Origin of the sequence: Streptomyces sp. H39-C1, from assembly GCF_027158125.1 — a bacterium.
In the GTDB taxonomy this organism is placed as follows: Bacteria; Actinomycetota; Actinomycetes; order Streptomycetales; family Streptomycetaceae; genus Actinacidiphila; species Actinacidiphila fildesensis.
The window spans coordinates 53,779-97,904 of the sequence record NZ_JAPVLS010000013.1; the positions used below are offsets into that span (position 1 = coordinate 53,779).

The window sequence follows — 44,126 nt, forward strand, 5'->3', positions numbered from 1 at the left end:
CCCGCGCCACGGCGGTCAGGACTGCAGGAAGGCCAGCAGGTCGGCGTTGATGGTCTCGGCCTGGGTGGTGGGCATTCCGTGGGGGAATCCGGGGTACGTCTTCAGGGTGCCGTTCTGCACGAGCTTCGCGGACAGTGGCCCGGAGTCGGCGTAAGGGACGATCTGGTCGTCATCGCCGTGCATCACGAGGACCGGAACCGTGATCTTCTTCAGGTCCTCGGTGAAGTCGGTCTGGGAGAAGGCGACGATGCCGTCGTAATGTGCCTTCGCGCCACCCATCATTCCCTGGCGCCACCAATTCGCGATGATCGCCTCCGAGGGCTCCGCACCGGGCCGGTTGAAGCCGTAGAAGGGCCCCGACGGCAGCGCCCGGTAGAACTCCGAACGGTTGGCGGCCAGCTGAGCCTGCAGGTCGTCGAAGACGCTCTTGGGCAGTCCGCCGGGATTGGCGTCGGTCCGCACCATCAGCGGGGGCACCGCGCTGATCAGCACCGCCTTGGCGACCCGGCTCTCGCCGTGCCGGGCGATGTAGTGCGCGACCTCACCCCCGCCGGTGGAGTGCCCGACATGCACAGCGTCATGCAGATCGAGGTGCGCGGTCACGGCGGCGAGGTCGTCGGCGTAGTGGTCCATGTCGTGGCCGTCACCGCTCTGGGTGGAGCGTCCGTGCCCACGGCGGTCATGGGCGATGACCCGATAGCCTCGCCCCAGGAAGAACAGCATCTGAGCGTCCCAGTCGTCCGCTGACAACGGCCAACCGTGACTGAAGACGATGGGCTGCCCGGTACCCCAGTCCTTGAAGAAGATCTCGATGCCGTCAGGTGTCGTGACCGTGCCCATGCTTCGCCTCCGCGGATTCCACGATGTGGTGAGGTGCCGGAACATCATCTGACTGTGGTGCCATATCGATCCTGGGCCATGGGTCCGGATCCCGCGAACGCTGCTCGTCCCATAGTGGTCACGGAGATGACCAGGTCCTCCCCGTGCAAGCGGGGAGCAGGGGCTGCGGTGAGCTTGTGCTCGACGGCGTCCCACAGGGCTACCCGGCTTCCCTGCCGCACGGTCCAGCCTGGCCCGGCTTCGCTGAGTACCAGATCAGGCCCACCCCACCAGCAGGGCCTCGCCGACGACGAGGTGCTCCTGTGCGTCGCGGGCCTGCGGGAAGCCCCGTGGCCTGAGCTGCAGGCCGGCACCTGCGAGCGCTGCGAGCACCCGCGCCGCGAGTTCCGCGCGCTCGATCTCCGGGATGGTGCTGAGGTTGAAGAACACGTAGGTCCGTGTGTCGTCGTCCGGGGAGACCACGACCGGTCCCTTCGGACCATCGCAGGGGATCCCCGCGCCGGTGATCGCCCGGATCGTCCGGCTGAGGACCTCCGCCGCGCTCTTCACGTCGACTGCGCGTGCCGCGGTGTGGATCGCGACGCAGAGTTCGGTGGCGGCCGGTATCGCCGCGCTGACCGGGACGGTGAACGGCCCCGTCGTGACGGTGTCGGTTGCTGCTTCGTACCGAAAGCTCCAGAGGTCGCGGGCCACGTCACGCGGCGCGCCGACCTTGCGGGCTGCGGCCTGTGCTCCGCCGCCCTTACGGTGTGCCCAGTCCTCGAAGGGGGTCAGCCTGTCACGGACGTGCCTGATGTCGGACAAGGCGGCCTCATAACGCTGTTGGGCCTGTTCAAGGGCATCGACGACGTCCGGACTCATTCCGAGACCCTTCAGGGCGATCTGTTCGAGCTCCGCCACCCCGAGCAACTGGCGCAGCGCGACGATCAGCGTGCGTGCGTCGATCTGGCGAGAGCTGAACCAGCCGGTCGGCTGGTCATCGCTGTGCATGCGCTGGACAGTCAGGACGACAGTGGCCTTCAGCCAGCCCGCCTCCGACGCCACGATCGCGTACGGGTTGTCTGCTGGAGACCAGTCGTCCGGAAGGCTGTCGCTCATGGCAACAGTATGAGCCCCCTCAACCATCGGCCGCTGCGCTGATTCAACTGGAGCGTCGCTGATCAGGGACCAGCGGGTGTACGCGTCCTGACGCACGGCGCGTCGTGGTGCGTCGCTGACAACCACACACCCTTCAGCCCGCCGGCAGCCTCCCCACCGAGACCGCCGCCAACAACCCCTCCTCGGTGAACCGCACAGCCACGGTCATTCCGTCCTGCCCCTCCGCATGCAAGGACCCGTCCGCCACGGCCTCACGGACCGTGAAACCGTGCCGTGCGAGATACCCGGTCACAGTCTGCCGCGGGTCATACGGAAACTGCCGAACGGCCGCATCGAACATCCCGGTCACCACCCGCCGGTCGAACCCGGCTTCGGGCACATCCGCGTCGTCCACGACCACGAACGCCCGCGCGCCGTTGTCCAACAGGCAACTCGCGAATCCGCGCGTGCGCAACGCACCGAGGGCGACTGTCGCCAGCCGCTCCGCCGCCGCCAACGGGTCCGCAAACGCGGCCAGCTCGAGCCGCGGTTCGACGAACTCGTAGATGCCGTTGCGCTCCCCGAAATCCCGCAACCACACAGCCAGGCCCAGCCGTGACGCCCCCGGCGGATGCGTGCGCTCGTTGCCCCACGCCCACAGCCAACTGCCGTCATGGCCCAAGGAGCCCAGCGGCGACTGGTGCACGGTCACCTCGCCGATCCGCAGCATGCTCGTGTCGTAGCTCAGCGACCATGCCCCGCCGGGGGGCTGATACCGCGTATAGGTCGCCTGCTGCTCAAGCGCCGCAGCGGCGTAGTACGCGCCCGCGTCCTCAAACGCGCGACTGAACACATCGTCCGGCTTCAGCGGCATCGGCATCAAACGCACCCACTCTCAAATCCACGACATCGCGTCTCAACCTACCCACCGATCGCGCCCGCGGTCGGGCCCATCAACCCAGCACCGGCCCCTCACCGACCCTGCGGCGGGCCCGAACCCCCGGTACCCGCCAGGCGGGCCGCACCTGCGGCAGTTCACGTGGTTCAGCCCACCGGCCAGAGCGGCAGATCCGCGTGCCGGACTCGGACCCCACCCTTCGTGACGGGGGCGAAGGCGGCAGGTGCCATGCAGGACCCCACTGAATCCATGTGCTCGACAGCGCCAGTGGTCCAGTTCACCCCATCGTCCCAGGAGAAACCCACCCGGTCCCGCGATGCCTTCCCGGGCTTGTCCACGCCGCCGTCATAAACGCTCAACCCCAACCGCCTCCCCACCCAGTCCGGACCTCCGGCACTCACCTTGGTGATAACCGCCGTCAGGCTCGCGCTGCCGGGCGCGGTCACCAGGCAGTCGACCGCGCCTTCCGCGGTGTAGGTGATGTCCCGCTGCGCCGAGTAGTGGGAGATCTTCACCGTGCCGCGCGCATCGGTCGGCAGTCCGCCGGGCACACCGGGGATCGGTCTGCTGAAAGGGACGGCGTACGAGTTGAACGTCAGTGGGCGAAGGTCTCGAACCACATGATCGTGAAATGGATCAGCAGCGGCAGCGCGATCCGCACAGCGTCCCGGTCCTGCGATGCCCCGCCCTCGCGGTTGAGGCCGGTGACGACGGCGATGCCGTGCGAACCGTACGGGATCTCCGTATCCCGCCATCCGCTCGCCAACGCCCAGGCAACCTCATCAGAACTCAGGTGAACTAACGGGGCGTCAGCCACTCGTCGCCGTGCTGAACGTTGCCTGTACCGGTACTGGTTTGACGAGCGCCAGATAGACCGGGCAGCGCTCCTGCCAGATCTCGAAGAGCCCCTGCAACCTGTCCGCAGGCTCGGGTGAGACAACATGGATCTCGATCGTGACGTCACCCAGATCCGGGAGGGCACCAGCCATCCCCAGCAGTCCTCGCGCATCCACGCTACAACGGGCAACGGCGCTCACCTCGTCGAGCTGAAGACCGAGCTCGGGCGCGAGCGTGTCGTGTACGAAGACCACGGCGCACCCTGCGAGCGCGCCAAGAAGGTAGGCGGTGGGACTGGGTGAGAGGTTTCTTCCGCCGACCGCGGGTGGCAGATCGGCGTCCCAGTTGAAGGGCCCCGCTGAGAGGCGTGCATGCCCGTTGGCCAGCGACGCCGTCACAGCCGGAGTTGACTGCGCCGCGCTCGGCTCTGCCCGAAAGCGCTCCTTGCTGGCTTCGATCACATGCATTGACATGATCCACCTTCCCTCTGGCCCGTAGCTGGCAGCTTTCTGCTTCGCACGGTAGGAGCTGGGCCGTTCAGTGGGCATCCGAGCTGGCACGCACCGTCGTCCGTGCCCGCACCGGCGGGGGGCCGGTATGCACGTAGGACAGCTCCCGCGAATGCCCTGCCCGTGCTGCAGCGTTCACGCCAGGCCGCGGCGAACCAGATCCGCGACGGCAGCCGTCCGCCCCGCCCTGCCGCTGACGCCGAGTTTGAGATAGGCGTTGGACAGGTGCCGTTCGACGGTACGGACGCTCAGCGCCAGGGACCCGGCGATCCCGGAGTTGTCCAGCCCTGCCGCTGCCAGCCGGAGGACCTCGAACTCGCGCTCGGTCAGATCGGGCAGCGGAGCCGGAGACACCGTGGCCGGCACAGCCTCTCGATCGGGCTCGGCGAAGGCGGCTACCTCCTGTAAGAAGACGTGCCAGGCCGGCTCGTCAGCCAGCAGAATATGATTGCGGCTCTCCAGCGGTACCAACCTTGCGCCAGGAATCGACGACGCGATGATCCGGGCCTCGTCGAAGCCGGCCATCGCGTCGTCGCGCGAATGAAGAACCAGCGTGGGTACAGCGACCGCGGGAAGCAGATCGTTGACGTCGACCTTCTGACGCTCCGCGCACAGTGCGGCCGCGTTCTCCGTCGAGGTGGACATTCGCTGCAGCGCGTCGACCCAGCGCATCTGCTCCTCGGACGCCCCGGGGATCAGCATGTTGGTGAACACCCGGCGGAACAGGGAATCCGGCCTGGCCCAGCCCACTCGGATCATGCTCACGAGCGTCTCGAGAAGCTCCACGTCCTCCGGTGTCCGCGCGGCGGACGCCCACGTACCGGCCAGGATCAACCGGGTCACCCGATCGGGACGCCCGGCGGTGTACGTGATCGCGACGGGGCCACCCTGCGACATCCCGACCAGGGCGAAGCGGTCGAGGCCGGCCGCCTCGACCACGGCCTCCAGGTCGGCGACGCGTGCCTCGAGCGAATAGTCCTCGATCTCCCAGTCGGACAGACCGTAACCGCGTTCGTCGAACCGGATGACGGTGAAGAGCGCGCCGAGGTCCTTGAGGAAGTGGCGCCAGACGGGGCTCTGCCAGTCGAACTGTAAGTGGCTCAGCCAGCACGAGTCGATGACCAGCGGCGGGCCCTGCCCGTGAATCGCATAGGCGAGCCGGACCCCGTCCGGCGCGCGACAGAACCGGATCTCCTGCCCGCCTCCGCCGCCGGGAGGCGCCCCCAGATTGCCCGCTTGGCGTGGCATGGGCGAATCGTACCCCGACCCCGTGCCGCTCCGAACAGGTTGTCGACCGCCTCGCCGCTACGCCGGCGCACAAGGCCGAGCGGCCCGCCGGGCAGGCCGGCGGGCCGTCAGAAAAGGCCGAGGTCAGCGCCCTGCGGTCCTACTCCTGGGTCCATTTCTGGCTCTTGGAGCCGTTGCAGTCCCACACGACGATCTGTGTCCGGTTCCCGCCCTTGCCGCGGGTGTCGAGGCACTTGCCCTTCACCTGATTGGCCACGATCACAGCGCGAGGTTCGTTGGGCGAGACGATGACCTGCCACCGCTCGGAGCCGATGGAGTCGGGGTAGCAGAAATACTGCTGGATCGTCGTCCCGTTCACCACCTCGTCATCGTTGCCGGCATACAGATCCAGACATAGATTGCTGTTGAGGTTGCGCAGCGAGAACCAGCCCGGCGCCGAAGTCACCTGTTCCATGAGCCAGTTCTGGTTGGGATCGTGTGAGTCGCAGTCCCACTGGTACACCGAACCGGGCTCCTTCGACTGCCTCGCGTCCAGGCAGTTGTCAGTGACCTTGTTCTTGAGCGCGAACGCCGCCCCGATACTGCTCGGCCCAGGGGTCCTGGCGTCGCTCTTGACCGCACCGGCCGCCTGGGCGGCTCCCCCCGGAGCCATTCCGGCCGCGGTTGCGATCAGGCCGGCCAGAACAAGACCGGCCGCTCTCTGCTTTCGCATGTCCCCTCCTGTGTCCTGCGTACAGCCCTCACTGGGAGCTGCGATGCGTCTCACGGTAGGGACCGGGCCGTTCGCGGGGATCCGCGCGGGCACCCAGCCTGGCCACTGCCGGCGGCGGCCAGGTGTCGGGATACACGCAGTAGGCGCAGTAGCTGCCGTGGGCACCACGGAGTTCCGGCTCCCCGCCGCGGCGAACGAGCACGTAGCGGCGGAGCTGTCCGCCCCCACAAGTCATCAGGCACAAGATCAACAGACACGCCGCGGACCCGGCCGACCCACCATCCAACTGCCAGGCCAACACGCCGGTCTCATTCGGACGCGATCAGTTGGACGCGTTGGCGGCGCAGTGCGATCTCGACGGCGGGATTCGCGGGAATCGGCGGTCCCGTGAAGGACGCTGTGATGTCACACCTGAACGGAGCGCCCGCCACGGTCACCCAATAGATGACGTGGTAGGCGCTGTCCCAGTGGATGCGCACCAGCTCGGATCCGGTGCCGAATTCGGCGTCCAAATCGCGACGGGACACCGTGGGCGCGGCGGGCGTGATCCTCACGGCGAACAGCCCGTCGTACCAGTCGCCCGCCGTGACGCGCGACGTGCCCGCCGGTGCGGGCTCCAGCGCGGGCTCTCCGATCGTCTCGACCAGCTCGCCATGGAGCCCGATCGCGGTCAGCACCGTCGCGCTGTCCACGGCCGCCACCATGCACAGTCCCTGCGCCCAGGCGCGCAGTGTCTGGCAGTCGACCGCCACCAGGTCCTCCCCCTCATCCGGCTCCGCCGCAGTGCCCACAGCGGTGCCGGCCACGGATTCTTCCGCCGGTTCCATCGCCACGATGAGCTGGGCCCCGGCAGCGACATACACGCGGTAGGTGACGCCCGCGCCGACATGCCAGAAGGCGACCGGAATGTGGAACGACCGCTCCTGCACAGTGATCCACCAACCGGAGCGGCCCCGTGTCGCGACGCGTACCGGCCCCTCAAGGCATTCCACGACGCCGGAGCGCACGGCCCTGAGCAGGTTCCGTGCGGCGACGACGCCCAGCGCGAGACCGGCGGCGATGATCAGCACGATGAGGATCCACTGAATCGCCCGCAGCGGACGCGACGCGGCGAAATAGACGATGGCCACGAACGTCGCGACGAGCACGACGCTGAGCATCAGGTTCAGGACGATCCCGCGGCGCATCCGGCGGCCCTGTCCGCTGCCGAGTCGGCCGGCACGGTTCGCCTCGATGTCCTGCGGGCCGTTCTTGAACGCCCGCAACAGCTCCAGCCGGTGCTGCTCCCAGTCGGTCATCGGCGCGTCAGGACCATCTGTTGAGCTCGTCCACCTTGCGGGCGAAGTCCCGCAGGGTCATGACGTCGGGAAATTGGGTGTAGTACTTCCATTCGAACCTCTCGTGACGTACGTCGACCGCATCCATCCGGCCCTCCCGGGAGGTGTCGCACAGCGTCTCCAGCACCGCGAGGTCGAAGGGCTCCTTGCCGCGATCACACGCGTCGGATCGTGCCTTGGCCAAGCGCTTGTTGTGTGCCCATCGCGACTTGGCGCCAGTCCGCGCCAAGTATTCCATCGTCTCTCGTTCGGAGAGTGTCCCTGGGACGGCGGGCCGATCGCGTTCGAGGGGAGAAATCCAGTCGTGAATGGTGTCCAGCAGCTCCAGAACGGGTTCGCTGGTCGCCCGCTCGAAAGCCGCCTCCACCGCGCGCGTGGCCGGGCCGCCGCCGATCCATGTGAGCACCTGACGGTAGGCCACACTTTCGCCGTTCCAGAAGGCGTTGGTCAGCTGCGGATCCGGTGACCAGTCGACATCGGTGGCCAGGAAGTCGTACAGATGCCTGATGGAGTCATCGCCGTCCAGTGGGCTCCACGCCCGGAGGTAGGGATCCAGATCGATTCCGGCTGCCGCAATGCTGCACAGAACAGTGCCGACGGGCTGAGGGGCCGGGTACTGCTCGAGGGTCGTCTCCCACCACGCGTGGAGGAAGTCATCGATCGCCCGGGCTTCCTCGGCAGGCCAGTGGTGCCAGTCGGCCAGCGCGAGCTTGCCGAGGACGATCTCGGGGTCGGGGAAATCCGCGGCGCCGGCAACCACGCACTCCAGCATCCGGGGCAGCAGATAGCGCAGGTCTCCGGCCCCGCCCCAGGTGGTGATGGCCTTGGCTGCGTAGCCGGCCAGGTCGGCCGCCGCGATGGCGGAGACGGGTTCTTTCAGCAGGGAACAGCCCAGGTCCGCGTCGGAACAGTGCGGGCAGACCTCGATCCGCTCCGGGCGCGCCACCTGCCCGAAGACCTCGTACAGCCGTCGCTGGGCGGCGTCCGTCATGGTCATCCCCCACTCCGGGCCGCGGGACAGATCGAGCTCAGGACTTCAGTGAAACGTATGTGCGGCACGGGCCGCAGGCTCCTTTCCCGACATGACGCGAACAACCCGCCCCGGGACCTGCCCGTCACACGGGTAACAGGCCGCAAACCCACCGGCAGGCACGCACCTTCTGACCGCGGACCTGACCGCAAGCGCTCAGCTTCTGCCCGTGATCTTCCGCGCGCGGCGTGGCCCCAGCCGCCCGCCGCCGCTTGATCCCCAGCGCGGCTCACCCCGAAGAGGTCACGATCATCCGGGCCTCCAGCTCGGCTCGGCGAACCACGCAATGCTGCACCACTCCCCCTGGATCGGGTCCGTAGCGGCTGCGACCTGGCCCCAAGGGTGGCCGGTCACCGAAGTTCGACAAGGCCGACCACAGAGAACGTCACGCGGTCGATTGCGGCATCAACTGTCGCGCGGGCAGGGCTCCGTCCGCGCGCTCCGCAGGGCCGACGCTTTGACTGGAGCCAAAGCGACACCCGCTCCACCCACCGGCCGCCCCAAGCTGCTCCTGAGGGCAACACAGCGATACACAAGAGGAGTTCCATCACATGCGTATACGTTCGCTTCTCGGTGCGGCCGCCACGGCGGTCCTGCTGATCACAGGCCTCACCACCACGGCCGTCGCCCAGGTCCCGGAGACCTCCGGCAGCGGTCGGACCATGGTCATGCCCGCCGCCCCTCTCGACGCGGGCCCGCGGGCCGTGGCGGCAGCCTCGCCGTCGGTGTCGCCGTACGCTCCGTCCCAGCACTATCCGGCAGGCACCACCGGCGTCCCGTGCTCGAGCGGAAACTTCTGCACCGCGGTGTGGGACTACTCGACAGGAAGCTGGGAGGTGTTCCGTTTCGACCCGTGCGCCACCTACTCGGTGTCGAGCTGGGACGGCCACGGGTCCTACTGGAACCAGCAGACCGGTAGCCGTGCCACCGCAACGTTCTACGGCCAGAGCGGCAACCTGCTGGCGAGCGCTCCCATCAGCGCCACTCCCGCCGGCTACGACTGGTCTCCGGTCTATTCGATCCGCAACTGCTACTGATCCGCCCTGGTGACCGCTGGGGGCGGCCACCAAGGACAGGTACGTGGCCGCCCCGGTCCTGGTCCGGGCCATGACGGTCCAGGCGGGCGGTCAACTCCTCACGGACCGCAGTCGGCTTTCAGGTGCCGTACTTCAGTAGGGTCGGGGACTGGCGCGGTGGCTGACGCCCCGCTTCCAGTCCCCGCCAGTGGTCAGGGCAGCAGGTCGCCGACGGCGGCGATCCCTTCCGTGATGGCCCGCTCGTTGACGTTGCCGAAGCCCAGGACGAGTCGGGGTGGCGAAGTCGTCGGTGAGGCATGGTGGGCGCTCATGCCGTACAGGCCCACCCGGCGGGTCCGGGCCGCGGCGATGAGGATCTCCTCATCGCCGCCGGTACCGAGGTGGAGGACGGCGTGGAAGCCGGCTGCGAGTCCGGTCAGTTGTGCGCCGGGCGCGTGCTCGGCGAGCGCGGTCACCAGCGCCGCACGGCGGGCCGCGTACGTGCCCCGCATGCGGCGCAGGTGCCGGTCGTAGCGCCCGGACTCCACGAGTCGGGCCAGGGCGAATTGGTCCAGGGCGGGGGAACCCCGGTCGGCGAGCTGCTTGTTCGCCGCGATGCCTGCGGTCAGCGCGGGCGGGCACAGCACCCAGCCGATGCGCATGGCGGGCGCGAGGGACTTGCTGACGGTGCCGATGGAGATGACCCGGTCCGCGGCCAGGCCCTGGAGCGCGCCCACCGGCTCGCGGTCGTAGCGGAATTCGGCGTCGTAGTCGTCCTCGATGACGAAGGCGTTGTGCCGTTCGGCCCAGTCGATCAGGGCCAGGCGCCGCTCGGCGGCCATGACGACGCCGGTCGGCCACTGGTGAGCGGGTGTGACCAGTACCGCGCGGGCGCCGGTCGCTTCGAGCGCCCGGACATCGATGCCGTACTCGTCGACGGGTACGGGCACGGAGGTCAGGCCCGCGTGCGACGCGGCGGCGGAGGTCAGCGCGGGCGAGCCCGGGTCCTCGTAGGCCAGGGTGTGCAGGCCGGTGGCGGCCAGGGTGCGCAGGGCGAGGGCGAACCCTTGGGCGTAGCCGGAGCAGATCACCATGTGCTCAGGTTCCGCAGCCGCGGCGCGGACCCGACGCAGATATCCGGCCAGCACCTCGCGCGGCTGTGAGGGGCCGCGCGGGTCACCGTAGTCCAGGGCGTCGGTGGGCATCGCACGGCCCGCCTCGCGCACCGCCCACAGCCAGTCGCTCAGGGGGAAGGACGACAGGTCCGGAACGCCGGAGCGGAAGTCGGCGAGCAACCGGGGTGCAGCGGGCTGCGGCGGCCTGGGGACGGGCGTTGGGCAGGCGCCGGCCGCGACGGTGGTGGCCGCGCCGACGCGGGTCACGAGGTAGCCCTCGGCCTGGAGCTGGGCATAGCAGTCCTGGACCAGGCCGCGGGACAGGCCCAACCGGGCAGAGAGCTCCCGGGAGGACGGCAGGCGCTCACCGACGCTCAGGCGCCCGGTGCGAATGGCGTCCCTGATCTGACGCTCCAGTTGGGAGCGCAGGCCCTCAGCGCTTTCCCGGTCGACGATGAGCAACAGTTCCGGCGACAAACCGGACCACTCCAGCGGCATGGAAATGGAGCTTACCGGCGATCCGGTGGGATCCTAGCGTTGACGGCATGACCACCACCACACCCGTACGGACCCCCGCCGCCCGGCCACCGCTGGTGACCCGGCCGCTGCTGCTGCGCTTCGTGACCATGATCGGTGCGTCGGCGAGCTTCTTCCTGCTGCTGTCCGTCGTCCCGCTCTACGCCCAGGCGTCCGGCGGCGACGCGGGCCTCGCTACCGGGGCGCTGATGCTGGCCACCGTCTGCGGTGAACTAGCCACTCCGCGTCTCGTCGCGCGGTTCGGCTACCGGGTGGCATTGATGCTGGGGCTGGTGCTGCTGGGCGCGCCTGCGCTGGTATTGACCGCCTCCGACAGCTTCGGCTGGATCGTGGCGGTCTGCTTCGTGCGCGGGCTGGGCTTCGCGCTGACGGTGGTCGCAGGTGGCGCGCTGACCGCGGCCCTGATCCCGGCCGAGCGCCGCGGCGAAGGGCTGGCGCTGGCCGGGATCGTGTCGGGGGTGCCATCACTGGTGGCCCTGCCGCTGGGTGTCTGGCTGGCCGACAGCGTCGGTTTCACCCCGGTCTGCGTGGCCGGCGGACTGGTGGCGCTCGCCTCCGCCGTGGTGGTGCCGGGGGTGCCAGGACGACAGCCCTCTGCCGACCATGCGGTCGGAGTGGTCGCGGGCCTGCGCACAAGCGCCCTGGCACGGCCCGCCGTCGTGTTCGCGACGACCGCGCTGGGGGCCGGCATCATCGTCACCTTCCTGCCGCTGGCCGTACCGACGTCGATGTCCGGACTGGTCACTGCGGTGCTGTTCATCCAGCCGGCCGCAGCCACGGTGGCGCGGTGGTTCGCCGGACGGATCGGGGACCGTCGCGGGGCCGCCGGGCTGGTCCTGCCAGGTCTGCTCCTCTCGGCGGTCGGACTGCTCGTCACTGCGCTGACCGGCAGCGCGGTGGCGGTGCTGGCCGGAGTGACGCTGTTCGGTATCGGGTTCGGCATCGCGCAGAACGCCACGCTCACGTTGATGTACGCACGGGTGCCCGAGTCCGGCTACGGCACCGTGAGCGCGCTGTGGAACTTCGCCTACGACGCCGGGATGGGAGTCGGCGCCGTCGGCTACGGCGCGATCGCCGCACACACCGGGTACCCGGCGGCGTTCGCCCTGACCGCCGCGTTGATGCTGCTCGCTTTGTGGCCCGCGTGCCAGGACCGTCGATGAGCCTGGGCGATCACTGACACGGCGATGCCAGCGGGCCCTGGGCGAGGCGGACGGCTCCGCGTCCGACGGCGGCCCAGGATCCGGTTGCGTCAGGCCGGGCTCGGCCGGACTTAGTGAGTTGTCCAAGCCTGGTTGGTGAAGCCGTTGCAGGCCCACAGCTGCACCCTGGCCCCGTTCGCCGGGATCTGCGTGGCGTCCCCGTCCAGACACTGACCACCGTTGACGTTGGTCAGCGTGGAGCCGTGCCAGGCCCAGATCTGGTTGGTGAAGCCGTTGCAGGCCCAGAGTTGCACCCTGGCCCCGTTGGCCGGGATCTGGGTGACGTCCCCGTCCAGGCACTGGTTACGGTCGGCGTTCTGGATGGTGTAGAAGCCGGTCGGCCGCCCGACTGCGGGCGTCCAGAGCCAGGTCTGATTGCTCCGGCCGTTGCAGGCCCACAGTTGCACCCTGGCCCCGTTCGCCGGGATCTGCGTGGCGTCCCCGTCCAGGCACTGGCCGCCCTTGTTGTTGGTCATGGTCAGCCGGAAGACCAGGTGAGGCTGCACCGCGTCGGCAACGCCGCTCCGCGCCGTCGGGATCTGCGCCACCGACGTCACATCGACGACACGCGGTCCGGCCGAGGCGGTGTCGGTGCGGGCGGAGGCGGCACCGGACGTCACCAGTCCGGTGGCGGCCGTGGCTGCCAGCACCGCGAACAGGAATCGCTTACGCATGTCATTTCCCCCGTCCCCGGGCGAGCCCGGGACCACGTTCCGCCGCCGTGTGCCGCGGAACACCAGCAGCCAGGCCGCCTCCCGTTTCCCGGGTGGTGCCGGACCACAGGTAACAGCGTCAAACGCCAGGGGCGGTCTGTCGACGTCTGTTCCACTCAGCGGACCCGGGTGCACAATGCCTGACCCCAAACCCGTCGAAATCGCGGAAGCTACCTCCCAGGCCTCCTCCTCCGCGCCTCGATGACCATGGAGCGTCGGCGTTCACTGAGCCGCCTCACCGCTCGGGGCGGCGTTCAGGAGTTTTGCGGCCAGGGTGCGGATCTGGGTGTGCTCGGTGACGGTCAATGACACGGTCAGCGCGGCGAGTTGGTGGTCCATCTCGGCGGTGCACTGGTCGGTGAGTTGCCGGCCGGGCGCGGTGCGGCTGACCAGGACGGCGCGGCCGTCGTCGGGCGAGGGCAGGCGCTGGACCAGACCGCGTTTCTCGGCGCGGGTGACCAGGCCGGTCATGGAGGACTTGTCCAGGCCCAGGGTGGCGGGCGAGTTCGAGCATGCCAAATCGGCGGTCGCGCAGGATGCCGAGGAGGCGGACCTGAATGAGGGAGAGGTCGTGATCGGACGCGATGCGCGTGAGGGCACCCTGCACCAGGAACGACAGCTGGACCAGAGCGTCCACGGTGTCCTGCGGCCTGCCGGACCACTGGTCGTCCGCCGGGTCCGGGGTGTGGCTGGGGGTCATGGTGGCCGCCGCGATGAACCCCGCCATGTCGTCCTGGGTCGCACTGCGCCGCCGCGTCACTCTCCAGCCCGGTGCCACCGTCCTGGTCCTGGGCGCGACCGGCCACGCCGGGCAGCTCGCCGTCCAGATTGCCCAGCACCTCGGCGCCACCCACGTCGTGGCCGCCGGCCGCGATCCTGAGCGCCTTGCTCTCCTGCGCGGCCTGGGCGCGGACGAGACCGTCTCCCTGCTGGGCAACCCTCAGCAGGTCGCCGACCGCCTCGGCCGGGCCGACGGCGACGCGGACGTCGTCATCGACTATCTATGGGGTCCGGCCGCCGAACATGCCCTGCCCGCGTTGCTCACCGCCCGCACCGAGCGCAGCAAGCCACTGGCCTGGATCCAGATCGGCTCCATGGCCGGAGCGGACATCACCCTGCCCTCCTACCTACTGCGCGCGGCGAACCTGCAGATCATGGGGAGCGGCCAGGGCTCGCTCACCACCGCGGGAATCCTCGCCGAACTGCCCTCCCTCGCCGCCGAGGTCGCCTCCGGCACCTTAGCCGTCAACCCCATCGCCCTCCCCCTCGCCCAGGTCGAGCAGGCGTGGAGCATCCCCACCACCTTCGGCCAACGCATCGTGCTCGCCCCCGCCAACTGACCATCCCCTCCTGCGGTAGGTAGGCAGTCCCCGCCGAACACCGCTTCGGCCTTGCCGCTCCGGTAGATGTCCGCGTGGTCGAACGTGTTGATGCCACTGTCCAGGGCCGCTTCCACGGCGGCTTCCGCGACCGCGATGTCCTGCGCGGTGTAGGGCTCGTCGCCCCAGCTGCCGCCCAGCCCCATGCACCCATAGATGAGCCGGCCGGTATCCGTCTGTTCCGCCATCTTCGTCACAGGGCCACCCTATGACCGGACCATCGTGAGGCCGCGGCGGTCGCTGTCCAGGGTCGTCAAGCGCAACGTCCTGCCTGCCGAGGTCGGCAGTCGGGTGCCACGAAGGCGCGGGCGCTGCGCCATCCGGTCGGTTCGGGCAGAAACTTCGGAAGTGTCACCGGCCGAATGCCGATCGTCTCCCTACCGTGAGCACCCCAGGAGGGTTCCCCACAGCAGGAGTGTGAGATGCGTAGGCGCCGGACCTTGCGCGCGCGGTGGCCGGCCGCCATTGCCGCCCTTCCGCTGCTCGCCTCCGCTCTCGCGGGGTGCGGAAGCAGCAGTAGCGGCGGTCCGGTGACGATGAACTGGTACAACTTCCCCGACGATTCCGGCGCGTTGCAACAGGCGGCCGAGCGGTGCAGCCACGCCTCGAAGGGTCAGTACCAGATCCGGTACAACAAACTGCCGCGGACGGCGGACGGGCAGCGGCAGCAGTTGGTGCGGCGATTGGCCGCTCACGACGCCGGGGTCGACATCATGGGCCTCGACGTTACCTGGCCCGCGGAGTTCGCCGAGGCGGGCTGGGTCCGGGAGTGGACGGGAGCGTTGAAGGCACGGGCGACCGCGGACACCCTGAAGGCCGCGGTGCAGACCGCGACCTGGAAGGACCGGCTGTACGCCGTCCCCTACAACTCCAACACCCAGCTCCTGTGGTACCGCGACGACCTGGTGCCGGTGCCTCCGAAGAGCTGGGCCGAGATGCTCGCCCAGGCCGACGCTCTGGCGAAGGCGGGCAAGCCGCACTACGTCGAGATCCAAGGTGCCCAGTACGAGGGACTGACGGTCTGGTTCAACACCCTGGTCACCAGCGCGGGCGGGTCGATCCTCACCCCGGACGCCCAGGCGCCCTCGCTCGGCGCGCCGGCCGTCGTCGCCGCCGGAATCATGCGCGCCACCGCCCGGTCCGCCGCCGCGGACCCGTCACTGTCCAACCAGATGGAGGACGAGAACCGGCTCGCCATGGAGTCCGGAACGGCCGCCTTCGAACTCAACTACCCCTTCGTCTACCCGTCGATGAAGGCCAACCAGCCGAAGCTCTTCCAACACTTCAGGTGGGCCCCCTACCCCGGCGTGACCGCCGGCCGGCCGGCCACCGTGACCATCGGCGGCATCGACCTCGCCGTCGGCGCCTACAGCAAGCACCCCGATCTCGCGTTCCAGGCCACGCTGTGCCTGCGCAACCGCGACAACCAGCTCACCAACGCCCTCAAGGGCGGCCTGCCGCCCTCGCTGCGCAGTCTCTACCAGGCGGCCGAACTGACGAAGAGCTATCCCTTCGCCGCCGACGTGCTGAACGCGCTGGACACGGCGAGCGTGCGACCGCGGACCCCCGCCTACCAGAACGTGTCGATCGCCCTCGCGCACACCCTCTCGCCACCGGCCGGGATCCAGCCCGAGAGCACCGTCTCCGACCTCCGGGGCCAGATCGAGGACGCCCTCGGTTCCAAGGGGTTGATTCCGTGAGCACATCCGCGAAGGCCGCCGCCGGGCACGGCCGCGCCGAACTGTCCGAGGGCGCCCGCCAGGAGCGCCGGCTCGGCCTGCTGCTCTGCGCGCCGGCGGTGATCGTGATGGTCGCCGTCACCGCCTACCCGATCGCCTACGCGGTCTACCTCTCGCTCCAGCGCTACGACCTGCGGTTCCCCGCGCAGGCCAAGTGGGTCGGGTTCGGCAACTACGGAGCTGTGCTGTCCTCGCCGTTCTGGTGGCAGGCCCTGTGGGTGACCGCCCTCATCACGGTGGTGTCGGTGGCGATCGAGCTGGTCCTCGGCATGGCGCTGGCGCTGGTGATGCACCGGGCCGTCTTCGGCCGGGGCACCGTCCGTACCGCCGTCCTGATCCCGTACGGCATCGTCACCGTCGTCGCCGCGTACTCATGGCAGTACGCGTGGACCCCCGGGACCGGCTACCTCGCGGCGCTGCTGCCCGCGGGCAGCGCGCCGCTGACCGACCAGTGGCAGGCCATCGGACTGATCATCCTGGCCGAGGTGTGGAAGACCACGCCGTTCATGGCGCTGCTGCTGCTCGCCGGCCTGGCGCTCGTCCCGGGTGAGACGGTCAGGGCCGCGATGGTCGACGGTGCCACCTTCTGGCAACGGCTGCGGCTGGTGATCCTGCCGCTGATGAAGCCGGCCATCCTGGTCGCCCTGCTGTTCCGCACCCTGGACGCGTTCCGGATCTTCGACAACATCTACGTCCTGACGGGCGGCTCGAACGACACCGGATCGGTCTCGATCCTCGGCTACGACAACCTGTTCACCGCCCTCAACCTCGGCATCGGATCGGCGATCTCGGTGCTGATCTTCCTGTGCGTGGCGGTGCTCGCCTTCATCTTCATCAAGATCTTCGGCGCCGCGGCGCCGGGCGGCGAACCGGAGCGGCGATGATGTCCCACCGCGGGAAGACCCTGACCAGCTGGAGCGTCGTCAACCTCATCGTGGTGCTGTATGCGCTGTTCCCGGTCTGGTGGATCGTGGCGCTCTCGTTCAAGGACCCGAGCACCCTCAGCGACGGCAACTTCATCCCGCGCAAATGGACCTGGGCGAACTACCGTGGCATCTTCCAGACCTCGGAGTTCACTCGGGCGCTGATCAACTCGATCGGTATCGCCCTGATCGCCACCACGATCGCGGTCGTCCTCGGCACGATGGCCGCCTACGCGGTCGCCCGGCTCCGATTCCCCGGCAAGCGGCTGCTGATCGGGATGTCGCTGCTGATCGCGATGTTCCCACCGATCTCGCTGGTCTCGCCGCTGTTCAACATCGAGCGGGTGCTCGGGATCTTCGACACCTGGCCGGGACTGATCATCCCCTACATGACCTTCTCCCTGCCGCTGGCGATCTACACGCTGTCCGCGTTCTTCCGGGAGATCCCCTGGGACCTGGAGAAGGCCGCCAAGATGGACGGCGCCACCCCGGCCCAGGCGTTCCGCCTGGTGATCGCACCGCTCGCCGCGCCCGGCGTGTTCACCACCGCGATCCTGGTCTTCATCTTCTGCTGGAACGACTTCCTGTTCGCGATCTCGCTGACGTCCACCACCGCCGCCCGCACCGTCCCGGCGGCGATCGCCTTCTTCACCGGTAGTTCGCAGTTCCAGCAGCCCGCCGGATCCATCGCCGCGGCGGCCGTGGTGATCACCGTACCCATCGTGATCTTCGTGTTGCTGTTCCAACGCCGCATCGTCGCCGGCCTCACCGCCGGCGCAGTCAAGGGATAACCGGCCCACCCGGGCGGGACCAGGAAGGCAGACCGTGGCCGAGATCGTCCTCGACGGCATCACCAAGCGCTACCCCGACGGCGCCCTTGCCGTGAACGACTTCAACCTCACCATCGCCGAAGGGGAGTTCGTCATCCTGGTCGGCCCCTCCGGCTGCGGCAAGTCCACCACCCTCAACATGATCGCGGGCCTGGAGGACATCACCGAGGGCACCCTGCGGATCGACGGGCAGGTCGTCAACGACCGCGCCCCCAAGGACCGCGACATCGCCATGGTGTTCCAGAGCTACGCCCTCTACCCGCACATGAACGTCCGCGAGAACATGGGCTTCGCGCTCAGACTCGCCAAGACCGACAAGGCCGTCGTCAACGCCAAGGTGGAGGAGGCCGCCCGTATCCTCGACCTCACCCAGCATCTGGACCGCAAACCCGCCAACCTCTCCGGCGGCCAGCGCCAGCGGGTCGCGATGGGCCGCGCCATCGTCCGCGACCCCAAGGCCTTCCTGATGGACGAGCCGCTCTCCAACCTCGACGCCAAGCTCCGGGTCCAGATGCGCACGCAGATCGCCGCCCTGCAGCGCCGCCTCGGCACCACCACCGTCTACGTCACCCACGACCAGGTCGAGGCCATGACCCTGGGCGACCGTGTCGTGGTGATGCGCGGCGGCCTCGTCCAGCAGGTCGGCACGCCGCAGCACCTCTACGACGCACCGGTCAACCTCTTCGTCGCCGGCTTCATCGGCTCCCCCGGCATGAATTTCCTCGGTGCCACCCTGGGGAACGGTGTCCTGCGGACCTCGCTCGGTGACCTCCCGCTCGAGGACCGGGCGCGGCGCGTGCTGGAACAGGGGAACGTCTCCCGGGACCTCATCGTCGGCATCCGCCCCGAGGACTTCGAGGACGCCGCCCTGACCGAGCAGCGGGGGGCCGGGCTGGTGTGTACCGCCACCGTAGAGGTGCGTGAGTCGGTCGGCTCCGACGTCTACGTCCACTTCACCGAGGAGGGCGGGCCCGCCGGCTCCGCCGAACTCGCCGAGCTCGCCGCGGACTCCGGCCGCGCGGACACCGGCATGCAGGGACACCAGATCGTCGCCCGCCTCAGCCCCGCCACCCGCGCTGCCGAGGGCGAGCCCTTGGAGCTGTGGATCAACACCCCTCGGATCCACGTGTTCGACCCCGCCACCGGGACCAACCTGACCCACCCCGAACGAGCGGAGGCCTGACCGGCGGCGGCGAGGCGTCGGCGTGCGGCACTGGAGTTCCTGGGTGGGCCCCCGGTCCCGAGCCCGCGCCAAGCCATGGCTGAGCGAACACTATGAACACAAAGATCACCCGAACTTCCACCCGGACTCCTACGCCTCACGGGTCAATGCACGGCCGGGCGGACGCCACTGGCCGGCCATGACCGCCGCCCAGGAGAAGCGCTGGAGCCGCATCGAAGGCGTCGGCATTGCTCCCTGAGGTCTCCGAGGCCGGAGCCATGAGCACCGTCTACCAGGCCCGTTGGATCACCTGCACATCCGAGGCAGCACCTGTGCGCGGCTACTACTTCCCCTGGAAACGCATCGCATCCACCATGGGGCGCCCCCGTTCATGTGAGGATCGATCACGAGTCATTCCACCAGCCGACGTAACGTCGGGGAACGCAGGGAGAGCATCGTGAAGATGGGCATGGTAGCCAGCCACTATCCGCATCCTTCGCACCGCGAACAGTTCGTCTTACGCGTCCAGCGAGTCGCCGAGGAATTTGGGCGGACACCGGGATGCCTCTCAGCTGACTGCTGGGTGTCCGCCGACGGCGAGGCGGTGGTGTCGATTGTGCAATGGGAGTCCGAGGAGGCATTCGCTACATCGTTCGCAGCGGTCAAAGCGGCAGGGCTGGACATCGCCTACGACGAGCGCGAATCGCGCCCGCGCGAGATCGTCCGACTCATGGCGCCGTAACCCCGGTCCCCCTGGGTCGCTGTTCCAAATGAGCAGTCGGGGCGGCTCGGAGTGGCCGGCTGCCGGTCAGCGGTGAGCCTCCGAAGCGTTTGGACGACACCGGGGATCTCCTGTTCGGGAGCCCCAGTGGGGGTGCATCCGCGAGCCGCGCGGCGGGTTCACGCCGAGACTGGCCGGGCAGGCGAAATGACACGTTCCGGATACTGCGGATGGGAGTGGCGAGGCGGATGCACAGGGGATCGCGCCCACAGCGGGAAAGGCAGTACCCCGCGCGCCGCAGCTTCCTCGGATGCCCGAACTGCCTCAGCCGGCCATGCCATCGGTCACCAGCCCCATCGGCGGGCGCTTTTGATGCTCCCCGTACCATGACTGGTCGTTCACTCGCCGCTGGGCCATCCTGTGGCGCCTTCCCATGGTCCAAGGCGCACAAGGCGGCGCTGACGGCATCGCTCGTACAGGCCGGTCAGAGGTACCGCTCGCGCTGCTCGCTCTCGTTGGCCTGGCCGGACTCCGTGTCTGGGGACGAGAACACCGCGGCAGTTCTCGCACCGTCGCCTTCGGTGTGATGGCCGCATGAGTCCCTCCACCGGAGGGAACGCTACCGGGCACGCGCACTGAGGCGGCGATACGGTCGACCAAAGTCACCGGGGGGCAGCGATGCTGGAAGAGGCGCCAACCGCACTGGCTGCGGTGGGAGGCACTGCTGTTCCGCAGGCCGCGGGCACCGACGGGTCGACCGGGTTCCGATCCCGGGTGGCCCGGTTGTCCGGCCACGGGAACCAGCAGCGCGAGCGCACAGAGCTGGAGCGTCCGGACCAGAGGACCGCCGCTCTGGAGGTGGCGGGCCCCGACGAGGCGCAGGTGGTATGGAGGGGTCAGGAGACATCCTGGCGGAGCGGGACCGCATCGCCGCGGCCCTGTGCGGGCGGGCGGCCAGGACCGGTCACCCTCATGCCTGCCTTGCTCTGGCTCGATTGCTCGAGCAGGCCGGTGACCCGCAGGGTGCAGAACGGCTCTTCCAGCAGGCCATCGACGCCGGGGAGGCTGATGCCCTGACGGCTCTGGCGCGGCTACGCCAGGACGCCGGTGACCTGCAGGGCGCGGAACGGCTGTACCGGCAGGCCATCGAGGCGAGCCACGCCAACGCCTGGACGGACCTCGCGCTGTCCCGTGAGGGGGCCAACGATGCACAAGGCGCGGAACAGATCGTATGGCAGGCAGCGCACGCCGGCTGTCACCACGTCCTAATCGCCGCCACGGCCAGGGGGTTGGGCCGCCCCCAGGCAGAGGGCGGCCCTGCGGCACCGCCCCGGTCACGGGGCGATGATTACCTCGAAGGCTTCGCTGTCGATGATGCGGTCGGACTGTATCGCCCGCCCGTACTCCAGACCCGCGTCACCGTTGTCCTTGTTGTCGACATGGGCCCGGATGCAGGGCGCGTTGTAGGGCGGGGTGGGCTGGGCGGCCCGGTCGACGGTGACGTTCGCGATGTCCCACACGCCGCCGACCGCACGCGGGGTGATGTCTACGCACTGGTTCCCGTCGTTGCCGCCCTGCCAGGACCCGGCGAAGGGGTACTCGTCACAGGAGTCGTTGGGGACACCGGTGGCGCCCCCCACGAACTTGTTCGGCCCGCCAATGCCACAGGTCTTGTCACGCCGTTTGTCGTTCTTCGGGTCGAGAGGGTCGGTGAACCGGTTCAGCGGGTGGTCGTGGTCGCCGTACTTGCCGGTCAGGTTCTTCTGCGCCCACTCATAGGCGATGGCCGCCCCCCGGTACCGGGCCTTGCTGAACGTCACGTTGGCCAGGTGGCCCGGGACGATGCAGCCGGGCCAGCTGCCCGAGTCATCGTCACAGCGAACCTCGATGCCGTTCCACTCCGGGCGGATGTGCGTGGGCGGCCCCGACCCGTTGAGGATGGCCCCCTCCACGCGGTAGGTCGGCAGGATCGTCGTGTTGAAGCCCTTGCCCACGGACGAGCGGTAGCTCAGGGTGCCGTCCTTGCCCTCGTGGAGGCGGCGGAAGCGAACGGCCGCGCCGTCCCAGGCCGACGACCCGGACGTGCACTGGCCACTGCAGGTCGAGCTCAGGGCCATCGTGACGGGGGGCATTTTCTCCGTCATCTCGACGACCTCGGTGATGATGTCCTCCGACCACGCCGCCTGAGGCTGGGAGTCCATGGACGCCGCCGCCGCGACGAACACCGTGGCGTGGTCGGCTACGCTCCCGTCCTTGCCGAGGGCCTCATAGATGACCCAGTGGCGTACGCAGTAGGCCTTGCGGCTGGACTGGCGGGGATCGGTCCCGGTACACATCCCCAGCCCGGGATTCGGCTTGGGATCGGCGGCCTGGGCGCGGGCCGCTGGTGCGAGGGCGGCGGAGGTGGGGGCGGCGGCACCTGCGGGGGCGGTGTCGGTGGTCCTCACGCACGTCCAGGCCGTGCCCTGGCGCTGGAGCGGGGTACCGGGGGCGGTGGCCACGCACGTTCCGTGACCGGGCGGGGCCGCGCTGGCGGGCGGAGCGGCGGTAGCGGGGGCGGTGCCTGCGGCGCACAGGGATGCGGTGAAGACCAGTGCGGCTATCGCCGACAGGCCGCGTCTGAGGTGTTTCAAAAGGTGATCCCTTCCGTCGGTGGCCCCGTGGCGGGCACACCGAAGGTATGGAACCTGGCAACTCCCGTTCATGCCAACCGAGAACGCGACAGTTCTTGATCGCAATTGGCCAGTTGTGGTATGGACCTGCCGCCCTCGGCGGCGCTAGTTTCCCTCACACTCGCCTCACAGACCACACACAGGGGGAAGCAACGATGCGCCGCACAAGAAACCGCCTGGGCAGAGGGCTCGGAGCGCTCATAGCCACCGCGACGGCCGCCGTGGGCCTGGCCGCCACCCCGGCCGCCGCTACCCCGGCCGCCTCCGGGCAGACGATCCAGCCCGGCCAGACCTGCACCGCAGCCGATCTCGGTACCCGCCACCCGGTCATCAAGTCCACCGAAGTGTCCCCGGCCATCACCCACTTCAAGGGCTGGTACGTCACCCAGGGCTCAACCGGTACCCAGACCATCTCCACCAACGTCCAGGAAACCATTTCGGTCTCCGTGGGCGTCAACGGCAGCGTTCAGGGCAGCTTCGCCGTCGAGGCCCTCGGCACCGTCGGCGCGAGCCTCGGCCTGAACGTCCAGGTCAACTACACCACCACCAGCAGCACCAACAAGTCCATCACCTGGGACTTCTACCAGCCCGGCTACTACGGGCTCTACGAGGGCACCAAGAAGGTCACCGGCACCTACGGCAGCCTCAACTGCAACCGCACCCAACAGGGCGACGGCAGCTGGGCGTTGAAGTGGACCGAGGGCCCCGACACCGGCAGCTACACCACCTTCACCACCCTCGAGGAAGGCGCGGTGCGCTGCGAGGACAAGGTCCCCGCCAACAGCATCATGCGCAAGGCACAGGACCTCCTCGACTGCGGCTCGCCCGCCGCCATCGCGAAACACCCGGCTGGGCCGGTCCCCTCGGCGAAGGCCGAGGCCGCCAAGGCCGGGCACGAAGCAGCCGCCAAGGCTGAGAAGAGCGTGAAGGCCACCGGGAGCCCGGCCCCCAACACGCGGGCCGCCCTGGACTGCCAACCCGCCGTCTACAGGATCGACGTCCCCGGCAAGCCCCTGAACTGGAGCGCACCGCTCCTCGCCAACGACGGCATCCGCCTGCGCGAATCCAACTTCTTCAGCGCCCACCTGGACAACTGGCGCCTGTGCAACGTCACGGAGAACAACGGAGTCATCGAAGCGTCCCTGTGGAACTGGGGCAACGGCGGATGCGCGACCGTCCCGGCGAACATCGCCAACCAGGAGCAGGCCTACCTGACGACGGCCACCTGCGGGGAGGACGACCTCCAGCGGTTCTACATCTACCGCGACGTACCCGGCAGCTCGAAGATCGGTCTACAGAACAAGTACACCGGCTCCATGATGGGCCACGACCGTTACGCGGACGGGGAGTTGATCCGCCAGTACTCCAGCGGCCGGCCGGACGGTACGGGTACGTACACCCTGACCGCAGTCTGACCGCCCCCACTCCGTGAGCGCGGCCCCACACGTGACCCCCGGCCGGTTCCGTGCGGGGCCTTCCGCGTCTCTACCCCGAGCCCGACCTCGGGGACCGGGGCCCGCGGCTGAACGTCCCCTGCTGCATGCGGCGAACCCCTGCCAGGGTGGTGCGCGCTTCAACCCGACGACAGAGGCGAGTCAAACCGTGCGTATACAAGGCCTGTTGGCAGTGGCCAACGAGTTCTCGTCTCGGTTCGTCACCGGCCCATCAGACAGGCCCTAGGGGACTTGGCGCGATCGCGCCAGGAGGCCGGCAACCTTCAAGGAGCGGAGCGGCTGCACCAGCAGGCCATCGACGCCGGATGTTCCGATTCCCTCGGTGACCTTGCCGGGTTGCGGGAGGAGGCCGGTGACCTGCAGGGAGCGGAAAGGCTGTACCGGAGATCTGCCGACGCCGGTTACCACCACGCCCTGGGAGAACTGGCGCGATTGCGTTGGGAGGCCGGGGACCCGCAGGAAGCGGAAGGTCTGCACCGGCAGGCGATCGATGCCGGATACGCCCAGACCCTGTTTGACATGGCGGCGTTCCGGGAGCGGGGAGGTGACGAGGAGGGTGCGCGGCGGATGAGGCGGTTCGGACTAGCAGCTGACGGATCGCCCGCAAAGCCATGGGAGACGTGAACAATCGTCGCCATCTCTCGTACGGGCGCGGGGACCGGCGCGGCGTCCCGCGCCCGTTCGTGCCAGGTGCCATGCCCCGACCCGACCACTATGTGAGTTCCGCGGCCTGTCCGGCATCCGCGCCCTCGGCACCAGGGCTCACTGGGAGTCCGCACCCGCTGATCTGTGTGCTTGCGCGGGCGAGGCGCTTGCGTAGAGCCGGACCCCGGCCCTGACGTTGGAGGCCAGTCGGATCACGCTGCCGTCGTGGAGCGGGCGTATCTCGCCTGCCGGCACCGGTTCTTCGTCGGCCCAGGTGCCGTTGGCGGATCCTTCGTCACGAAGCCAAGCAGCACCTTCCCGGGTCAGGCCGACGGTTGCGTGCGTACGGGAAACGTTGTCGAAGGCTGCGAGTCGGGGAGACGCTGACGTGTGACGGGGGTCCCGTCCCAGAGTGACCTCCTGTCCAGGCTGTACCGAGACGCTTCCGGTGGTGAAGCTCAGGTGCAGTGTTGAAGCGCGGGGTTCCAAAGTGGTGCGCAAGGCATCGCCGGCATCCGAGCGTGTGGAAGGCAGTTCCCTGACGCACTTCATGCAGACCGGGTCGCCCGGGGCGACCGGTGCTTGGCAGTACGGGCAGGTAGTGTGCTCCGGCATCGGTGCCGCGGTGGGACCGGGATTCCCCTGCGGCAGGACCGGCATCCCGGTGGTCACGCCGCCGGGGACCACGAGGACCGTGCCCTGTGTGGTGAGCATGGCCGAGCATTCCGGGCAGGCCACCTCGTCAGCGCCCACATCGGATCCGCATCGGGCGCAGGTCAGGCGCTCCATGATGTCCCCGTCCATGCCACGCCTTTGGCCTCGGCGGCGGCCTTCCATCGGGCCAGGTCTCCGGATTGCGGGATCCCGATCATGCGCAGTTCGCTGCCGTTCGTCGTTGCCTGGATGCGGCGTTGTGCGTAGTGGGCGAGCGCAGCGGGGCCGTAGCGCTCGTGGCCCAGCGGAGTCAGGGTGACGACCTGCTGGTTGTCGGAGCCGCGCAGCGGACTGCCCGTGTTGCGGCGGGCCACGTAAGGGCCCGTTACGACCGCGTCGCACAGCGCCAGCGCCGCCTGGTGGCGGGCGCCGTCGCGCAGTCCGGCCCACGCGTAGCCGGAGAAGACCAGCAGATCGCACCGAACCGCGCTGGAGGCGGCGAGTTCCTTCAGGCCCGCCAGGAGTTCGGTGAGCGGGCCGCTCTGCTGGAAGGGCTCACCGCCGGACACGGTGATGCCGTCCAGCGGACCGGGGAGCCGGCTCACCCAGTCGAGCACCGCCCCCACCTCCACCTCGGAGTCCGGCTCGGGCTCCCACGTGTCGCGGGACATGCATCCCGGGCAGGCCAGCGTGCAGCCCTGGACCCACACACCGGCGCGGACGCCATGGCCGAGCACGCTGACGGGATGGTGCAGTCGGTTCACCGCGATACGCGTCATGTCATCGTCCTTGCTGCTCTGCATGGCCGGTGTCGGTGGTCTGCTGGTCGTGGTCGCTGGTCTTGAGAGTGTTGGTCATGGGTGTCGGCCGTGTCCCGGGGACGGTCAGAGTACGGACGGCCACACCCACGCCCTGCTCGGCCAGCTGGCTCTGCAGGTGTTCCAGGCTGCCGCACCACTGCTCCTCGCGTTCGACGTCGGCGCGTGCGCTGTTCATACTCCGTGTGCCGCCTGTACGGACCACCACGGCACGCAGCTCACGACTGTCGTCATCAAGGACCATGCGGACCTCGTGTTCACACCAGGACGCATGGGAAACGGCGAACGCCCCCTGCTCGACGGTGACGGTGGAGAAGTCCCCGGAGACCTCATAGCCCATCTCCTGCAGCGACTCGATGAGTACCTGCCGTACGTGGTGCTGTTCCGCGACGTCGCGTACCGTCTCCGCCCAGTGCACGGCCGCCTGGCGCAGGGCAGATTCCAGGGGTTGTTCGGCGCGTACGACCGCCTGAAGGGTTTCCCGCAGCGGAGCGGCCTCCTGGTCCTGGACGTGGCTGAGGACCTGGAGGAACGCGGCGGCGTCCTGGGCGTCTGCCATCCGCCGCTGGGACTCCGCCCGGGCCAGATCCACGCGCCTGCGCAGGTCGTCCAGTCGGTTACGGGCTTCGATGGCCGTGGTCGCGGCGCATACGCGAGCCGCTGCCGCCGTGATGCGCAGGCGTTCCGCATGGGGCACCGCCGGCGGCAGACGGCGTACGGCCCGTACCGCGGATTCACGTTCATCGGCCGCGGGGTCTACGGCATGCTCGTTGCGGTGGCGGTCGCGGGCGGGCCCGGTGGCGGGGTGGGGTGCCGCGGGAGCCGGACGTTCCCCTTGGGCCGGTCCGGTTGTCAGCCAGGCGGCGGCTTGCCGGGCGTCCTGCTCCATCAGCAGGTTCTCCGCCACGGCCAGGGCCTGGTCCGCTGCCGCGCACCAGGCGCGCAGTTCGTGGATCTGCTGGCGAGACAGTGCCAGTGGCCCCGGCAGCCGATGCGGCAGGTGCCCGTAGGCGCTCAGGGCTGCGCCGGTCACCTCGATCCGGGCGTTGCGGGCGAGCACTTCGGCGACGGCCTCCTCCCAGACGGCCTCCGCGCACCGCTGCTGGTCCCAGTGGTGCTGACGCCGTTCCATGGTCGCGCCCACCGCTGTCAGCCCTGCGCTCAGGGCGACCGATACCGCCGCGCCTGCGGCGTATCCCAGAACGGCGCCGACTGCCAGCGGCGCCGCGAGGCCAATCACGGACCCTCCGCTCATCGCTGGCTCACGACCCTGGCGTACGCCGCGGCGTAGCGGCCCCTCCACAGCGCTCGTCTTCGTGACAGGGACCGCAGGTGATAGGTCAGCAGCACCGCGTAGATCACGGCGGGGATGGTGACGAGCACGGACAGGACGACGGGCGCGAGGATGATGACGAGGCAGCCGTAACCGGCGCCTCTGTGCTGGCCTGCGCGGCGGAATCCGCTGCCCGCCTGGCTGAAGAGGGTGTATCCGCGGGCGTACTCCGCGCCGACTTCCCGTGCCAGGGCGACCTCCAGCACGATCTGGATCAGAAGCATGACCACCCCGATGACCAGGCTGGGCAGCGCTGTTTCGGCGGTGTCGAAGGCCTGGGCACCAAGCATGGCCAGGACCACCATGCCCAGCCCGTACAGGGCCAGCGATCCCACCGCTCGTACGGTGGCCGCTGACACCGCGTCGGTGGAGGTCCGTTGGGTCTCCAGATACGCCCAGTGGGCTGCCTGCGCGCGGCGGGTGGCTTCGGCCGCGGCGATCCGCCGCTCGGTCTGCTCGGTCTCGGCGAGCGCGGCCGGAACGAGTTGGCGCAGCGCGACCAGCGCCCCATGACCGCCGCCGGCCTGTCCGCGGGCGACGGTGAACCAGCCGACGGCGGCCGTCCTGGTGGAGACCTGGTCGAGTTGCATCCACAGCCCGGTGGCATCCTCCTGGGTGCCCAGGAGCAGACACAGCAGCGGAGCGAGCACCGTGCGGGCGTCCGGTGCGGCCGACAGCGTCTGCTGGGCGGCCGGGGGAACCGACTGCCGCAGTCCCCCGAGTACCTGCCCGCTGCTTTGGTGGTCCGCGTGCCAGGCGGTGTTGATGCGGCCGAGTTCGGAGGATGCCGGGCAGGCCGACAGTTCCGCCAGGAGGTTCTGGTGCCACAGGGCCTCGACGAGTTGGAGGTTGTCGTCGGCGGCGGTCGGTGCGGCCAGAGCGTGCCGGGCGATCACCAGGAGGTTTTCGCGGTCGATGCGCAGTCCGCGGCACATGGCCGGGGTCTGCGGAGCGAGCGTGCGGAGCAGCCGGAGGACCCGCGCATCAGGACCCAGGGACGGGTCGGTGAGCTGGTGATCGACGAGGTCCTGCAGCTCCTCCACGTCGTACTGGTCGGGGTCGTCGAACTGTCGGAGCCACCTACGCAGCGCGCGCCATCCCTCGGACGGCTGGTGGGCGGGCCCCATGCCGGTGAAGTAGCTGCGGGCCGCCGCGTTCCACACATCCTTCTCGCACAAGGCGGTGGCCAGGTCTTCCGGCGTGGTGTAGCGGACCGAGCGCAGGACCAGGGGCAGGGTGTCCTTGGTGCGGTGCGGTCCGGCGGGCGGTGCGGTGTAGGCGACCACGGGGCTTCCACCGGCGAGCCAGCTTTCGACCTGGGAGGCGCCCCACCGGTCTTCGGGATCACGGGTGAGCAGGCCGGCGCACAGCATCCGCAGACGGGGATCGGTCACGCCGTCAAGGTCGATGCCGCGGAGCATGACAGCGGCGTCGATGGCCGGCTTGACCATGTCCTCGAAAGGCCTCTGGCCCAAGAGGAGTTCGCGGGCCATCATGCCCAGTGCCCACCAGTCGCGGGCTCGCGAGGTCTGGCCGCCGCTGCTCAGCAGCAGTTCGGGGGCGAGATAGGCCAGGGTCCCCGCGGCCGTGGCCTCGGCCCGGGTCTGATCGAGCACCCTGCTCACGCCGAAGTCGGAGAGCGCGAGGTCCAAGGGGCTGCGGGACCGGACGAGAACGTTCTCCGGTTTCAGGTCCTGGTGGATGATGCCGACGCCATGCAGGGCGGACAGCGCCGAGGAGATCTGTCGCACCATCTCGGTGACCAGCGCCGCTGGGTCGCCAACTGCGGTGTGTCCCACGAACTGAGCGAGGTTGCCGCCGCGGACGTACTCCATCAGTTCGAAGTCGCGCTGCCCAGCCTCACCGGTCTCCAGCACCCGCACGATATAGGGGTTGGCCAGCCGTGGGATCTCAGCCCACACCTGGCGCGACGCCTGCTGGCCGCTGCGCCGGTAGATCTTCGCGACGAGTTCACGACCCTGGTCGTCCGCGACGACCATCAGGTTCGCTTCCGCTCCCGCGGCCGGGAGTTCACTCAGCAGCCGGAAGCGGGCAGCCAGTTGTCTCGGAAGGACGGTGAGCATCTCCGGTTCGGCGGACGGCTCCGAAGGTCCCGGTTCCAGGCGCGTACGCAGCGCCTCGGCGGGGACCTGCGGTGTGTTCTCCAGCCGGGTCCGCAGCGCCTCGCGAGGGTCCCGCGGTGTGGTCATCGCAGCGTCACCTGCCAGCCTGCCGAACGGCGCGCGACGTCGGTGATGCACTGCTCGGGCGCCAGATGGTAGCCCTGCGCGAACAAGGCCCGGGCCAGCGGATTGATCAGCGCCATCTCGAGCACCGACCCGATGCCCCGGCCGCCGAAGGCGATGTCCGCCGTGGCGGCTGCCAACAGCGTCTGCCGGGCTTCGGGGGCGAGGGTCAGCTTCACCTTCCGCTCCTTCTCCACCAGGGTGCAGATGCGCTGGATGAGCTGGTCGAAGATCTCCTGGGCGGCGACGGGGTCGATGAAGTTGAACACCACGATGTTGTCGCCCAGCCGGTTGAGCAGTTCCGGACGGTTCAGCTCCTCCGCGATGTGCTCCTTGACGGCCGCGGAGATCCGGCTGACGAGGTCCTCTCGGGTGTCATCGGGGGTGACGTTCTGCACCGGCATGCCCCGCTCGTCGATCACGGACATTCCGAGGTTGGAGGTGAACACCAGGACGGCTTCGGAGAAGTACACCGTGGAGCCGGTGCTGTCGGTGAGCCTGCCGTCGTCCAGGATCTGCAGGAACTTGTCCAGGATCCGCGGGTGGGCCTTCTCGATCTCGTCGAAGAGGATGAGGCTGAACGGCCGCTCGCGGACGGAGTTGGTGAGTTCACCGCCCGCGTCGTGGCCGATGTACCCGGGGGGAGCACCGATCAGCCGCGCCGCGGAGTGTTCTTCGGAGAACTCGGTCATGTCGAAGCGGATGTAGGCCCGCTCGTCCCCGAAGATCAGCTCGGTCAGCGACTTCGCCAGTTCGGTCTTCCCCACCCCGGTGGGCCCGGCGAAGAACAGCACCCCGCGCGGTCTTGAGGCGTTCGAGGCGGCCTGCGCACCCGAAAGTCCCATGACGGAGCGGATGATGATGTCGACGGACTGCCCGATGGCCTCGTCCTGGCCGCGGACCCGTCTCCCGATCCGCTCGGCGGCGGTGTTGAGGCGCTCCCGCAGGAAAGGCTTGCTCCACGGGTTGTCGGAGATCCCCACCCGGTAGCAGCGTGCCGCTGCCTCGATCGAGTCGACAGCGCCTTCGCTGGTACGTGCCAGCCGGACGATCTCCATCATGCTGCGGATGGTCAGGGACTCGGTCTGCTCGGCGAACCGGTAGGCGATGTCGTCCGGGGCGCTGCCGCCGGGCAGCTGCGAGGCGAGCCCCTGGGAGAGCAGTTCGGCGGCCATCTTGCGGTCCCCGAGGTCAGGAAGCGGCACGGCGATCCGCCGCACCGCCATCGAGTCGGCGGTGAACCAGGCCGGGAGGTCCCGGTCGTTGTTCGCCACCCACAGCACCGGGTTGTAGCGCGGGGTCGCCTGGCGGTCCGGCAGCCGCACCGGCTGCGAGGTGTGGGAAAGCTTCTCGCACGCGGCGAAGAAGTAGTGTTCCTCCGGGGAAAGTTGGCGGACGTCACGTACCAGGCGCGAGGCGTAGTCGACCATGATGCCGACCTTGGTGTCCTTGCTGCCGGCCACGGCGCGCACCACACCCAGGAGGCTGTCCAGACTCAGGGGCCTGCCGTTGCCGAGCGAGACTCCGGCCAGCGCCGTGGCGCTCTCCAGGACCGCTTCGTCACCGGAGGGCAGCACCTGAAGTCCGTCGACGGGATCGGCGACCAGCAGGAAGCGATAGCCCAGCGGTTCCATCAGCCACCACAGGGCCTCCCGGACGTCGGGCAGTCGCCAGGACGCCTGGTCGGGCACCAGATAGCGGTCGCGGATGTTGCCGTACAGCACAAGCTGCGGATTGGTCAGGAAACAGGTGCTGGTCTCCCGGAGCCAAGCGGGCACATGGCGCCCCGCGTAGCGGTCGCCGTCTGCGGGATCGCCCTGGCCGGAGTCCTTGGCCAGGAGCGGAGCCCGGGCGCCGGTGGTCATGTGGCGGACCCCTCGTCGTCGGCGTCGTCGGGTGCCTGGGGCGCGGGCACCGTGGGCGGGTCGGATACGGTCACCGAGGCCGGCAGCCCGGACATGTTCGCCGCCGTGGGTCCCGTGGGGCTGTGTCCCCCTCGTCGGAGCACCACGCGGCGGCGCCGTACGGGCCCCTCCTCGGGTACGGGCGGCCCGCTTGTCTCTTCATCGTTCATAACTCCCCCTCACCGGACATCACCTCGGCGTAGGCGATCTCCTCCCACCGCATCAGTACGCCGACATCTCGGAACTTCGGCCGGCCGTCCACCAGGCGGATACGTCCCGTCGCCGGGTCGACCTCCACGGTTTCGGCCAGGTAGAGGTCCTGGTCGTGCGGAAACCCGGACGCGTAGGAATGCGGACCACGGCGGGCCGGGGCGAACGCGCCGGCGAACCATCCGCCGTCCCCACCGCCGGGATCCTTCAGCCGGATCCGCAGCCAGATACTTCCCTCCTGGGAAAACACCTGGTCCCAGGCGCGCGGGGCGGGTGCCGGGCCGGTCAGCCAACGCGACCAGGCGCGCCGGCGGCGGGTCGCGACACCCACCGCGTGGCCGAGCACAGCCGGCAGCAAGGCATACACGGCGACGGCCGGCCACAGCTCCCACGGGAAGGTGCCGGCGCGCAGCGACCCATGCCGGTCCTGCTGGACCAGCCACCACGACAGCGGAGCGAGTAGCAGATGGAACAGCACTGACACGCCCAGGAACCGCAGGACACGGTCCGAGACTCCCGTGCCCCACGCACCCGCCTGCTTCTCCAGTTCCCAGGTGTACAAGGCCCCGGGCATGATGCCGAGCAGCGTGGCGAGCAGTGCCTCCAACGAGTCCATGGGTCCCTCAGATCCCCAGGCAGACGAAGGCGGCCCATACCAGCGGGCTGCTGTGGTCCCTGGTGCTGAGCCACTCGGCGTCAGCCGTCGCGGCCGGGTCCCCGGGGGCGAAGTCGAGTTCGGGGAACGCCGCGGCCTTCTGCCCGTTGGTGCTGTCCCGGATCCACACCATGGCACTGCGGACCGCCGCGGGAAGTGACATGCCGTCGCTGAGCCAGTGCCGGTAGGTCAGCGCCATCTGCGCGGCGGCCGGTGCGTCCTCCAGCGGCCACAGCGCGGCGAGGACCGCTGCAAAGCCGGCCTGGAAGAAGCCCGTCGCGAGCCCGACGACCTCCTCCGGCAGGGTCTCGTCGAACCGGCCGCTGTCACAGGCCGACAGCACCGCCAGCCGGGCGGAGATGGACGGCATCGCGAACATGTCCCGCACGGTCAGGGACGCGTCGCCGGCCAGGCTCAGTCCCCCGTCCAGGGGCCGGTCGGGGTACGCGTGGGCGTGGCAGGCGAAGTGGCAGATCTGCACGTCGACCAGGGCTTGCTGGACGCCCTGCCGGGTGGCCGCGGCGCCGTGGAGTTCAAGGACCCGCACGCTCGGCGGCAGGACGTCCCGGATCCGCTCGATCTCGGAGACGGCGCCCGGCAGAAGTACTTCGCTGCTGGGGCGTGGATCGCGTACGGCGAGGACTCGGTGGACCGGCGCCGGAGTGCGGGCCACCGCGATGCTCAGGGTGCGGGCGCTGGGGGCCATGGCCACCGGCAGGTCGTCGATGACGAAGCGCCGCCCCGTCGGCGCGCTGGGGTCGGGGTATGCGGCGGCATGCAGCGGCAGCGTCCCCAGGGGGCCGTCGGGTATCAGGACCATGTCCGTACCGGATCCGACCGCCTGAACCACGGGCTCCATCACCGACTTCCACAGTCGGCCGGTCAGTTCGTCCATGGACCGTTCTGCTGCGTCCCGGTCGCCGTGCTCGACGTCCCGCTCGAGGGCGAGGCGGAGAGCCGCCACCGACGACTGCTCGAAGTCGGTGGTCAGCCGGGGAAGCGGGACAGCCGTCACTTCCGTACCCGGACCCGTGCGCGTACGTGCGGCGGGGGGAACGGCCGCGGTGCGGGGAACGACCAGCGCCACGCCTCCCCTGTCGGTGGCCGCCAGGTAGACCAGCGTGCTCCGGCACGATGCGGCCGTGCCCGTCAGGTCCGCCAGGGCGGGCGGGCGGAGGAACGTCCCGAAGCCCGGCAGTCTGCGGATGTCCTGGACGACGTCGTCCATCTCGTCCAGCCGAGCCCGGTACGACTCCCGCGCACCGTCGATCACCGGTGCGTCCTGCGGGCCGAACAGCAATCGGCGTTCGACCGAGGTCAACCGTTCCGCCGCCCGGCGGAAACGGGATACGAGATTGTGGTAGTCGCTGTCCATCAGGCTGAGCAGATCGGGGTGTTCGCGCTGCATGACCTCTCCGAGCATCAGCGCCCGGCCGGTCTCGAGCGCGATCGCGGCCGCGGCGCTCTGGCCCACCGCGACAAGGGCGAACGCCGTGCGCGCGGAGAGCCGGTCGGCCTGGCGCAGAGGTACGGCCTTGCCCTCCCGGCCCAGTTGGAGCGCGGCGATGTCGTACAGCAGCGGTAACGCGATGCGGCCCGCCTCGGCGACTTCGTCCATCGCCCCGCGCCTCCATGCCCACTGCGCCCATCCCCTGGCGGCCAGATACACCGCGGCCCGATCGGAGTCCGCGTCGTTGCGGCAGATCTCCCGGCACAGTTCGGTGCCTTCTCGCTGGTGCTCGGGCATTCCGGTCGTCTGCGCACGTGTCTGCAGCACGTCGGCCAGGCAGCCCAGCGCGCCGGCGTGCAGCGGCGACTGGGGCGGTATGTCGCTGACAGCTCCGCGCATCAGGGCCACCGCGGCATCCAGGCCGTTCGCGTCGCCGGTGGAATGGGCGATGGCCAGTCGGGAGTAAGCCAACCGTAGCCTCGCACCGATCCTGCTGCGGTAGTCCATCGGCAACTCGAGTGCGGAGCTGAGGAGTTGGTCGGCCATGGCCGGGTCGGCCGCGTACCGGCCCGGATCGGTCATGTAGCGGTCCATGAGCAGCATGCCGTGCAGCGCCATGGCCCCTCCCCGGTACGGTACCGGCGTATCGGCCGTGCGGAGTCCCCGCAGCAGTTCCAGCGCCCGGGTCAGATCGGTGGCGATGTCTCCGGAGCCCGCGGAGGGGTGCGTGGGAGCGGCATCCCTGCGCGCGTAATGTCGCATGGCCAGGGTCGTCGCCAGATTGATCACGGTGGGCCCGCGCGCCGGACAGGATCGTCACCGCTCTGGTCGACAGCTCGCTGCTGATCGTGGATTGCCTGGTCCACATCCGCCTGCCGGGCATCCGTCAGGTATTCGTACATCGCGACCGTCGCCTGGATGTCCGCTCCGATCGCCGCGCTGGCGGCAAGCCGGGAGCCGGGGACGGTGGATCCATCGGGTGGACTTCCCAGTTCCCTCGCCCGGGCGAGATCCGCCGGATCACTGCGGTCGGTATAGCGGTTGACGAGGGCCTGTGCCAGATGGGTGGCGGCCCAGCCCGGAAGTTCCGGGGCGGACGGGTCAGCCTTGCGCCGTATCAGATCCTCAAAAATCCCGATGGCCCGGTCGAGACCTCCGGGGTCGGGCCGTACGACCTGGTGCCGGGTCGACAGCACGATCGCGTAGTTGCCGCGCAGAACGTCACCCCGACCTGTGCGCGGCAGAAGTCCCAGCGCTCCGCCGAGGAGTCGTTCCGCCTCATCCAGCTCCGACACATCGCCCTCGGCGGTGAACATCTCGTACAATCCCTGGGCCAACTGCCCACAGGCCAGAGCCCACTCGTGGCTCCCGCGCCGCGTCCGCGCAAGCCCGCGCCGCCACAGGGCCACGGCATCCTCCAGATCACCGCGAGTGCCGCGCGCCGCCAGCATCATCGCCAGGTTTCCTTGGGCGGTGTCCTGTTCGGGATGACCGGGCGGCAGGAGTCTGAGCACCGTACGTAAGTGCTCTATCGCGGTGTCCAGATCCTGCCGGTCGCCCTGACAGCGGTGACGGGAGTACAGCGAGATCGCGAGATTTCCGAGCGCGATACACCGTGGCTGCAAGGCGGTGCCGGCAACTCGCAGAGTCCGCACATCCGCGGCAACCGCTCGGTCCACGTCATGGCACGGAACGAAGCTGTCTCGCGGAGGGATGTCTCCAGAAACACGCATACGTCAACCGCCCCCCGAATGGCGCGGCCGACAGTCAGCCACCTGAGAGCAGGCTACTGACGATTTCAAGATCCTTATGTCTTACGACATTTCTTACTACTTACGGTTTCAGCAAGATTTGCCCCACTCGCTGAGGCGTTCGAATCGGAGCAGGCGCCATGGGGTGCCACACGACGGGACGCTTACCCGAACGAGATCCCCACCTGTTACCCCGCCGGCGCGGAGAACTGCCCGTGCCGGTCAGCGTCCCCCTGGGCGTTGGCGGGGTACCCCACGAACAGATGTGCTTTCCCAACCATCCCGACGCGACCTCGGCCCTGTATACCGGCGGACTGGTGGAGACCCCGAGCAGCGACATGGAGCTTCAGCTCAACCTGCTGACTGCCTCCCTGCACCGCGCCTTCACCGTCACCGCCAACCTGGATGAGATTGCGGACCTCGTGGTCCGTGGGCTGTTGCCGGACACCGCCGCCTACGCCGACGACGTGACCCTGCTCCTGGTCAGCTTCCCCGCCGCCCCTTGGGCAACGTCGCACGGGAACTGGCGTCCGCCGCCTGGCGGCAGTCGCCGGCACGACAGTGGGGATCAGCGTGCTGTGGGAAGGACAGACCCTCGTCATGCACTGGGCCTCCGGCGGGGACCATGCCCTGGCTCCGCCCCGAAGGGGTACGCCCCTGCTGTGGTTCACCGCGGCGGGAAAGGTCCTTGTGTCCGGAGCACACCCCGCCCTCCCGATCGACCCGCTCCCTGCGGCCTGGCGCCGGGAGGCGGCGGAGATCCGGGACCACGGTGTCGCGTTCGACCAGGAGGAGGTGACCGCGGGGGTGTGCTGTGTGGCCGTGCCTCTGCACAGCGCGGGCGGTGTCCCGGTGGCCTCCTTGTGCGTCCTGACCGATCCCGCACAGAACCTGGAACACCTTGCCGACGCCGTCCGCCTGACCGGCAGGGCGATCAGCGCCGGTCTGCGCGGCCGGTGAGAGCCGACCGCGCAGCGACCCTAGGCGGTCCTGAGCCCGAACGACCTCGACTACATCGTCGATGAGCTCGCAGGCGTGAGGTCCTAACATTGGCCCATGTCCAATATGCCGTCACGGGTTGAACTGTGCCCGCTCACCCTCTCCGACGAGGATGAGTTCTGCTCGCTCGTGCGGGCCAGCACCGACCTCCATTCGCCGTGGATGCAACTGCCCGCGACCGCAGAGGAGTTCCAGGGCTGGATGCACCGCTTCAGCGACGGCACAGACCTGGGCTTGGTGATCCGCGTTCAGGAGACCGGTGCAGCTGCCGGCATGGTCAACATCAACTCGATCATCCGGGGCCGCTACCAGGGCGCGTCCCTCGGCTATGCGGCTTTCGCCCCGTCCGCGGGACGGGGTTACATGACCGAAGGGCTCACCCTGGCCCTGCAGCACGCCTTCAACGACCTGCGGCTCCACCGGCTGGAGGCGAGCATCCAGCCGGCGAACCAGGCGTCTTTGTCCTTGGTCCAGCGCCTGGGCTTTCGTTACGAAGGTCTGTCGCCCGCCTATCTCTACATCGACGGAGCCTGGCGCGACCACGAACGCTGGTCCGTCACCGCACCATCCCCCTGGACGCCCGATCCTTCCCTTCCCGAGGTCTAGGCATTCCTTCCGTGGTCACAGCCCTCAGCGCGGGCTGAGCGCACCCAGGTGCTGTGGTCCTCCGTCAGTGCGGGCCGAGATGTGAAACGGCCTTGGTGACGGTGTCACCGCGTCGAACGCGCCGGGCGTACGCAGGGCGACCAGCACGTTCGCATCCGCCGCGCGGAGGTGAGCGATCTGGTGCGCGATCGTCCGGCCCACGGCCGGCGTGGGCCGGGTCCAGTCGCCCTCGGCGGCCACCAGGGCGTCGAGCTGGTCCCCTTCGGCAGTCAGGTCCGACAGCACGAGGTCGTAGTCCACGTCGGAGACATCGATGTTGTAGTTCAGCATTCGCGGCTTCCCCCTCATCATGGCGTCGGTTCAGGGAAGTTGATCGTATTGCGTCGGAGAAGGCGACGGCTTCGACCCTACGTCGGGCCACGGTGCGGTGGTCGTCACGGGGACGGGCTTCGGGGTTCAGGGCCGGACTGTTCGCCCGCCGGGAGGAACCAACCGTTCCGGCAATCGGAGCACATGCCCGATCCTTGCGGTGCCCCTGACCTCGACCATCGGGCCCGACGAAGTGCGGCGTGCGGCGGCGGTGACGGTGGAGGGACGGCCCAGCGCATCGCCCATGTAGACGGTGATCCCGGTGGTGCCCTGACGGCCGAGCAGGTGGGCGGCCAGGCAGGCGGAGCTGTTCACGTTGGCGATGTCCTCCGGTACGCCGATCGATGGGGCGAACATGCGGGCCGCGACCCGCCCCGAGGGCGATATCGGGGCGTGGACGAAGGCGCCCAGCAGGCCCAGGCGATCACAAGCGGCGGCGAGCCGGTCGAGGTCCGGGCTCAGGACGGCGAGAGCGGAGCGGGTGGGAAGAGGCAGGAGGAACCGCGGACGTCCCAGCGTGGCGATGCACGCTCCGGAGGCGACCGCCGTGCGGAGTCCCAGAGCGGGCAGGAGCAGCGCGAGTTCACCTGATGTGGGCTCACGCAGGCCGACCGGCCCCGCCTCGAAGGCGGCCTCGATGGACGACGCCCCGCACACTGCGCGACCCTCGACGACGCGCCCGGCCACGCACAGGGCTGCCTGGTACTCCCTGCCCCCCGCGCGCTGAGCGAGGAAGGCCAAGGCGGCCACGGTGCCGTGACCGCACGCGGGCAACTCCCCCTCAGCGGTGAAGAAACGCACGGTGACCACGGGCCGGTCGTCCCCGCTCCCGGCCGCCCGTTCGCCGTCCTGCGAGAGGAAAGCCGCGTGGGAGGTGCCGGCCAGGGCGGGTACCGCGCGGCGCTCGTCATCGGTCAACAGGTGGCCGGACAGAGATGATGATGCCTCGTCCACAACCGCGGTCGGGCTTCCGCCACCGCCCTCGCGCAGGCACGCGTGCACGGTCATGGCCGGCAGACCCGCGCGGGCCGCCGGTGGACGGGAAGGGCTGCTCATCGGGTGCGGGGGACGACGTCGGCGAAGCGTGGCGCGCCGGGTTCGTGCGGCAGGCGCGCCGCCCGCGCGGCGAAGCTGATGGCGTGGTACCAGCCGCACAGCAGGAGCAGGTCCATCAACTGGAGGTCGTCGAAGGCCGATGCGAGCCGAGCCCACAACGCGTCGTCGATGTCGGAGCGCTCGTGCAGGCTGTCGACGGCGAGGATGAGCAGCCGTTCCCGCTCGGACGCCCAGCACACGTCGGTGGCTCCGCCGTGGACGAGGGACGCCGTCTGCTCACGGGTGAGGCCGACCCGGTCGGCGTACGTCATCACGTGCACGCCCCACTCGTACTCGCAGCCGCACCGCGCGCACGTCCGGTCGATGACGATCTCCCGCTCCCGCAAGCTCAACGTCAGCTGCCTGCTCAGCTCGTAGCGGCCCCATCCATGCATGGCGCCGGTCATCGGCGGATTCCTGGCGAACATCCGGAACAGCCCGATCGGCGGAGCACCCGCGGGCATCATGCGCCCGAGTTGTGCGCCGACCTCATCGGTGTACGGCGGCTCCAGCGGCTCGATCCGTGCCATCGGTCCTCCCGTTGTGCTGATCCGGATGCAGAAGCAGGGGTGGACGATGCTAGTGTTTCGAATAACGAAACACAAGGAGCGTCATGCCGACACCACGCCCGGGCGGACCGGTCCGCGGTTCGACGACCGGCCGGCCGATCATGGCCGCGATGGACCTGTTCGGGCGCCGCTGGGCGCTCCGCATCCTCTGGGAACTGCGCGCGGGCCCGATCGGCGCCCGCGCCCTGCTCGCGCAGTGCGAAGGCCTGTCCTCCAGCGTCCTGTACCAGCGACTGCGCGAGCTCACGTCCAGCGGGATCATCACCCCCTCGGCCGACGGCTACGAGCTCACCCCCACCGGAGCAGACCTCGGCCGCGCCCTCGCCCCGCTCGACCAGTGGGCGAACACCTGGGCGCAGAAGCAGAAGCAGGAACACGACCAGGACCAGAACCAGGACCAGGACCAGGATGAGCGGGTCGACCACACGGGCCGGCCGCCGGAGAGAGACTGAGAGCCCGCCCACCCCGAAGGCATGGCCAAGGCAAAGCCTTTCGCGAGCTGTTGATCCCCGCGTCGCGAACCCGACACTGTGTTCCCTGCGCACCCACATCGGGGCGTGCGACGGAGGGGGCTGCAGGGACATGAACAGACCGATACCAGGCACCGTGGAAGTCGCGGTGCGCCACATCCTCAGTGACCGGACGACCGGCTTTCTCACCCGGACCCGCAGGATCACCTGGCAGGACAGCCTGAACCGGGTGCGCCGGCCGGCGTCGGGCAAGCAGAGCGTCGAGCTGACCTGCCCCGTGTGCGACGCCTCTCTGCTGGCCGAGGTCCGCACGGAGGCCCGTACCCGCCGAACCAGCGCTGTCCTGCTGGTCCTGGCCGCCCTGAGCGTCATCGTCTTCTTCGCGGCGTTCGGTTACGCCATTCACGAGGGCGGCCGCACCCTGCCCGAGGGCCAGTCGCTCCCGGTCCTGTTCCCCGTCAGCGTCGCCTCGATCTTCGTCACGTTCGTCGCCGCTCCCGTGCTCTTCGTCCAGGGCCGCCGCTACAACGGCGTCACCATGCTGGACGCCCCCAAACCCCGACGGCTCCACGGAGTCATGCCGGTACGCGGCTGGGGCTGAGTACCTGGGGGACCCCGACAAGGGCGCCCGGCGAGCACCGGGCGCCCCCACTCACTCCGCTTCGCGCGTCACTGTCGGGCACCTCCCGCGGAATCGGGATGGATCAGGACCCGATGCGGGCCCTGGACCCGGGCTGTTGCGGAGGCGAAGCCCAGCCAGGTGTGCCGGTTGCCCGCCCAACACCAGCCGACCTTGGGGGCGTTACGGCGCTCGCGGCCGTCCCGCCCGGTGCCGTTGCTGATCCAGACAGCCGGGGTACGGGCGTCCAGGGCGCCGTTGGATTTACGCAGCCGGGAGCCGATGGTCATGAAGCAGTGATTGCGCTCCAGGACGGCGGGCTGCTGCACCACCCAGTGGATGCCCTCAGTGAGCACCAGCGGGGTGCGGGTCTGTGCGGTGAGGGCGGGCAGCGCCTCGTTCGGGCTCCAGTTGGCCATCTGGTCACCGCGGTCGAGGCCCGTGAGGAGGTAGAGGGGGGCGTCGGGCAGCGCGACCGTCTCCAGCGGGGTGAAGAAGTCGACGTCGGGCATGTCGGTGACGACGAAACCCGGCTTGCCGTCGCGGCCGAGCAGCGGCGCCAGGGCGGAGGCAGGGGCTTGGTGCGGATGAACCGCGAGTAGGGCGCCATCGCCGGCCGCAGCACCCTCGGCGGCTTCGGCTGCCCCCGCTGCCTCCGCGAACATACGAAGCTCGGCGGCGGGCAGCCCAGCGATCTCATGCACCCCCAGCTCGATCAGACGCTCGGCCTGCACGCTCAAGGGCGGCAGTACCGGGAGAACGGTGGAGGTGACGGGGATGGTTTCGGGCACGATGCTCCCAGGGATAGCGACGTGGACGAGCCCAGGGTGAACGAGGCGGCCCGCCGGAACATTCCCCACCCCTGCCGGCCGATCGGGACGGTCAGGCACCGCGGCTCTCGATGCCTGACCGGGGCGCTACTTCAACGTCCACACCTGATTGGCCTGGGTGCCGCTGCCGTTGCAGTCCCAGATCTGCAGCAACGCGCCGTTGGCTGAACCACCAGCGTCCAGACACTTGCCGGATTGCGGGTTCGTGATCGTGCCGTTGCCGTTGGTCTGCCACTTCTGGGCGCCGGTGCCGTTGCACGACCAGAGTTGGACGCGGGTGCCGTTCGCCGTGGAACCTCCGGATACGTCGAGGCACTTGCCCGACTGCGGGTTGGTGAGGGCGCCGTTGGCCGGTGTCCACTTCTGGTTCCAGCCCGTGCCGCAGTCCCACAACTGGACGGCGGTGCCGTCAGCAGCACTCCAGTCCTTCAGGTCCAGGCAGCGGCCGCTGCCCTGTCCCACGATCGTGCCCGGTGTACCGCCGCCACCGCCTCCACCACCGCCACCCGAGCCGTTGGAGGTGTAGGAGAAGGAGTTGACGGCCAGTCCGGGGCCGCCGACCCACGGCTCGAAGCCGAACTGCACACTGGTCATGTACCACGCAGGCGACATGTAGCCGCGAGCGATCGAGTCAGTGGTGAAGTCCTTGATGCTCACCGAGATTGCGTTGGTGGGCTGCTGACGGACGTAGGACACGACGTTCCAGCCGATGCTGCCGTTGTCACCGAACCGGCCTGTCCACACGTCCCAGTTGGCGCCTTCCAGCCAGACGGTCCCCACCTTGGAGCCGGCCGGCGACGGAGGACCGGAGTGGTTGGCCCAGATCATGATTTCAGCGCCGTTGTTCTGGCCCGCCGGATAGGGATTGGTGTCGAACCACAGGTCGTAGGCGGCGTCCCACTGCCCGTCGGCGGTGGAGAAGTCGACGCTGGACTGCGGGTTGGCGAAGGACGACACCTGCAGCGGCAGGCCGTTGCCCGAGGAGCAATTGCCGTAGTGACAGCCGGCGTAGATCGATGGATAGGCCGCCGGTGCGCCGCTGGTGCCCACGTTGTGCCACCCCGTGGTGACCTTGAAACCGTCGTCCGAAACGTCGATGCACTGGGGGATGGAGTCACCCCACTCGTTGTTCTGGACGATGTACTTGCCGCCCGAAACCGCCATGCTGCCGGTCTTGTCGCAGATGGTGGTGTTGGCGGACGCGGACGGCGCGAAGGTCAGCGACAGTGCGCACATCAGCAGGGTGGCCAGGAGGCTCGCCACCGCCCCGGCCGCTTGGCGTGGCCCCGCGAATGATCTGGACACGGAGTTCCTTTCGGTCACCGGGTACGGTCTGCTGCCGCACCCGGACGGTGGGCGGTCCGCACACCAGTTGCGGGAGCGCTCCCACACTTACGAACGGCGCTCCCCTCACGAGGAACGGCTGAGGGGTGCGACGCGCCGCCACTCGACGCGACGGCCGAGAACAGCAACCGGAATGCTCGGCACTCGGAATTGTTCAGTCCGCCAAGTGCCGCAACACATGAAGCCAATGTTCTTTCAGGGGTGTCAAGACGCCCTACTGAGTTCACTTCTCGAAGGCGGAAAGCAAGGGCTTTCCTCCCGAGAACCCCGCGAGCGCATTTCGGCCAACGACGTCACACGTCCAGCGGCACGCGCATCTGCTCCGCTCTCGGATTGGTGAGGGCAGGTCAGGGCGCAGTAGCGCACCCACATGTAGGCGGCGCTGACCGCGAGGGTGGTCGCGGTGGCCGGGGCGCCGTAGCGGGTGAACGTCCAGAACCTGATGGGAATCCTGTTGCGTTCCGCGATGCCCAGGCGGGTCACCGGCAGTGCCCTGAGTTCCTGGACGATGCTGTCGTTGTGTATTCGAGGTCCTGTTCCGGGACGGCGAGACGCAGGGGCAGGCGCCGCAGGAGCGTCTCCCCTTTCGGGCTCCGACAAGCTGGCCATCACCCCTACCTCCTGACGTACATGGAGCGTTGGTCACGATTCAACCGAAACCCGCCAGAGCCGGACGGCCGTTCATATGATGTTCCTTCTCTGGCGGCTTCTGGTGGGGGTACCGATGCGCAACGCCGATCCAAACAGCGACACCAACAGCCACAGCGACATGAATGATGGCGGTATCAAGAGCCGACGGCGCAGGGGAGCTGTCGGACGGGCGCTGGTTGCCGTGGTGGTGGCGGGGATCGCCGTGGCCTGCGGTCCGGTCCCCAACGACGCACCCGCCACTGCCCCGTCCTCGGCCACTGCTTCGGCGGTCCCGACAACCGCCTCCCCGTCGCCGACACCGTCTCTCTCGACCACCGCCGCGCCATCCCCTTCGCTCACCCCCGTCGTGAGCACCAGCCAGAAGACGCCGACCACCGCCCCGACGACCCAGCACACGGTCAAGGCCACACCGAGGCCCACAACCAAGGCCCCGCAGACAACAGAGCCCGCGCCCGCCGAGTGCGAGATCGTTTCCAACGCGGGGAATTGCTACAACGCGGGCCAGTTCTGCCGCAACGCCGACATCGGCAGCTCCACGCATGCGGGGAACGGGCGCATGATCCACTGCCGCCAGGACGGCAGCCGGGGACGCTGGGGTTACTAGTGCCCGCCCCGCGTTGATCCAACGGGGGGTCGCTGGGCGGGCGAAGGCGTGTATTTCAACCGCCGAGGGTCACTTGTTGTCCAGCCGCCCCAGCGCACGGGCGTCGGCGAGGACGGACCGGGCCATCTGCCAGTCGGTGTGGTCGATGCCGGTGATGTGGCGTAGGTAGGCGAGGGTGACCTGCTGGACGAGGGCAACGCGGCTGGAGTCCTCGTCGGTGGTCTCTGCTGCCCGGTAGCCGGAGATGCCGCCGAGGAAGTGCTCGCCGCCGAAGACGGTGAGCAGGCTCTTGTTGCCGCGGCTGAGCGTGTAGGGATCGCTTGTCCAGGCGGGTCCTCGGGTGGTGAGCGGGA

The 44,126-nt window shown here is 69.2% G+C and carries 43 protein-coding genes and 4 pseudogenes; 17 read left to right on the forward strand and 30 right to left on the reverse strand.

Annotation, left to right across the window (positions count from 1 at the left end; translation table 11 throughout):
• Nucleotides 1-15: 15 nt before the first annotated feature.
• The 10 genes from O3W51_RS11380 to O3W51_RS11425 form a co-directional block, all read right to left on the reverse strand.
• Nucleotides 16-840 carry an alpha/beta fold hydrolase gene (locus O3W51_RS11380; RefSeq protein WP_138351675.1) on the reverse strand — a complete coding sequence of 275 codons (825 nt, stop codon included), beginning with the start codon at nucleotides 838-840 and terminating at the stop codon, nucleotides 16-18.
• A 255-nt stretch (nucleotides 841-1,095) separates the two neighbouring features.
• Nucleotides 1,096-1,938: a hypothetical protein gene (locus tag O3W51_RS11385; RefSeq protein ID WP_244808934.1), complete on the reverse strand. Its 843-nt coding sequence runs from the start codon at nucleotides 1,936-1,938 to the stop codon at nucleotides 1,096-1,098.
• Between the two features lie 133 nt (nucleotides 1,939-2,071).
• Entirely contained in the window at nucleotides 2,072-2,797 is a 726-nt protein-coding gene (locus O3W51_RS11390) for a DUF6882 domain-containing protein (protein ID WP_138351676.1), read from the reverse strand.
• 164 nt (nucleotides 2,798-2,961) lie between these two features.
• Nucleotides 2,962-3,366: a hypothetical protein gene (locus O3W51_RS11395; RefSeq protein WP_138351677.1), complete on the reverse strand. Its 405-nt coding sequence runs from the start codon at nucleotides 3,364-3,366 to the stop codon at nucleotides 2,962-2,964.
• A gap of 44 nt (nucleotides 3,367-3,410) precedes the next feature.
• Nucleotides 3,411-3,581 carry a hypothetical protein gene (locus tag O3W51_RS11400; protein ID WP_164292174.1) on the reverse strand — a complete coding sequence of 57 codons (171 nt, stop codon included), beginning with the start codon at nucleotides 3,579-3,581 and terminating at the stop codon, nucleotides 3,411-3,413.
• A gap of 43 nt (nucleotides 3,582-3,624) precedes the next feature.
• Nucleotides 3,625-4,119 carry an OsmC family protein gene (locus O3W51_RS11405; RefSeq protein ID WP_138351678.1) on the reverse strand — a complete coding sequence of 165 codons (495 nt, stop codon included), beginning with the start codon at nucleotides 4,117-4,119 and terminating at the stop codon, nucleotides 3,625-3,627.
• A 177-nt stretch (nucleotides 4,120-4,296) separates the two neighbouring features.
• On the reverse strand, nucleotides 4,297-5,409 hold the full coding sequence (locus O3W51_RS11410; RefSeq protein ID WP_138351679.1) for an alpha/beta fold hydrolase: 1,113 nt from the start codon (nucleotides 5,407-5,409) through the stop codon (nucleotides 4,297-4,299).
• Between the two features lie 139 nt (nucleotides 5,410-5,548).
• Complete coding sequence (locus O3W51_RS11415; protein ID WP_138351680.1) at nucleotides 5,549-6,121, reverse strand: RICIN domain-containing protein; 573 nt, start codon at nucleotides 6,119-6,121, stop codon at nucleotides 5,549-5,551.
• 308 nt (nucleotides 6,122-6,429) lie between these two features.
• Nucleotides 6,430-7,419, reverse strand: a complete 990-nt coding sequence (locus O3W51_RS11420; protein WP_138351681.1) for a mechanosensitive ion channel family protein — start codon at nucleotides 7,417-7,419, stop codon at nucleotides 6,430-6,432.
• A gap of 7 nt (nucleotides 7,420-7,426) precedes the next feature.
• Entirely contained in the window at nucleotides 7,427-8,455 is a 1,029-nt protein-coding gene (locus O3W51_RS11425) for a hypothetical protein (protein WP_269285554.1), read from the reverse strand.
• 584 nt (nucleotides 8,456-9,039) lie between these two features.
• Here O3W51_RS11425 and O3W51_RS11430 point away from each other — a divergent pair.
• On the forward strand, nucleotides 9,040-9,525 hold the full coding sequence (locus tag O3W51_RS11430) for a hypothetical protein (protein ID WP_269285556.1): 486 nt from the start codon (nucleotides 9,040-9,042) through the stop codon (nucleotides 9,523-9,525).
• A gap of 191 nt (nucleotides 9,526-9,716) precedes the next feature.
• Here the strand turns inward: O3W51_RS11430 and pdxR are convergent, their stop codons facing one another.
• The gene (pdxR, locus tag O3W51_RS11435; RefSeq protein ID WP_138351684.1) at nucleotides 9,717-11,117 is read right to left on the reverse strand and encodes a MocR-like pyridoxine biosynthesis transcription factor PdxR; all 1,401 of its coding nucleotides are present in this window, start codon (nucleotides 11,115-11,117) and stop codon (nucleotides 9,717-9,719) included.
• A gap of 47 nt (nucleotides 11,118-11,164) precedes the next feature.
• Between pdxR and O3W51_RS11440 the strand changes: the two genes are divergently transcribed.
• Entirely contained in the window at nucleotides 11,165-12,319 is a 1,155-nt protein-coding gene (locus O3W51_RS11440; protein WP_198358019.1) for an MFS transporter, read from the forward strand.
• Between the two features lie 110 nt (nucleotides 12,320-12,429).
• On the opposite strand, the gene O3W51_RS11445 is transcribed toward O3W51_RS11440, so the two are convergent.
• Both O3W51_RS11445 and O3W51_RS11450 read right to left on the reverse strand, forming a co-directional pair.
• Nucleotides 12,430-13,032, reverse strand: a complete 603-nt coding sequence (locus O3W51_RS11445) for an RICIN domain-containing protein (RefSeq protein WP_269285559.1) — start codon at nucleotides 13,030-13,032, stop codon at nucleotides 12,430-12,432.
• A gap of 261 nt (nucleotides 13,033-13,293) precedes the next feature.
• A complete protein-coding gene (locus O3W51_RS11450; protein WP_232485488.1) occupies nucleotides 13,294-13,590 on the reverse strand; it encodes a MarR family winged helix-turn-helix transcriptional regulator in 297 nt (98 codons plus the stop codon).
• 71 nt (nucleotides 13,591-13,661) lie between these two features.
• Between O3W51_RS11450 and O3W51_RS11455 the strand changes: the two genes are divergently transcribed.
• A complete protein-coding gene (locus O3W51_RS11455) occupies nucleotides 13,662-14,411 on the forward strand; it encodes a zinc-binding dehydrogenase (protein WP_269285562.1) in 750 nt (249 codons plus the stop codon).
• Between the two features lie 44 nt (nucleotides 14,412-14,455).
• Here the strand turns inward: O3W51_RS11455 and O3W51_RS11460 are convergent.
• A pseudogene (locus O3W51_RS11460) lies at nucleotides 14,456-14,638 on the reverse strand (aldo/keto reductase); the annotation flags it as partial.
• 234 nt (nucleotides 14,639-14,872) lie between these two features.
• Between O3W51_RS11460 and O3W51_RS11465 the strand changes: the two are divergent.
• The 6 genes and pseudogenes from O3W51_RS11465 to O3W51_RS48775 all read left to right on the forward strand — a co-directional run.
• Complete coding sequence (locus O3W51_RS11465; RefSeq protein ID WP_198358017.1) at nucleotides 14,873-16,150, forward strand: ABC transporter substrate-binding protein; 1,278 nt, start codon at nucleotides 14,873-14,875, stop codon at nucleotides 16,148-16,150.
• On the forward strand, nucleotides 16,147-17,073 hold the full coding sequence (locus O3W51_RS11470) for a carbohydrate ABC transporter permease (RefSeq protein ID WP_269285565.1): 927 nt from the start codon (nucleotides 16,147-16,149) through the stop codon (nucleotides 17,071-17,073). Before O3W51_RS11465 ends, O3W51_RS11470 begins: the two co-directional genes overlap by 4 nt.
• The gene (locus O3W51_RS11475) at nucleotides 17,073-17,903 is read left to right on the forward strand and encodes a carbohydrate ABC transporter permease (RefSeq protein ID WP_187145235.1); all 831 of its coding nucleotides are present in this window, start codon (nucleotides 17,073-17,075) and stop codon (nucleotides 17,901-17,903) included. Before O3W51_RS11470 ends, O3W51_RS11475 begins: the two co-directional genes overlap by 1 nt.
• Nucleotides 17,904-17,937: 34 nt before the next feature.
• On the forward strand, nucleotides 17,938-19,125 hold the full coding sequence (locus tag O3W51_RS11480) for an ABC transporter ATP-binding protein (RefSeq protein ID WP_138351691.1): 1,188 nt from the start codon (nucleotides 17,938-17,940) through the stop codon (nucleotides 19,123-19,125).
• 442 nt (nucleotides 19,126-19,567) lie between these two features.
• Nucleotides 19,568-19,846 (forward strand): antibiotic biosynthesis monooxygenase family protein, encoded by a 279-nt coding sequence (locus tag O3W51_RS11485; protein WP_244809771.1) that lies wholly within the window; start codon nucleotides 19,568-19,570, stop codon nucleotides 19,844-19,846.
• Nucleotides 19,847-20,712: 866 nt separating this feature from the next.
• A pseudogene (locus tag O3W51_RS48775) lies at nucleotides 20,713-20,868 on the forward strand (hypothetical protein); the annotation flags it as partial.
• A 291-nt stretch (nucleotides 20,869-21,159) separates the two neighbouring features.
• Here the strand turns inward: O3W51_RS48775 and O3W51_RS11490 are convergent.
• The gene (locus O3W51_RS11490; protein WP_138351694.1) at nucleotides 21,160-22,458 is read right to left on the reverse strand and encodes a NucA/NucB deoxyribonuclease domain-containing protein; all 1,299 of its coding nucleotides are present in this window, start codon (nucleotides 22,456-22,458) and stop codon (nucleotides 21,160-21,162) included.
• 194 nt (nucleotides 22,459-22,652) lie between these two features.
• Between O3W51_RS11490 and O3W51_RS11495 the strand changes: the two genes are divergently transcribed.
• Both O3W51_RS11495 and O3W51_RS48780 read left to right on the forward strand, forming a co-directional pair.
• Complete coding sequence (locus tag O3W51_RS11495; RefSeq protein ID WP_198358016.1) at nucleotides 22,653-23,912, forward strand: hypothetical protein; 1,260 nt, start codon at nucleotides 22,653-22,655, stop codon at nucleotides 23,910-23,912.
• Between the two features lie 375 nt (nucleotides 23,913-24,287).
• Nucleotides 24,288-24,575 carry a hypothetical protein gene (locus O3W51_RS48780; protein WP_443048271.1) on the forward strand — a complete coding sequence of 96 codons (288 nt, stop codon included), beginning with the start codon at nucleotides 24,288-24,290 and terminating at the stop codon, nucleotides 24,573-24,575.
• A gap of 138 nt (nucleotides 24,576-24,713) precedes the next feature.
• Here the strand turns inward: O3W51_RS48780 and O3W51_RS48785 are convergent, their stop codons facing one another.
• The 9 genes from O3W51_RS48785 to O3W51_RS11535 are packed head-to-tail and all read right to left on the reverse strand — an operon-like array spanning nucleotide 24,714 to nucleotide 35,380.
• On the reverse strand, nucleotides 24,714-25,433 hold the full coding sequence (locus tag O3W51_RS48785) for an FHA domain-containing protein (RefSeq protein ID WP_198358015.1): 720 nt from the start codon (nucleotides 25,431-25,433) through the stop codon (nucleotides 24,714-24,716).
• Nucleotides 25,373-26,029 carry a 4Fe-4S single cluster domain-containing protein gene (locus tag O3W51_RS11500; RefSeq protein ID WP_198358014.1) on the reverse strand — a complete coding sequence of 219 codons (657 nt, stop codon included), beginning with the start codon at nucleotides 26,027-26,029 and terminating at the stop codon, nucleotides 25,373-25,375. Before O3W51_RS11500 ends, O3W51_RS48785 begins: the two co-directional genes overlap by 61 nt.
• A gap of 1 nt (nucleotide 26,030) precedes the next feature.
• A complete protein-coding gene (locus O3W51_RS11505) occupies nucleotides 26,031-27,308 on the reverse strand; it encodes a hypothetical protein (RefSeq protein WP_269285569.1) in 1,278 nt (425 codons plus the stop codon).
• Nucleotides 27,309-27,319: 11 nt separating this feature from the next.
• A complete protein-coding gene (locus tag O3W51_RS11510; RefSeq protein ID WP_138351700.1) occupies nucleotides 27,320-29,611 on the reverse strand; it encodes a serine/threonine-protein kinase in 2,292 nt (763 codons plus the stop codon).
• Entirely contained in the window at nucleotides 29,608-31,512 is a 1,905-nt protein-coding gene (locus O3W51_RS11515; protein ID WP_198358012.1) for an AAA family ATPase, read from the reverse strand. The genes O3W51_RS11510 and O3W51_RS11515 overlap by 4 nt, the downstream gene beginning before the upstream one ends.
• A complete protein-coding gene (locus O3W51_RS11520; protein ID WP_269285572.1) occupies nucleotides 31,509-31,721 on the reverse strand; it encodes a hypothetical protein in 213 nt (70 codons plus the stop codon). Before O3W51_RS11520 ends, O3W51_RS11515 begins: the two co-directional genes overlap by 4 nt.
• A complete protein-coding gene (locus O3W51_RS11525) occupies nucleotides 31,718-32,377 on the reverse strand; it encodes a DUF6338 family protein (RefSeq protein WP_138351702.1) in 660 nt (219 codons plus the stop codon). Before O3W51_RS11525 ends, O3W51_RS11520 begins: the two co-directional genes overlap by 4 nt.
• Nucleotides 32,378-32,384: 7 nt before the next feature.
• Nucleotides 32,385-34,628, reverse strand: coding sequence for a CHAT domain-containing protein (locus O3W51_RS11530; RefSeq protein ID WP_269285575.1), 2,244 nt, complete (start codon nucleotides 34,626-34,628; stop codon nucleotides 32,385-32,387).
• A gap of 23 nt (nucleotides 34,629-34,651) precedes the next feature.
• A complete protein-coding gene (locus O3W51_RS11535) occupies nucleotides 34,652-35,380 on the reverse strand; it encodes a hypothetical protein (protein WP_269285577.1) in 729 nt (242 codons plus the stop codon).
• Between the two features lie 377 nt (nucleotides 35,381-35,757).
• Here O3W51_RS11535 and O3W51_RS48790 point away from each other — a divergent pair.
• The 3 genes and pseudogenes from O3W51_RS48790 to O3W51_RS11545 form a co-directional block, all read left to right on the forward strand.
• Nucleotides 35,758-36,096: pseudogene (locus O3W51_RS48790) on the forward strand (SpoIIE family protein phosphatase); the annotation flags it as partial.
• Between the two features lie 94 nt (nucleotides 36,097-36,190).
• Complete coding sequence (locus O3W51_RS11540) at nucleotides 36,191-36,577, forward strand: IclR family transcriptional regulator domain-containing protein (protein WP_138351704.1); 387 nt, start codon at nucleotides 36,191-36,193, stop codon at nucleotides 36,575-36,577.
• A gap of 96 nt (nucleotides 36,578-36,673) precedes the next feature.
• Nucleotides 36,674-37,222, forward strand: a complete 549-nt coding sequence (locus tag O3W51_RS11545) for a GNAT family N-acetyltransferase (RefSeq protein ID WP_138351705.1) — start codon at nucleotides 36,674-36,676, stop codon at nucleotides 37,220-37,222.
• Nucleotides 37,223-37,246: 24 nt separating this feature from the next.
• On the opposite strand, the gene O3W51_RS11550 is transcribed toward O3W51_RS11545, so the two are convergent.
• The 3 genes from O3W51_RS11550 to O3W51_RS11560 all read right to left on the reverse strand — a co-directional run bounded on the left by O3W51_RS11550 (nucleotide 37,247) and on the right by O3W51_RS11560 (nucleotide 39,216).
• The gene (locus O3W51_RS11550; protein WP_138351706.1) at nucleotides 37,247-37,552 is read right to left on the reverse strand and encodes a maleylpyruvate isomerase N-terminal domain-containing protein; all 306 of its coding nucleotides are present in this window, start codon (nucleotides 37,550-37,552) and stop codon (nucleotides 37,247-37,249) included.
• 126 nt (nucleotides 37,553-37,678) lie between these two features.
• A complete protein-coding gene (locus O3W51_RS11555) occupies nucleotides 37,679-38,647 on the reverse strand; it encodes a PhzF family phenazine biosynthesis protein (protein ID WP_269285581.1) in 969 nt (322 codons plus the stop codon).
• Nucleotides 38,644-39,216: a carboxymuconolactone decarboxylase family protein gene (locus O3W51_RS11560; RefSeq protein ID WP_232485485.1), complete on the reverse strand. Its 573-nt coding sequence runs from the start codon at nucleotides 39,214-39,216 to the stop codon at nucleotides 38,644-38,646. Before O3W51_RS11560 ends, O3W51_RS11555 begins: the two co-directional genes overlap by 4 nt.
• Before the next feature lie 140 nt (nucleotides 39,217-39,356).
• Here O3W51_RS11560 and O3W51_RS11565 point away from each other — a divergent pair, with 140 nt between their 5' ends.
• A complete protein-coding gene (locus O3W51_RS11565; RefSeq protein ID WP_198358032.1) occupies nucleotides 39,357-39,707 on the forward strand; it encodes a winged helix-turn-helix transcriptional regulator in 351 nt (116 codons plus the stop codon).
• A 130-nt stretch (nucleotides 39,708-39,837) separates the two neighbouring features.
• Entirely contained in the window at nucleotides 39,838-40,326 is a 489-nt protein-coding gene (locus O3W51_RS11570) for a hypothetical protein (protein ID WP_269285584.1), read from the forward strand.
• Nucleotides 40,327-40,394: 68 nt separating this feature from the next.
• On the opposite strand, the gene O3W51_RS11575 is transcribed toward O3W51_RS11570, so the two are convergent.
• Together O3W51_RS11575 and O3W51_RS11580 are read right to left on the reverse strand one after the other, a co-directional pair.
• Entirely contained in the window at nucleotides 40,395-41,135 is a 741-nt protein-coding gene (locus O3W51_RS11575; protein ID WP_198358009.1) for a DUF5701 family protein, read from the reverse strand.
• Between the two features lie 126 nt (nucleotides 41,136-41,261).
• On the reverse strand, nucleotides 41,262-42,479 hold the full coding sequence (locus O3W51_RS11580; RefSeq protein WP_244808936.1) for a GH12 family glycosyl hydrolase domain-containing protein: 1,218 nt from the start codon (nucleotides 42,477-42,479) through the stop codon (nucleotides 41,262-41,264).
• A 1,036-nt stretch (nucleotides 42,480-43,515) separates the two neighbouring features.
• On the opposite strand from O3W51_RS11580, the gene O3W51_RS11585 reads away from it, so the two are divergent.
• On the forward strand, nucleotides 43,516-43,773 hold the full coding sequence (locus O3W51_RS11585; protein ID WP_269285586.1) for a hypothetical protein: 258 nt from the start codon (nucleotides 43,516-43,518) through the stop codon (nucleotides 43,771-43,773).
• Nucleotides 43,774-43,842: 69 nt separating this feature from the next.
• On the opposite strand, the pseudogene O3W51_RS11590 reads toward O3W51_RS11585, so the two are convergent.
• Nucleotides 43,843-44,126, reverse strand: a pseudogene (locus O3W51_RS11590) (chlorophyllase); the annotation flags it as partial.

Coding starts and splice junctions, on each gene's coding strand:
- O3W51_RS11495 (WP_198358016.1), top strand. CDS start 22,653: ATGCGCCGCACAAGAAACCGCCTGGGCAGAGGGCTCGGAGCGCTCATA.
- O3W51_RS11520 (WP_269285572.1), bottom strand. CDS start 31,721: ATGAACGATGAAGAGACAAGCGGGCCGCCCGTACCCGAGGAGGGGCCC.
- O3W51_RS48785 (WP_198358015.1), bottom strand. CDS start 25,433: ATGGAAGGCCGCCGCCGAGGCCAAAGGCGTGGCATGGACGGGGACATC.
- O3W51_RS11380 (WP_138351675.1), bottom strand. CDS start 840: ATGGGCACGGTCACGACACCTGACGGCATCGAGATCTTCTTCAAGGAC.
- O3W51_RS11565 (WP_198358032.1), top strand. CDS start 39,357: ATGGCCGCGATGGACCTGTTCGGGCGCCGCTGGGCGCTCCGCATCCTC.
- O3W51_RS11440 (WP_198358019.1), top strand. CDS start 11,165: ATGACCACCACCACACCCGTACGGACCCCCGCCGCCCGGCCACCGCTG.
- O3W51_RS11570 (WP_269285584.1), top strand. CDS start 39,838: ATGAACAGACCGATACCAGGCACCGTGGAAGTCGCGGTGCGCCACATC.
- O3W51_RS11390 (WP_138351676.1), bottom strand. CDS start 2,797: ATGCCGATGCCGCTGAAGCCGGACGATGTGTTCAGTCGCGCGTTTGAG.
- O3W51_RS11560 (WP_232485485.1), bottom strand. CDS start 39,216: ATGGCACGGATCGAGCCGCTGGAGCCGCCGTACACCGATGAGGTCGGC.
- O3W51_RS11555 (WP_269285581.1), bottom strand. CDS start 38,647: ATGAGCAGCCCTTCCCGTCCACCGGCGGCCCGCGCGGGTCTGCCGGCC.
- O3W51_RS11515 (WP_198358012.1), bottom strand. CDS start 31,512: ATGACCACCGGCGCCCGGGCTCCGCTCCTGGCCAAGGACTCCGGCCAG.
- O3W51_RS11500 (WP_198358014.1), bottom strand. CDS start 26,029: ATGACGCGTATCGCGGTGAACCGACTGCACCATCCCGTCAGCGTGCTC.
- O3W51_RS11510 (WP_138351700.1), bottom strand. CDS start 29,611: ATGACCACACCGCGGGACCCTCGCGAGGCGCTGCGGACCCGGCTGGAG.
- O3W51_RS11550 (WP_138351706.1), bottom strand. CDS start 37,552: ATGCTGAACTACAACATCGATGTCTCCGACGTGGACTACGACCTCGTG.
- O3W51_RS11445 (WP_269285559.1), bottom strand. CDS start 13,032: ATGCGTAAGCGATTCCTGTTCGCGGTGCTGGCAGCCACGGCCGCCACC.
- O3W51_RS11415 (WP_138351680.1), bottom strand. CDS start 6,121: ATGCGAAAGCAGAGAGCGGCCGGTCTTGTTCTGGCCGGCCTGATCGCA.
- O3W51_RS11425 (WP_269285554.1), bottom strand. CDS start 8,455: ATGACCATGACGGACGCCGCCCAGCGACGGCTGTACGAGGTCTTCGGG.
- O3W51_RS11475 (WP_187145235.1), top strand. CDS start 17,073: ATGTCCCACCGCGGGAAGACCCTGACCAGCTGGAGCGTCGTCAACCTC.
- O3W51_RS11485 (WP_244809771.1), top strand. CDS start 19,568: ATGGGCATGGTAGCCAGCCACTATCCGCATCCTTCGCACCGCGAACAG.
- pdxR (WP_138351684.1), bottom strand. CDS start 11,117: ATGCCGCTGGAGTGGTCCGGTTTGTCGCCGGAACTGTTGCTCATCGTC.
- O3W51_RS11530 (WP_269285575.1), bottom strand. CDS start 34,628: ATGCGACATTACGCGCGCAGGGATGCCGCTCCCACGCACCCCTCCGCG.
- O3W51_RS11420 (WP_138351681.1), bottom strand. CDS start 7,419: ATGACCGACTGGGAGCAGCACCGGCTGGAGCTGTTGCGGGCGTTCAAG.
- O3W51_RS11465 (WP_198358017.1), top strand. CDS start 14,873: ATGCGTAGGCGCCGGACCTTGCGCGCGCGGTGGCCGGCCGCCATTGCC.
- O3W51_RS11405 (WP_138351678.1), bottom strand. CDS start 4,119: ATGCATGTGATCGAAGCCAGCAAGGAGCGCTTTCGGGCAGAGCCGAGC.
- O3W51_RS11525 (WP_138351702.1), bottom strand. CDS start 32,377: ATGGACTCGTTGGAGGCACTGCTCGCCACGCTGCTCGGCATCATGCCC.
- O3W51_RS11430 (WP_269285556.1), top strand. CDS start 9,040: ATGCGTATACGTTCGCTTCTCGGTGCGGCCGCCACGGCGGTCCTGCTG.
- O3W51_RS11545 (WP_138351705.1), top strand. CDS start 36,674: ATGTCCAATATGCCGTCACGGGTTGAACTGTGCCCGCTCACCCTCTCC.
- O3W51_RS11385 (WP_244808934.1), bottom strand. CDS start 1,938: ATGAGCGACAGCCTTCCGGACGACTGGTCTCCAGCAGACAACCCGTAC.
- O3W51_RS11410 (WP_138351679.1), bottom strand. CDS start 5,409: ATGCCACGCCAAGCGGGCAATCTGGGGGCGCCTCCCGGCGGCGGAGGC.